At 52.5% G+C, this 57,671-nt stretch carries 41 protein-coding genes and 2 tRNA genes (1 of these 43 cut by a window edge); 23 read left to right on the forward strand and 20 right to left on the reverse strand.

Annotated features, from left to right (window positions below; translation table 11 throughout):
• The 4 genes from B4B27_RS06960 to B4B27_RS06975 form a co-directional block, all read left to right on the forward strand.
• Positions 1 to 4,948: the 3' portion of a hypothetical protein gene (locus B4B27_RS06960; protein ID WP_290725027.1), read on the forward strand. The gene continues 362 nt to the left of window position 1, outside the view; the window shows 4,948 of its 5,310 coding nt (coding positions 363-5,310); its start codon lies off the left edge, out of view; the stop codon is at positions 4,946 to 4,948.
• Positions 4,948 to 5,391: a DUF6941 family protein gene (locus tag B4B27_RS06965; protein WP_173365022.1), complete on the forward strand. Its 444-nt coding sequence runs from the start codon at positions 4,948 to 4,950 to the stop codon at positions 5,389 to 5,391. The genes B4B27_RS06960 and B4B27_RS06965 overlap by 1 nt, the downstream gene beginning before the upstream one ends.
• The gene (locus B4B27_RS06970; RefSeq protein ID WP_290725030.1) at positions 5,391 to 5,891 is read left to right on the forward strand and encodes a hypothetical protein; all 501 of its coding nucleotides are present in this window, start codon (positions 5,391 to 5,393) and stop codon (positions 5,889 to 5,891) included. Before B4B27_RS06965 ends, B4B27_RS06970 begins: the two co-directional genes overlap by 1 nt.
• A 101-nt stretch (positions 5,892 to 5,992) precedes the next feature.
• Positions 5,993 to 6,066, forward strand: a tRNA-Val gene (locus tag B4B27_RS06975).
• Between the two features lie 54 nt (positions 6,067 to 6,120).
• On the opposite strand, the gene B4B27_RS06980 is transcribed toward B4B27_RS06975, so the two are convergent.
• The 5 genes from B4B27_RS06980 to B4B27_RS07000 all read right to left on the reverse strand — a co-directional run bounded on the left by B4B27_RS06980 (position 6,121) and on the right by B4B27_RS07000 (position 9,648).
• Positions 6,121 to 6,435, reverse strand: coding sequence for an HU family DNA-binding protein (locus B4B27_RS06980; protein ID WP_173365020.1), 315 nt, complete (start codon positions 6,433 to 6,435; stop codon positions 6,121 to 6,123).
• 111 nt (positions 6,436 to 6,546) lie between these two features.
• A complete protein-coding gene (locus B4B27_RS06985; protein ID WP_290725034.1) occupies positions 6,547 to 7,674 on the reverse strand; it encodes an AI-2E family transporter in 1,128 nt (375 codons plus the stop codon).
• 13 nt (positions 7,675 to 7,687) lie between these two features.
• A complete protein-coding gene (locus B4B27_RS06990) occupies positions 7,688 to 8,428 on the reverse strand; it encodes a hypothetical protein (RefSeq protein WP_290725036.1) in 741 nt (246 codons plus the stop codon).
• The gene (locus tag B4B27_RS06995) at positions 8,418 to 9,143 is read right to left on the reverse strand and encodes a hypothetical protein (RefSeq protein WP_290725038.1); all 726 of its coding nucleotides are present in this window, start codon (positions 9,141 to 9,143) and stop codon (positions 8,418 to 8,420) included. The genes B4B27_RS06990 and B4B27_RS06995 overlap by 11 nt, the downstream gene beginning before the upstream one ends.
• A gap of 1 nt (position 9,144) precedes the next feature.
• Positions 9,145 to 9,648, reverse strand: coding sequence for a hypothetical protein (locus tag B4B27_RS07000; protein ID WP_173365016.1), 504 nt, complete (start codon positions 9,646 to 9,648; stop codon positions 9,145 to 9,147).
• A gap of 33 nt (positions 9,649 to 9,681) precedes the next feature.
• On the opposite strand from B4B27_RS07000, the gene B4B27_RS07005 reads away from it, so the two are divergent.
• The 6 genes from B4B27_RS07005 to B4B27_RS07030 all read left to right on the forward strand — a co-directional run bounded on the left by B4B27_RS07005 (position 9,682) and on the right by B4B27_RS07030 (position 24,402).
• Positions 9,682 to 10,506, forward strand: coding sequence for a tetratricopeptide repeat protein (locus B4B27_RS07005; RefSeq protein ID WP_290725040.1), 825 nt, complete (start codon positions 9,682 to 9,684; stop codon positions 10,504 to 10,506).
• A 57-nt stretch (positions 10,507 to 10,563) separates the two neighbouring features.
• A complete protein-coding gene (locus B4B27_RS07010) occupies positions 10,564 to 12,303 on the forward strand; it encodes a hypothetical protein (RefSeq protein ID WP_290725042.1) in 1,740 nt (579 codons plus the stop codon).
• A gap of 1 nt (position 12,304) precedes the next feature.
• Positions 12,305 to 13,393: a hypothetical protein gene (locus tag B4B27_RS07015; protein WP_290725044.1), complete on the forward strand. Its 1,089-nt coding sequence runs from the start codon at positions 12,305 to 12,307 to the stop codon at positions 13,391 to 13,393.
• Between the two features lie 138 nt (positions 13,394 to 13,531).
• The gene (locus B4B27_RS07020; RefSeq protein WP_290725046.1) at positions 13,532 to 14,551 is read left to right on the forward strand and encodes an Rpn family recombination-promoting nuclease/putative transposase; all 1,020 of its coding nucleotides are present in this window, start codon (positions 13,532 to 13,534) and stop codon (positions 14,549 to 14,551) included.
• Positions 14,552 to 14,817: 266 nt separating this feature from the next.
• On the forward strand, positions 14,818 to 16,200 hold the full coding sequence (locus B4B27_RS07025; protein WP_290725048.1) for a prepilin-type N-terminal cleavage/methylation domain-containing protein: 1,383 nt from the start codon (positions 14,818 to 14,820) through the stop codon (positions 16,198 to 16,200).
• A 9-nt stretch (positions 16,201 to 16,209) separates the two neighbouring features.
• Positions 16,210 to 24,402, forward strand: a complete 8,193-nt coding sequence (locus tag B4B27_RS07030) for a hypothetical protein (protein WP_290725050.1) — start codon at positions 16,210 to 16,212, stop codon at positions 24,400 to 24,402.
• A gap of 276 nt (positions 24,403 to 24,678) precedes the next feature.
• Here the strand turns inward: B4B27_RS07030 and B4B27_RS07035 are convergent, their stop codons facing one another.
• The 5 genes from B4B27_RS07035 to B4B27_RS07055 all read right to left on the reverse strand — a co-directional run bounded on the left by B4B27_RS07035 (position 24,679) and on the right by B4B27_RS07055 (position 29,791).
• Positions 24,679 to 25,473: an Rpn family recombination-promoting nuclease/putative transposase gene (locus tag B4B27_RS07035; RefSeq protein ID WP_173381235.1), complete on the reverse strand. Its 795-nt coding sequence runs from the start codon at positions 25,471 to 25,473 to the stop codon at positions 24,679 to 24,681.
• A 175-nt stretch (positions 25,474 to 25,648) separates the two neighbouring features.
• Positions 25,649 to 26,623 (reverse strand): Rpn family recombination-promoting nuclease/putative transposase, encoded by a 975-nt coding sequence (locus B4B27_RS07040; protein WP_290725053.1) that lies wholly within the window; start codon positions 26,621 to 26,623, stop codon positions 25,649 to 25,651.
• Positions 26,624 to 26,814: 191 nt separating this feature from the next.
• Complete coding sequence (locus B4B27_RS07045; protein WP_290725055.1) at positions 26,815 to 27,348, reverse strand: hypothetical protein; 534 nt, start codon at positions 27,346 to 27,348, stop codon at positions 26,815 to 26,817.
• Between the two features lie 34 nt (positions 27,349 to 27,382).
• Positions 27,383 to 28,246 (reverse strand): PD-(D/E)XK nuclease family transposase, encoded by an 864-nt coding sequence (locus B4B27_RS07050; protein WP_173381237.1) that lies wholly within the window; start codon positions 28,244 to 28,246, stop codon positions 27,383 to 27,385.
• A gap of 195 nt (positions 28,247 to 28,441) precedes the next feature.
• Positions 28,442 to 29,791: a polysaccharide deacetylase family protein gene (locus B4B27_RS07055; protein ID WP_290725057.1), complete on the reverse strand. Its 1,350-nt coding sequence runs from the start codon at positions 29,789 to 29,791 to the stop codon at positions 28,442 to 28,444.
• A gap of 203 nt (positions 29,792 to 29,994) precedes the next feature.
• Here B4B27_RS07055 and B4B27_RS07060 point away from each other — a divergent pair, with 203 nt between their 5' ends.
• A complete protein-coding gene (locus tag B4B27_RS07060) occupies positions 29,995 to 31,095 on the forward strand; it encodes an NAD(P)-dependent oxidoreductase (protein ID WP_290725059.1) in 1,101 nt (366 codons plus the stop codon).
• A 3-nt stretch (positions 31,096 to 31,098) separates the two neighbouring features.
• On the opposite strand, the gene B4B27_RS07065 is transcribed toward B4B27_RS07060, so the two are convergent.
• The gene (locus tag B4B27_RS07065) at positions 31,099 to 32,529 is read right to left on the reverse strand and encodes an alanine/glycine:cation symporter family protein (RefSeq protein ID WP_290725061.1); all 1,431 of its coding nucleotides are present in this window, start codon (positions 32,527 to 32,529) and stop codon (positions 31,099 to 31,101) included.
• 183 nt (positions 32,530 to 32,712) lie between these two features.
• Here B4B27_RS07065 and B4B27_RS07070 point away from each other — a divergent pair, with 183 nt between their 5' ends.
• The 5 genes from B4B27_RS07070 to B4B27_RS07090 all read left to right on the forward strand — a co-directional run bounded on the left by B4B27_RS07070 (position 32,713) and on the right by B4B27_RS07090 (position 43,287).
• Positions 32,713 to 34,380 (forward strand): cellulase family glycosylhydrolase, encoded by a 1,668-nt coding sequence (locus tag B4B27_RS07070; RefSeq protein WP_290725062.1) that lies wholly within the window; start codon positions 32,713 to 32,715, stop codon positions 34,378 to 34,380.
• A 67-nt stretch (positions 34,381 to 34,447) separates the two neighbouring features.
• Positions 34,448 to 36,640 carry an NADP-dependent isocitrate dehydrogenase gene (locus B4B27_RS07075; protein WP_290725064.1) on the forward strand — a complete coding sequence of 731 codons (2,193 nt, stop codon included), beginning with the start codon at positions 34,448 to 34,450 and terminating at the stop codon, positions 36,638 to 36,640.
• Between the two features lie 50 nt (positions 36,641 to 36,690).
• Positions 36,691 to 37,497 (forward strand): hypothetical protein, encoded by an 807-nt coding sequence (locus B4B27_RS07080; RefSeq protein ID WP_290725065.1) that lies wholly within the window; start codon positions 36,691 to 36,693, stop codon positions 37,495 to 37,497.
• A gap of 135 nt (positions 37,498 to 37,632) precedes the next feature.
• Positions 37,633 to 40,674: a diguanylate cyclase domain-containing protein gene (locus B4B27_RS07085; protein ID WP_290725067.1), complete on the forward strand. Its 3,042-nt coding sequence runs from the start codon at positions 37,633 to 37,635 to the stop codon at positions 40,672 to 40,674.
• Positions 40,675 to 40,833: 159 nt separating this feature from the next.
• Positions 40,834 to 43,287: an InlB B-repeat-containing protein gene (locus tag B4B27_RS07090; RefSeq protein ID WP_290725069.1), complete on the forward strand. Its 2,454-nt coding sequence runs from the start codon at positions 40,834 to 40,836 to the stop codon at positions 43,285 to 43,287.
• 109 nt (positions 43,288 to 43,396) lie between these two features.
• On the opposite strand, the gene B4B27_RS07095 is transcribed toward B4B27_RS07090, so the two are convergent.
• The 3 genes from B4B27_RS07095 to B4B27_RS07105 all read right to left on the reverse strand — a co-directional run bounded on the left by B4B27_RS07095 (position 43,397) and on the right by B4B27_RS07105 (position 45,532).
• Positions 43,397 to 43,969 (reverse strand): NUDIX hydrolase, encoded by a 573-nt coding sequence (locus B4B27_RS07095; RefSeq protein WP_290725071.1) that lies wholly within the window; start codon positions 43,967 to 43,969, stop codon positions 43,397 to 43,399.
• A 22-nt stretch (positions 43,970 to 43,991) separates the two neighbouring features.
• Entirely contained in the window at positions 43,992 to 45,176 is a 1,185-nt protein-coding gene (locus B4B27_RS07100; protein WP_290725073.1) for an MFS transporter, read from the reverse strand.
• 83 nt (positions 45,177 to 45,259) lie between these two features.
• The gene (locus tag B4B27_RS07105) at positions 45,260 to 45,532 is read right to left on the reverse strand and encodes a type II toxin-antitoxin system RelB/DinJ family antitoxin (RefSeq protein ID WP_290725075.1); all 273 of its coding nucleotides are present in this window, start codon (positions 45,530 to 45,532) and stop codon (positions 45,260 to 45,262) included.
• Positions 45,533 to 45,722: 190 nt separating this feature from the next.
• Between B4B27_RS07105 and B4B27_RS07110 the strand changes: the two genes are divergently transcribed.
• Together B4B27_RS07110 and B4B27_RS07115 are read left to right on the forward strand one after the other, a co-directional pair.
• The gene (locus tag B4B27_RS07110; protein ID WP_290725077.1) at positions 45,723 to 46,304 is read left to right on the forward strand and encodes a hypothetical protein; all 582 of its coding nucleotides are present in this window, start codon (positions 45,723 to 45,725) and stop codon (positions 46,302 to 46,304) included.
• Between the two features lie 20 nt (positions 46,305 to 46,324).
• Positions 46,325 to 47,398, forward strand: a complete 1,074-nt coding sequence (locus B4B27_RS07115; protein WP_290725079.1) for a nuclease-related domain-containing protein — start codon at positions 46,325 to 46,327, stop codon at positions 47,396 to 47,398.
• A 34-nt stretch (positions 47,399 to 47,432) separates the two neighbouring features.
• Here B4B27_RS07115 and B4B27_RS07120 read toward each other — a convergent pair whose 3' ends face one another.
• The 4 genes from B4B27_RS07120 to B4B27_RS07135 all read right to left on the reverse strand — a co-directional run bounded on the left by B4B27_RS07120 (position 47,433) and on the right by B4B27_RS07135 (position 51,754).
• Positions 47,433 to 48,593: a class I SAM-dependent RNA methyltransferase gene (locus B4B27_RS07120; protein WP_290725082.1), complete on the reverse strand. Its 1,161-nt coding sequence runs from the start codon at positions 48,591 to 48,593 to the stop codon at positions 47,433 to 47,435.
• 56 nt (positions 48,594 to 48,649) lie between these two features.
• Positions 48,650 to 50,617: an FISUMP domain-containing protein gene (locus B4B27_RS07125; RefSeq protein WP_173381248.1), complete on the reverse strand. Its 1,968-nt coding sequence runs from the start codon at positions 50,615 to 50,617 to the stop codon at positions 48,650 to 48,652.
• Positions 50,610 to 51,500, reverse strand: coding sequence for a TIGR02147 family protein (locus B4B27_RS07130; protein ID WP_290725084.1), 891 nt, complete (start codon positions 51,498 to 51,500; stop codon positions 50,610 to 50,612). The genes B4B27_RS07125 and B4B27_RS07130 overlap by 8 nt, the downstream gene beginning before the upstream one ends.
• A gap of 182 nt (positions 51,501 to 51,682) precedes the next feature.
• Positions 51,683 to 51,754 (reverse strand) — tRNA-Gly (locus tag B4B27_RS07135).
• Between the two features lie 121 nt (positions 51,755 to 51,875).
• On the opposite strand from B4B27_RS07135, the gene infC reads away from it, so the two are divergent.
• The 3 genes from infC to rplT are packed head-to-tail and all read left to right on the forward strand — an operon-like array spanning position 51,876 to position 53,076.
• Entirely contained in the window at positions 51,876 to 52,499 is a 624-nt protein-coding gene (gene infC / locus B4B27_RS07140) for a translation initiation factor IF-3 (RefSeq protein ID WP_290725086.1), read from the forward strand.
• A 17-nt stretch (positions 52,500 to 52,516) separates the two neighbouring features.
• Positions 52,517 to 52,714: a 50S ribosomal protein L35 gene (gene rpmI, locus B4B27_RS07145; RefSeq protein ID WP_072812865.1), complete on the forward strand. Its 198-nt coding sequence runs from the start codon at positions 52,517 to 52,519 to the stop codon at positions 52,712 to 52,714.
• An 11-nt stretch (positions 52,715 to 52,725) separates the two neighbouring features.
• Complete coding sequence (rplT, locus tag B4B27_RS07150; protein ID WP_173365268.1) at positions 52,726 to 53,076, forward strand: 50S ribosomal protein L20; 351 nt, start codon at positions 52,726 to 52,728, stop codon at positions 53,074 to 53,076.
• A 56-nt stretch (positions 53,077 to 53,132) separates the two neighbouring features.
• Here the strand turns inward: rplT and B4B27_RS07155 are convergent, their stop codons facing one another.
• Both B4B27_RS07155 and B4B27_RS07160 read right to left on the reverse strand, forming a co-directional pair.
• Positions 53,133 to 53,657 (reverse strand): hypothetical protein, encoded by a 525-nt coding sequence (locus tag B4B27_RS07155; protein WP_290725094.1) that lies wholly within the window; start codon positions 53,655 to 53,657, stop codon positions 53,133 to 53,135.
• Between the two features lie 223 nt (positions 53,658 to 53,880).
• The gene (locus tag B4B27_RS07160) at positions 53,881 to 54,900 is read right to left on the reverse strand and encodes a GSCFA domain-containing protein (RefSeq protein WP_290725096.1); all 1,020 of its coding nucleotides are present in this window, start codon (positions 54,898 to 54,900) and stop codon (positions 53,881 to 53,883) included.
• Between the two features lie 244 nt (positions 54,901 to 55,144).
• Here B4B27_RS07160 and B4B27_RS07165 point away from each other — a divergent pair, with 244 nt between their 5' ends.
• Both B4B27_RS07165 and B4B27_RS07170 read left to right on the forward strand, forming a co-directional pair.
• Entirely contained in the window at positions 55,145 to 55,978 is an 834-nt protein-coding gene (locus B4B27_RS07165; RefSeq protein WP_290725098.1) for a TIGR02147 family protein, read from the forward strand.
• Between the two features lie 9 nt (positions 55,979 to 55,987).
• Complete coding sequence (locus tag B4B27_RS07170; protein WP_290725100.1) at positions 55,988 to 57,646, forward strand: FISUMP domain-containing protein; 1,659 nt, start codon at positions 55,988 to 55,990, stop codon at positions 57,644 to 57,646.
• Positions 57,647 to 57,671 lie beyond the last annotated feature (25 nt).

Genomic DNA, 57,671 nt, shown 5'->3' on the forward strand with positions numbered 1-57,671 from the left:
CGTCTATTTCCCCATTTTCCGCGCGATTGACGGTAACAACGCCATAGATACGGCGGGTATCCACAGGAGGCCGCTCTATGTCCGTGTCATCGATACGCCTCCCGTGCTCTACGTTCCGCGCGATACGGTGAAGGCGCGTCACAAGAAGGCCGCAAATTTCAATATCTGGGCGGCCGATTCCTTCGGCACCGTGGTCGAAGTCAAGGTCGATATCGATGGCCCGGGCAAGGATTCCGCCAAGGTCTGGGATACAAAGAAGGTCAAGGGGAGCGACAGCCTCGCCATCTCGATTCCCTACAAGAAGGATTACGTTGACTCGCTCGGGAACCAGACGGTCTATGTCATCGCGGTGGACGACGACGGCAACGAGACCCTCGATACGGTCTACCTGCATTTCAACCAGTTGCCCACGATTGAACTGTTGCAGCCGCTTGACGGCGGCCGCTTCAGCAGCAAGGAACGTTTCGCCTTCTACTACCGCGCCGAAGACCGGGACAACCCGGGCTCGCTCCGTTACTACATCCGCGTGGCGAAGAGCCCCGACGGACGCAACCCGCCCATCTTTACCGACCCCGAGGAATACCTTGTCGCACGCGATATCGCCGAGAAGAGCTTCGAGATTGTCGATACGACAGGCAAGAACCTGATTGGCCTCTCCGGTATCCTCTACTGGGATGTCTGGGTGACCGACGGCTACGATACGGTTGTCGCGAAGCATGTCGACGATGGCGGGAAGTTGAGACCGTGGAAGTTCTTCCTCGGGAACCTCGACAATACGAACGGAAACTTCAACGGCTATGCGAAATACCAGAGCTGGCACCATCATTCGGGAATCCGCATCGCCATGGAAGATACGCTCGGGAACTTCTTCTACGGTACCACGAAGGAGAGCGGCTACTACAGCATGAACGTCCCCCCGGGATCTTATGACGTCTACGCCATCGATACCACGAACTACAGGTTCGACCGCGCAAGCCTCAAGGACAGGATTGTCATCGCCGACGATACCACCGAACTCCCGACGCTTACGCTCAAGGATACGGCGGCGCCCGTCATCGTCTTCAATAAGAAACTGGATACTATCCGCGTGCGCGACTACCAGTTCGCGTTCAGGCTCTACGACTTCGGTTCGCAGGTCGATTCCGCGAAAGCCTGGCTTGACGGGGTGGAAACCGAGGCGTCTTACTTTACGGTGAACAGCTGGACGAAGAATGTCGAAAACCTTGCGGACGGGGAACATTCCCTCGCTCTCGTGGTCAAGGATAGCGCGGGGCTAGTCTCGGATACGACCAAGCTGAACTTTATGGTCCGCGCTTCGAATATAACGCTTACGGTGGATGACAAGGCGACTTCGATGATCAACCTCCTCCATTCGTTCACGTTCAAGGCGAAGGTCGAAAGCGCCCTCCCGATGCCGGATAGCGTCACGTGGGAATCGAATGTCGAAAACGCGTCGGTATTCCGTACTGAGATTGACGACAGCGTGGCGACCTTGGTCCTTGACAAGACGATGCTGCCGGGTGACATCCGTATAGGGGCCTTCTACGAAATGGTGGCAAGGACGGATGACGGAGTCGTTACGAACAAGGTGCGCTTCGGCTTCTTCAATGACGGCCCTGTCGTCTATTTCGAATCCCCGACGAACGATACAAACGTTTCCGTGAACGATGTCATCTCCTATAAGCTTTTTGCGGATGGCAACAACAGCGATTCCGGAGACAAGTTCTTTACGCTCAGCTGGATTTGCGCCGGCGGCACTCCGTGCCCGACGGACGACCGTCTGGAAGGCGATATTTCGTGGTCGGCTCCCGGAACCAAGAAACTTATCGTGAAAATCGAGAATTCCGCACTCGTACAGCGCGCGGATACGCTGCTTGTGAACGTAATCCCCGATCCGCCTACAATCCAGGTGACGTCGGAATCCATGGACAATCGCCACAAGATCAATTCGTCTGTGGAACTCAGGGTGAACGCAAGCGACAGGTTCGGGACCATCGCGAAGATCGAATGGGGCTGCTCCAACGGAACCATAGTCGCCTTCGACTACGACACCACTTTTGCGACCCCGCAGCAGTCGCTCTCGAATCTTCCCATTTCCGTCCAGATGCCGGGAATCGCGTCCGAAAACTACAAGTGCATTGTCAGGGCGACCGACGACGACGGCGAAACGGCCAACGATACGGCATACTTCAGGGTGCTGCTGGATCTCCCGTACGTCTCGCTCAACATCACGAACCAGACGCTCACCATCAAGGACCAGGTGCAGCTTGGATTCGTTGCGATGGATACCCTCGGTGAAATTGTGGGCTACGAATTGGCCTGCGACAGTGTCCGCGCGAACCTGAAAAACGGCTGGACGAGTTTTGCAAAGAATACGACCCCGACCGTCACGATGCCGCCCGAGGCGTGCAACTGGTACTGCGCCATCCGCGTCACCGACGACGACAATAACCAGGCGAGCGATACGGCGGTATTCAATGTGCTGCAGGACCCGCCGACAGTCCAGGTGCTGGGCAATTACACCGTCACCATCAAGGATACTCTCGGGCTCGACGCCATGGCGAGCGACCTTTATGGGCGAATCGTGCTCTACGAATGGGGATGCGGTTCTGCCGATGCGCAGAATATCGGGTTCACCTACTCCAGCGCGACTTCCCCGCAGTATTCGGCCTCCATGCCTGCTACGGCCCAGAATGGCTACAAGTGCATTATCCGCGTTACCGACGACGACGGCAATACCTCGCGCGATACGACCCTGATCGATATCATCCTTGCGCCTCCGACCGTTGTTGTCGCAAACGAGTCGGCTGTCGTCCGCGAGGGCTACAACATCGTGCTGGGCGCCACGGCCTACGACTACCCCGACTTCCCGGGCTTCATCGAGAAGCGGGAATGGAGTTGCGGGACGCCTTCCGAAATCGCGAATAACTGGAAGACTGTTTCTCAGTACGATACGGTCTGGAAGGCTCCCGCCGCGACGGCGACCTTCTACTGTGTTGCGCGCGCCACGGACAACGATGGAAACATGGCGATGGATACGATGAGGATACAGTATTCTACCGAGCTTCCCGTCATTTCCGTGAAGGACGAGGAAATCTACGTGACGGCGGGCGACCTCTTCGAACTCAATGCCACGGTCAACAACGTTTGGCAGGGCATCAGCTGGTTCACCTGGGAATGCTTCGACCAGAAAAAGGATACTTCGCTCGAAGCGAACGTCACGCGGTATGATTACTACAAGAACGGGTCCAGTTTCTACGATTTCCGGCCCGGCGAATACACGGTGGACGGCAGGGACCTGTACTGCGTCGTCAGTGCCGAGGAATCGAGTACCAAGGCGGTGTTTAGCGATACGACCTTTGTCCGTATCATCAAGCAGTCGCCCGTGGGCGTGATTACCGCGGCCGATACGGTGTACCTCTGGAGCGGCGACGAATCCTTCGATAGCGGTGAATCCTACTACTTCTACGATACTTCGTGGGGCGGCAAGAAATCGACACTCGGTACGATCGGCGACGAGAACCATCAGGACTTCTGGTGGAGCTTCAGCAATGTCGATGGCAACTACTACCAGGGCAACCATGACGGTTCTCTCGATACCAATATCGCCGAATTCAACTCCGCGTTCATCCGCAGTTCCAGGGACAATTCGCTCACCATCTGCCTCGACTACCGCGATAGCACGTCGGCGCATCCGAACCAGGCGTTCTTCTCCAGACACCGTGCCGAAGAAGTCTGCCGCAAGGTCTACTTCCGCAAGGCATGGCGGAATCTCGCCACGAGCGATACGGTTCTCGAGACGAGCAAGATGACGACTCCGCCGGTTATTGCCGTGGCGGGCGCAAAACCTGTCGTGGCCTACCTCTCCGGCGCGAAGGCGGTCACGACGAAGTATCTCGACGGAAGCACCTGGAAATCCATCAGTACGGCCGGAATTTCGGCTGCAGATTCCATCGTTTCCCTCAAGCTCAAGTCTGGCGGGAGCGACCTCTATCTCGCGGTCCTCACGAGCGCAGGTAACCTCTCCGTCTACAGGTCTGCGAACGGAACTTCGACCTGGGCCTCCGTGGGCGATGCCATCGAAGAGGCCTCCATCATGGCGCTCGATTGCCATCCCACTTCCGGGTACCCGCTCGTAAGCTACCTCAAGACAACTACGAATGCAACGATGTACAGCCGCTGGGACGGCTCTGCATGGGTCACGGCCGACGTAAGCGTCCCCACATACCGGACGTTCACGACTTCGAATTGCCGCACGGAACACCGCAGGACCGTCTGCGATACGACATACACGAACCATCCGCTGAAGATGCGCGAACAGCAGGCCGCCTATATGCAGAACGGCATGCTCGCGTTCGTCTTTGTCGATACGACGTCGGCTTACCAGGCCTACTACACCTTGTACGGCAGTGATTACGCCTTGAAGAAGAATTCCGAGAAGATCGAACAGAACATGAACGGAATCAACCTCGTGGCCGATGGGAACACGCTCTATCTGGGATTCCTGAACCGCAATACCGAATCGTACGGACCTTACGTGTACAAGGGAAGCGCAAACACATCCTCCATCACATGGAACAAGTCGGGAGTGTTCGGACAATCCATCCACGAAGGCATCTTGGCATACCATATCAAGCTTGCCGCCTACGACAATAAGCTTTACGCGATTATCGACGACAAGGGCAAACCCTCGCTCGCGCAGAGCCACGTGTTCTACCTCGACGGAAGCACGTGGAAGCTCATGGGCGAAAACGAGTTGCCCTACTTCAAGACTGTATTCTACAACAGCAAGCACTACTATCTCCGCGGCTCGGTTCCCGATATCGCAGTTGCAAGCGACGGAAAGGTCTTCATTTCCATGCTGGCCTGGGAAAATGCGGGCGGTAGAGGTGTCAACTTCGGCCCCATCGTCATGAAGTATGTGGCCGATTCATGGACGGTTCATTGATGAATATCGAAATAGCAGCAATCTGCGATGCCGCCACCGCGAACGGAATCGGCGGCAGGCTCAATATCCTCGGGGCGTTCGACAGGGCGTTCCCTCCGCAGTTCCCCTTTGTCATTCCGCAGTGTGCGGCGGCTTTCCGCATCCGCTACCAGCGTTCCGAGGCGGGAATCCACAACCTGAAGCTTTCCATCGAGGACGTGTGCGGGCACCCGATAGTGCCCGTCATGGAATCGAAGATTCCATTCGAGCCCGTCGCCGACGGTCTCGACACGGCCGCGATAAACCTTGTCCTCAACATGCAGCGCCTTCAGATTGCGCGCCCCGACAAGTATATCGTGCGCCTCCTTATCGATGACGAAGAAATTTCCTATCTCCCGCTCTACATTCTCGAAGACCCGAGGGCGCGCAGGGCGGCAGAATCCGGCGGCGAAATCAAGAACTGATGCGGCGTATCCTTTCCATCTTCCCGGCTCTTGCGCTAGGGCTTTATGCCTGTAGCGGTATCAACGACAGCTGGGAAGTCAAGGGCGGCGGCTACATTAAGTACAAAATAAATGGCGAGAAAAGCAGGACTGTCGAGCTTGCTCCCGATGACGTGGAAATCCCCTTCATCCATAATAGCCATCACTATCTGTTTCTAAGGACGCAGATCGAAGAGAGCGCTGACGGTGACCAGTTTTCCATCATGGTCAATTCGCCGGTTCTCGGGGATAACCACCCCGTACAGGGGCAGTATTCCTGGTTCGTTGCCGAAAATTCCGAAAAGGGAAGCATCGACGCGGGGCGCAGCACGCTTCATTTTGACCAGAAGGACGATTCCACCTGGACCGCCGACCTCGACCTCTATGCGGTAGATTGCCGCGGCGGCCATTGCGAGGATTCGCTCCCTGCATTGCACATTACGGGGCGGTTGCGTTACTGGATTCCCAAGGAAGATCGCTGACTCCTCGAAAAAACACGAATTTCGGCAATATGTCGCGAGAATTGTGCGCCTTTATCCCTTGACAAACTCAATGCAAGTTTCTACTATTGGGCTACCTTAATGGTCGATTAGCTCAGTTGGTTAGAGCGCTACCTTGACATGGTAGAGGTCACAGATTCGAGTTCTGTATCGACCACTAAATAAAAAAAGACCCCGCTGATGCGGGGTCTTTTTCGTACACAAAGAAGAATTACTTCTTGCCCTTCTTGGCAGCAGCCTTCTTGGCAGCGACAGAAGCCTTGAGGGCGGCGCCGGCCTTGAAGCCAACAGTCTTGGAAGCCTTGATCTTGATCTTTTCACCGGTGAGCGGGTTGCGGCCGTCACGGGCTGCGCGTTCCTTCACAGCGAAGGTGCCGAAGCCGATGAGCTGGACGTTGCCGTCCTTCTTGACACCAGCGGCGATACCGTCGAGAACGGCGTCAACAGCGCGGGCAGCAGCAGCCTTGGATTCAATGCCAGCTTCCTTGTTGGCGAGGATGGCGTCGATGAGTTCTTGTTTGTTCATTTTATAACTCCTTGAGTTGTTGAGATTAATTGTATGGTGATATTATACCTTTTTTTTTCTCATGTGGAAAACTTTTTTTGAAAAAAGTGTCTTTTTCTGAGCCCTTTAAAATCAAGCCTCGGGCGGTGGTTCGACTTCGCTCGCGTTGGCCGTTTCCGATATCTCGTGGAACTTTTTCAGGTACACGAGGCAGATGCATGTGAAGGGAATCGCGACAAGTAAGCCTAAGAAGCCCAACAACTTACCCCATATGGAGAGGGAGAGGAGGATGCCCACGGGAGGCAGGTCCATCGACTTCCCGACGATGTGCGGGACGAGGAAAAAGTCTTCGATAACCTGGATGACGAGATAGATGGATGCGATGATGATGGCCACTTCCCAGAAGGGAAGCCCCGTGTTGAGGGCGTGGACGACCGCCAGTAGCAGTGCGAGCGGGATGGTGGTGAGCTGCATGTAGGGAATCATGTTGAGCGCTCCGGAGAAAAGTCCGAAGGCGACTCCCATGGGCAGTCCCATGATGCCGAACGCGATGGCGTAGAGAATCCCGACCAGCAGTGCCACTAGGGCCTGGGCGCGGAAATAGTTGCCCATGAATTTGTCTGTTTCACTTGCGAACAAACTAGCCTGCTTGCGGAAACGTTTCGGGAATGTCAGCAAAAGGCCGTTGCGCAGCTTGTGCATGTCGAGCATGATGAACACGAGATACATGAAGATGATGGCGGCGCTCGAGAACCACACGACCACGGAACCCGTATAGGAAAGCACGCCCCATGCGCCGGGCAGGACCTTCGATGCGATGCTCTGGACTTCGCTCCAGAAATCCATGTGTTGCATGGCCGCTGCTAGTTTGTCCCAAGAAATCATGGAACGCACGGTCTCCCACAAGTTGGCGGGGAGCACGTCGTTCAGGCGTGAAGACCATTCGGAGTCCGTAAACATCCTTGCAATCAATGTCCCGAGCGTCTGGACTTCGCGCACGATTTGCGGAATGAAAACCCTCCCGACTCCGAAAAGAATCAGGGCGAAGGCGAGCAGCACGATGATGACCGCAATGACGCGCTTCTTGACCAGTTTCTGTAGTTTGTTTACAATCGGGTCGACGATGTAGGCGATGAGGAATGCCGCAATGAACGGGAAGAGCACTCCGCGCAAGTAATAGACAAGGCCCAATGCGACGATTACACCGAGACTGCAGAGCACGAACCGCATGACGCGATCCAGATTCCAATACCTAGTCATGTTTTCTCCTGTGTTACGACTGTTTTCCCTTGGCTTTCTTAATATATATAATAAAGGCAACAAGGAGTAGGGCGAGGAGTGCTGCGCCTGCAAGCATTCCCTTTTCGAAATCGCGGTTCACGCCCCAGAGTCGAATCCTGGAGACGCTTAGTTCGTCTGGAATACCGCGCATCACTCCGCTGCCGCAGACGACTTCGAGGTAGGCGCTCCTGTGCAGGTGCGAAAGTCCGTCGTCTTCTTCGAGGCCCATCGCCGAAAGCCACCAGGGAGCGGTGCGGAATGCGGAAGTCGGGACCTTGACGGATGCCGGCGCGCGTCCGGCCTGCACGTCCTGTGTCAGGACGCGCAGGGATTCGCGGCCAGACCGCGAATAGACCGGATCCTCGGTCAGGACGCGCAGCGAAACCGAACGCATCCTCCGCGTCGAAAATGTCACTTCGAGGGAATCGAATTTCGAAAGGTCGAACAGTCCCGTGGGCCTGTTGTCGATGGATTTCAGGTTGAACTCAAGACCCACTGCCGGGAATGCGACGCCCGAACGCACGTTCACCTCGACATCGAGTTGCGAATCCGACACTGAAAGCGTGGCCGTCGAGGAGCCTCCCTGCGCCTTGTCCGTAAGTTCGTAGAATTCGAAGTGGCTCTGCGGGAATACCGTCAGTTCGGAATCCCTGCAATGCAGGAAAGCGAAAGTCCATGCCGCGAATGCCATGGCGAACACAGCAAAGACGATTGCCTTCGTCCTAGTTCTCATCTGCCTTGGACCCGTGGCGCCGTCCGACGGCGATGATGACGATGACGAGGAAGGCGAACAGTACGATGCCGAAATAGAAATTGCTCACCCCGCTTGCGGAAATGCCGTAGAGGACAACCGAGAATTCCGCGCCGCGAGCCTGTTCCCAGCCGGGCGCGATTTCCACGCGGGCGACGGATTCCTGGTGCCGTTTGTTGAATTTCGGGTCGACGCCCGCATTGCCGTACCAGAAATCCGGAGTGTAGAGTTCTTCCATCGGGAGGGCAATCTTCTGGCGGCCCGCCCTTACGGGAACTTCCTTCAGCAGGAGCTTGAAGGTCTCTGACTTGCCGATATCCGTCACGTCGGGATCGAACGTCCACACCTTCAGCAGCAGCTGCGTCGTTCCCGTCGCTTCCAGGTCGAGGAATATGGTGTCGACGAAAGTCCAGTTGCGGTAGTCCTTGTTGCCTTCTGGATCGAAGTTCCAGAGCAGGCCGCACCAGGCGGGGGCAGCCGTATCCGCCCCGAGAGTGCAGGTGAACTTTGCGGTAGAATCCTTGATGGAAAGCGCAACTTCGGAGGATCCGCCGTCGGACTTGTCGTCGTATTTGTCGAAAGTGGTACCTTCGGGTGCCGGGAAGACAACTTCGGAAAAGTTCCTGTCCGGAAGGAGGAAGTAGATGGCGAGAATTGCGATTGCCACAACCGCCAGGACGGCGTATGTCTTTTTCATTTTATTCGAAAATTTTCTTCAGGTGGAGGTTGTACGGTATTTCGTCCAAGGGGTCGACCTCGGGCATTTTCTCTCCAAACCACTTGTTTATGAGCGCGTCGAGCGCGCGGATAAAGAAGAAATGATGCTTCCCGTTTCCGCCGGGTTTCTGGAAGGGAGCATCGAGCGTGCGCTTCAGGATGGTAAGCATCTGCGAAGGCGGCAGGTGGAACATCTTGCAGCAGGTCGTCACCTTGCCGGGAATCCCGTAGTCGGGGATGTTCCCGTCCACGAGCGGTTCGCCGTGGTCGATGCAGCAGGCGCCCGTCATGTCGGGGTCGGGCACGTTCTTCGCCTTGAGCGCGTTGTACCACATTTCGCGAGAACGGTCGGGCATGTCCCCGCGCAGGGCCATCGTCTGGTCGCACGGAAAAAACGTCGAGAAGCACTTGGGGCAGATGCGAAGGTCGAGATGGCCGATTTTCGACTGCACCACTTCGGATTTGCAAAAAGGACATGAACTCATATAGCGCAATATAACAATTTGTATATTTGCGATATGGCTAAAGTTGTACAGATTACCGCTGAAAATTTTGAAACCGAGGTCATGCAGGCCTCCGAAACCCGCGCCGTGGCGGTGCTTTTCTCCTCTGCCGAATACCCCGACTGCGCCCCCTACTCCCAGCTGATGGGGCAGCTGTCGACCAGCATGGACTTCACCCTCGGGGTGGTCAGCTGCGATGACCGCGAGAACATGCAGCTCATCCAGATGTTCCGTGTGCGCTCGGTGCCCGAAGTCCACGTGGTCGACAAGGGCCAGATTGCCGACGTCATTGCGGGGGTTCTCCCCGAAGCCGACCTCAAGAAACGACTCGAGAAGTTCTTCGTCTCGGACGAGGCCCGGTTCCAGACGGCGCTCGAAGATGCTATCGCCCAGAAGAATTTCGACCAGGCGCTCCCGATGCTCGACGAGGCGCTCGCGAAAACCCCGAACGACAAGAAGCTGCAGCTCCTGTGGGCGAAGGCGAGCCTCGGGCTCGGCGATACCGAGAAGGCGAAGGAAGTGCTCCAGAAGTTTAACGAGGCCGACGACCAGTACCGCGAGGCGAAATCCCTGCTGGAACTCCTCGACTTCCACGCCGAAGCCGCGAAGAAGGATGTCCAGGGCAAGGAAGCCATCGTGTATCACGAGGCCTGCAAGCTTGCCTGCGCCGAAGATTTCGAAAGCGCGCTCCAGGCGTTCCTTAACTTGTTTGTAGAATCGCCCGAATGGAACGACGGTGCCGCAAAGAAGGCGATGCTTACCTTGTTCGGAGTTCTCGGCCCCAAGCACGAACTCACGTGGAAATACCGCGCCAAGCTCAATACGATGATGTTTATCTAGCGATCGTCGGTTGCGGCCCTTGATTTTTTTTGTATTTTGGGATTGGGAGAAGAAAAGATGAAAGGGTTCAGGTTTGCATTGTTTTCGGCTGCCGTGCTTTGCCTCACGGCATTTGCGGCAGCGTTCTCGGGCATGTCTTGCCCGGGCGGTACGTTCCGTGGGTGTGAGGAACGGCAAGATTCCATTTCCGCGTCCCGCGTGCCCGATTCGCTCCGCGCCACCCTGCAGCAGAAGCTCGATAGCGATACCGGCCTCGTATTCTGGGGCGTGCAGAAATACAGCGACGCCATCGCAGTCGAAAAATATAGGAATGGCTTTATTGACGCCTGGTTCCACGATACAATTTCGACGGAATGGAAAAACGCCTTCCTGTCGTGGTACAACGAACAGAGAGATGCGGCGCACCATAAGCTGGAATCCGCTCCCGAAGACCTGAAACAGGCCTTCATCAATGCGAGAGGCAACGTCATCTATGCCTTGGTCCAGTCGACCTATACCATCAAAAAAATCTACGACCGCAAGACCCGAACCTGGATAGATCCACGCGAGGGGGCGGAGACGGTTGTCCGGTACAGCCTTGTCCACCAGGGTCCCGTTGTCGAGACGGACCCTCCAGGGCTATTTGCCGAAATTTCTCTGGAAAATGTCCATCCGAAGTTAGAAAGGATTTTTTTCGAAGACGGACATTCGAGAATTATTGACGAAAACCAGTTCAGGTCGATAGATTCCATTGCGAAGCTGCCGGGTTATTACTTGCCGAACCGGTTCTTGCTCGAAATGACCAAGGATATGTCCCCGGTTTACAAGCGGAAGATTCTCGATGCGCTAGGCGCGGGCGACCGCGATGCTGTCCGGGAAAACATGGAAAAGCTGGACGAATTCCTGAAATACGCCGACGGCAAGTTCTTCTATTCGTGGCCCAGCCCGTTGACCTGCAGCACCAAGCAACTGATGGAAGGCTACCTGCACACCTTCGAAGACGGGCTCGACTGCAAGGAAAATGGCAGCATGGACGAATCGGAACGGATTATCTTCGTGCTGCTGCAGGACTCCCTCAAAGCGATGAAGAACTCGGGCGAACTGGAAAAGGAACTGACGAAGCATAGCGCAAGCGACCGTGCGTTCTGGCGCGTACTCGTCGCAACGCTCGAGACAAGGGACAGGGAAAAACGGAACGAAATCGTGCTGGCAAACGTCGACAGCATCAAGAAAATCGAGCAGCGCGACTTTGTTGTCAACAGTTTCTACAAGGGCATGGGCGTCGGCTGGAACATACAGATGGGCATGGGCCTCGGGTTCACCTTCGGACTCGGCGATACGCGCGACTTTTTCCCGAGCGAAGGCTCGTTTGACATTACCCTCGAATTTTTCCCGGGCGCCTTTGGCGGCGGCTACAACGGCCGGTTCCTTTCTTCAAAAAACTTCGACGAAAACAAGTTCCAGAGCGTATTCCTGCTGGATTTTTATATGGGCTACCGCACGTTCTCCACACCGTATGTGGAAAACCGCATCTATGCGGGCCCGACGCTCCTGTTCAGCGACCTCATGGAAAAGGGTGACCAGGAACCCCTTGAATCCCATTTCGGGGTCGGTTTCCATTTCGGGACGGCGTTCGACTTCTACTTCACGAAATACCAGGAGAAGGGCCAGCTGCGCCTTGGACTCCGGCTGTTCGCGAGTATCAGCAACTATTACACCGATGTCGTGAAAGGGAGCGATGGCGGGACGCTTACGCTCACGCTCACGCCCCTGTTGCAGTATTACGAATTAAGGGAGAAGAAATATGGGGAAAGGTAGAATGATGTTCAGGCATGTTCTTGTGACGGTCGGTGTGCTTGTCGCCTGTGCGACGGCCCAGAGCGAATGGGGCTGGGGAAGCGGACTTTCTACGCCCAAGGCCGACGAAAAGGAGGCCCGGGAGCAGGTGGAAATACCCTACTTCGACCAGGAAATCGGCACGCGGCTTCTTGCCGGGCAGTTTTCCCTTATCGCGAACGTCGACTACGTGCGCAATAGCCTGGTGCGTTCCCTGAATGTCTACAACACGCCGTTTGGCCGCCTTGCGTATTTCGGCTATGCCAACCAGGATTTTTACGACAGCGTCTATGTCTACCTCGATAGCGAAGCCTGGGAAGCTGACCTGAAAAAACTATCGCCCGGCGATGCCGCCTTTGTCCGCACTATCGTCTATTACTGCTTTACCGGAATACAGACCCCGCGCTACGTGCAGATTCAGCTCGGCAAAATCGAGAATGAACAACAGCGTGAATTCCTGGAAGAGTTTTTCCGCGTCAAGAGCGAGCATGAGGTCTTGCACGCAAACCACTGGGAGATGTTCATCGGGATTGCCGGTAATTTCTTTAGCAATGGCGCCAATGACAAGCTCCGCCCCGGTCCCGCGTTCGATCTCGGATTCGGGTATTGCGCATTCGGGAAATACTGCGCCGAATTCCGCATCGGGAGCATCGTCGTCGTGAACCCCTACAAGGAAGATATCGTGCAGTCGGGAGTCACCTACTACAAGGAGGAAATTTCCTACACCGCCGTCGAGGCGCTGTTCCGTGCGAAAGTCATCTATTCGTATTCCTACGACCTTTCCGTGTTCGGCGGCCTCAGGCTCCATGCCATCGAGTTCGACACCGAGGAAGGGAAATACTACAAGGAGCAGGGACTCAAGGATATGAAAAACGGGTATTCGTATGGGTTCACTACGGGAATCTCCGGGGCCAAGTATTTCGGCAGGGACGGGGGGGCGATACCGAACGTGTTTGGGCTTGGCGCCCGCATCGGGGTGGCAAACTTCGGCGACAATATCCTCGACATCGACGGCTACAACTGGTACGGCGGAATCGACCTCATCGTGCGATTCGGGACGCACTGGAGATAGACGGTCGAATTTTGTAAACAAAATTTTCTTGTCTTTTTCGGAACATTTTCCGGTTTCAATCGTTCTTGTATATAGATAGGGGATAATCTCCTGTTCGCGATACGGGCGCGTACCCGTGTAAAACGGAAAAAGTTTTTTATGCGAACAAGACAGAATGAAACAAGAAAGATCGCTAGACGCAAGCATGATCCGTTCTTCCGCTATGTCTATGCGGTTCCGGGAAATGCTCGAACCCTCCTGCAGCTCGCGCAACACGGAAATCCTGATTTATGCAACATGCTATCTGCCGTGGATTTGTCGAGCATGGAACTTATACCCGGCAGCTTCAGCAATGTTCGTGAGTGGGGTGAGGCGGACCTTGCTTTCAAGGCGCGGACCAAGGGCGGTCCGGAAGTCTTTGTGGGAATATTGCTTGAACATAAATCCTATCGCAAAGGCGACGTACTCTCGCAAATCTATCGATATGTATTCGAGGTTATGGTAAACAAGGGGGCGACAGACTTTAGCTGGCTTCCTACCAAGGTCATTATAATATACAACGGTCAGGGCGCTTGGGACCCGGTTGCAGATTTTCGGGCAAAGTATGGAAACCAACTAGGTGGAAAGGAACTGCCGTTTGATTGCGTGCTCGTGAATCTGGCCAATATTCCCGACAGCCATTGTTTTGCAGAAAAGAATGTTGAGGCCGCCATTGGGACAATTGTGATGAAATACGCTTTTGACGGGGAAAAACTAAAAAAATTAGGTGACAAGCTGGTCTCGCTACTCTATAAGATGGAAGTAGGGGCGAGGGCTACCCTTACTGAAAAAATAGAGTTATATTTAGGAGAGTTCCTTGATGAAGACATTGTGCAGGAGTTGAAAATGCGAATGAGTATCGGACAAGCCCTGGGAATAGTGACTGCTGGAGATCGTCGTCGAGCTGCAGAACGTGCAGGGCGTCGAGCAGGCATGAAAAAGGGGATGGAGAAGGGGATGGAGAAAGGGATGGAGAAAGGGATGGAGAAAGGGATGGAGAAAGGGATGGAGAAAGGAATGGAGAAAGGAATGGAGATGGAACGGTCCAGAAATGAAGCTGTCAATGCCAAGAGGGTGGAGTTCCTTCGTTCCCGCAAAGTGCCGGAGGCGCTGATTTCGGCCATGCTCGCCATCAAGTGAAGAACGGCTTTAACGCTCGTAAAATGCTGGCTGTTCTTCATAAAATGTAAAATTATTGTTGCGAATCGGGACTTTTGAGGATTCCAAATATGCTTAAAATGCCTCAAAAAGGCAAAATGTGCGCAAAAACGCAGAAAAACGCCTGTTTTTAAATATTTTGAAACATTTCGCAGAAAAAAAGCTATTTTAAACTAGACGGGACCCGGGTGGGCCCCGCTTCGTGGTGTATGCCACGGTGTTTTGCGTATGGACGGAATGTGATCGGTATGGGAAAATTTGTTGTAGACAAGCGCTCGGCATGCGATACCCGCAAGCGGGGGTTCACCCTCATGGAACTCATGGTGTATATCGCCATCGTGGGTATCGTGGTTATTGTTGCCGGTCAAGCATTTAGCAACTCCACCAAGATGCGCGTCCGCACGCAGAGCATGCTCAAGGCGTCCGAAGTCGCCGAGAACGTGGCCGCACTGTTCAAGCAAGACGTTGCACAGACCGGCGCGAAGAGCTCGTTGGAGACGCATGCCACGGACGGTAGCAATGACACTTTTAGTGGCGTGAAAAAAGCAGTTTATATGGATCCCGACAACGATACGGAAGCCAACAGGGATTCCTCCTCGTTCCAGTTTGTCCCTGCAAGTCCGGCATCAAATGAAAACCTGGAACAGTTCAAGATGCGCCGTGTGCGTTACAGCGATGCAGGCGCTTACGAGGCTGTAGAAGAAATCACATGGTTCCTGGAAGGTAACGTGCTGAAGCGCCGTTGCGTAGTTGTCGATGACGGCGATGCTGGCACGGATTGCGCCCCCAAAGGAGCCTCCGGTACGGATTTGGAGCAGTTCACGGTCGAGATGGCGACGGACGTAGACTCCTTCAAGGTTCTGCCGGCGATACCTGATGGAAATGAAGGCTCCCTTCAGATGTTCCCTTCCGCTTCGGGTAGCGGAGCTATTAGGTTGGTGTCGCGTACAGGAATTGGAGGCCTGCTTCCCGTTGTTCCTGGCGATGGGGGAACTTCAGTGCAGTTGACAGGATTTGCTTCAAATTATGATGAAAATAGCGACGAACCACCGGCAGTGAAAAGTATGAATGAGGTTTATGTGTTTGAAAATTCAGATGTCGTGGGTACATGGAAAAGCCTTTGTGAAAGTGCTTCAAACCATTTTAGTTTCGAACCGGGACAAGAATACGAGCTCTCTTTTGGAGTGGGAATCCCGACCACGGATACGGAGAAAGCGAAGATGTTTGTGCCTGGCAAAGACCATATGGCTGTTGGGTTCAGAAATTCTGACGGAGAAAAATTTGCTCAAATTCCAGATTTCATGTTCTACCCACCCTCTATATCAGAAGCGAATGGTGTGAGACGATCGATGCGTTTCTCCGTACCTAGTTCTGTGACAAATGCTTGCTTGGCATTTACGTTCTCTTTCTACAGTCCCTTGGCATCGACCGGAACACTTATGATAAGTGACTTGCGCTTGAAAAAGATTGCTAGTTCTACGTACAGTTTTAATTCGGCAACAACGAGTGTTGCTCTTGCCGACAAAAAAAATGTGAAGGCTTTTCAGCTGCGACTCAAGGTGAAACGTAATGGTGAATCTGGCGAGGTTTCGCTTCTTGTTCCCACCCCGAGCAACGGTCCCACCGACTAGGAGAGAATTATGTTTTTCAATGAAAGACTCTCAACACGTCATTCTTGCGTAGGCGAGAATCCTGCTCTAAAGGCCGGTGTCTCCCTTGTCACTGTCCTCCTGTTCATGCTCGTTGCTACAATTGCTGCAACGGCAACTTACAAGTGGCTGACAAGCGAAGGCCGTTCAAGCGCAAGCAGGATGCAACAACAGGAAGCTTACCAAAGCGCTGTTGCGGGCATCGAAAGTGCCCGTAGCTGGATGATGTATAACGCGAATGAAACTGGTGCCATTATTAAGCAGTACAAGGATGGCAATAACGCTCCCGTGAAGTTGACAGACCGTCTTGCTGCATTTGTTCGTGCGGGCCAGCATTATGATGTGTATCTCGTGGGTGTGAATACAGAAAGTTCAACATACAAACTGAAAATCCTTTCCGAAGGAGCATCTCGCAACGGCAATGCGAAACACAGTGAAATCGCCTTGCTGAATGTGAATGGGCTTTATCAAGTCAAGGTTCCTGTAGAAGAAAGTCATTCGAAAATAAAATTCGACTTCAACTATTTCGGAGGTTCTACGCAGGCGCAGGGACATGTCGGCGCAAAATCCATGTTAATTAATGGTAATTTAACGGGATCAAACCCTGTTTACGCACAAACCGACCTGATTGTTACAGGAAACATCGAAATGAGTGGAAACTCTGTCGGTGCCAATGGAACCGTTTGTGTTGGTGGAAACCTAGAAGCTAGCAATGGAGTATTCGGTAACAGTTTTTACGTGGAAGGCGATGCTCGACAATTTTCTTGGCCGTCAGCATCGGAGGCGAAGAATACGTATGATGGAACGAGTGTGGATAAGTTCACGCTGACGGGCGATGTCTATATTAATGGAAATTTGGAAGCTCCGAGTACTGGGGGACAAATTTTTCCCAAAGATTTGACATTGAATGGAACTTGGTCAACTAATTTTCCTGGTTATGAATCTTCTGTTACAGGAAGTCTTTGCCTTGGTGATACCGGCTTTATCTACATAAATAAGTTTGAAGGAAAAACATTTAGTGTAGGACAGGATGTTTGGATGCCGGGCAATGCCACTATGCCGGGCAACATAAGTTTTTGGAAAGGGGACATGTCGGGTGCAAACTGCACTTGCAATAGATATGTCAAGACATGTAAGAAAGAGATCCCTTGGTTCTATGGCACTAGGTGCCTTGAATATGGATGGGATTTGAGTGAGACGGGATTGTCTTGTACTGGCAATAGTTCTACGGCAAATACCAAAAATGTGGTTCAGAATTGCGATGGCGAAATGACGTTGGCGGCTTCTGATGACAACTTTGCTGAATATGAAAGGCTTTTCCTTGGACAACAAACGGATTCTAAAGTTTACATCAAACGTGCGCATACGCTAGCTGAATACAAAACCATGCGCGAGGACACAAAGGCTACTACGACAGGCTCACAGATTCAACACTGTAGAGATAATGATTGTAACCCCCCTGCTGCAGGCAACTATTGGAAAAATGAAACCCTTTATCCTTATATGGATAAGAATAAGCCAGTTGGCAAGCCGAATCCGAATTACATCTATTATATGCCTAATAGTGTAGGGGATGTGGAATATTCGTCTTACTATGATGATTTTTGGAAGCAAACAATGTATGCTTTCTTTGTCAATTTCCCGACATCCCAGAAGGATGCTGGTACTACATATACAAGTTCATACCATTCGCAGGATGAAGGAGCTCACCCCAATAATGCAGAAGGCGGATATTACCGTTTCCTAAACACAAATAGTGATGGCTCCAAAATAAAGGGGTCTCCCTATTGCAAGAAAAAACCGGGAAAGAGCTTTACTCCGGAATGCGGTGTGGCACCATGGTTCGGAAGTAATGGTACGGTCACGAGTACATTTCCTACGGAAAAACCTTTCCCATGTGCTGATACGGTCAAGACTTACTGCCTTGAAAAATTGGGAGATAAAAAGACGGGATGCGATGGCGCATCGTACAAGGTTGATGATTTGTTGAAAACGGCGTATTCTTCGTTTGAAAAATACGCAAATAAGGGGTGTGCCGACGTGACAACTTGGAGCAGTGATATGAGTTCCAAATTGAACACTTGCTATACGAACAATACGGCAACGGAGGAACTTGCAAAAGAGAATCTTTATAACGGTTATCAAGTTGTCAAGGTTACGGATAATGGAAAATCGGATCCGAATACCGAATTGAAGGGCAAGTTCATTATCATTGTTACGAATGCAATGGGACAGCAATCCTTGCCTCCCACTACAGCTGATTCATATGTGTTCCTTTATATGCTTGAAGGCGGGTCGAGTACGATACAGCCTGCAGATGAAGGTAAAGGTCATAAGTACAACTACTTCATCTATACGGAGCAGAGTGTTGTTAGCGGCGGAGGTGCTGACGCTGGCTTCATGTTCAACAACGATGTCTTGAGTGGATCTATTTACGCAAAGGCTGAAAATTGCGCCAATGTTCAGAACTTTAAAGCTCGCAAGATGGAGTATAACGAGGAACTCCTAAAGGATTTACAAGATTCGTCTATTCTTTGTGATTACGATGCCTCTACGTGTGGTGGAGCCCCTGCAACATCTTCGTCGTCAGGTACAATAGAATCGTCTGCCGATTATGCAACGGGTGGGTACGACAATTTCTATATCTCTGTTGCTCCTCAACTTTCTATTACTCTTGAATCTCAATACAAAAATGCAGAAAATGTAGCGACCGCGAATGCTGCGGATGTGGATGGTTCCTTTATAGTTTTGCCACGTATTATCTATCTTCCGAAGGATGCAAAGGGCAAACTTGCCGATTACTATAACATCGTGTCTCTCAATACGGCAAATCCTGTGACATCTCCATCTGTTACGTGTAATGGAGGACTTCCGGCTTCGGGTAAACTGGTTTCAGGTGATAGTAAACTTGCAGAAGGAGATTACACATGCAAGGTAGTGGGCTCTATACAAACTAAAAGTGGTGCTGCTCAACAAACTGTTCCGTTCTGGGTCAGGGTCAGGGGCGAAGGAGGTTCTCTACCGATTGTTTCGTTTGGGGAAACATGGAAGGAACTGAGTAAAGGGAACTCGACTCCGGTCACGCTTTCTTTACCGGGAACATCAGGTGGTGGAACACAGTCTTGCCAGGTGAAAATATCCGTCACGGGTGACATTATGGATTGGACGGTGGATCCGGTAACGAGTGCCGGCGTGACTTCTGCTGGATCAAACGTCTATTCTGCGACGGTGACATCTGGAGCTCCAATTACGGTCTTTAACGTTACCAATACCAATTCTGAAAATGGCTCAATATACCTAACCGTCACCGAAGGGGACGCCTGTTCTCCTGGAGCGCCAGAAGTTCTGTATAATGCGAATATGGCGCCAATTGAACGTCAAAGCATTGCGCAATACTGTATCGATTATTCGACAGACCCTGCGTGTGCGGTTGGCGGCACTTATGACAACAAAAAGAACAATCCTGATTGCAGCACTCCTTATGAATGGGTCACTGCTAATGGAGTAGCCTGTTCTGCATCCGAACCAAATGAAAAATGGAGATGTGCCATTTCCGGAGCTGTTTCGCTGAAAAAATTGCATGATATCGCCGGTTGTGAGGTGCTCATTGCTCCACTAACGCATACGGCACCTCTTGAAGCTAATAAAGAGCCTCCTTATCATCTCTATGCATCTCTCAAGAAGATTCCTATGACATTCCATGCTGGATTTAGTGTAGAGGGAAGCATCGATGGTGACCGTAAGGTGAAAATTGAAGTCGAAGATGCCAGCGGAGATAGTGAAAAGGAATGCTCTTATTCGGACTTCCAAGATGATAGCCGTCGTGCGGAAAAATGCGACGTCAAGGTTTATGATGGTTCTATCGTCAAGCTTTCGCTAATACCAGAAGATCCTGCAGATTTTAACTACTGGGCTTGCGAATCTGGATTAGATTGCCCTGATGATGAAGCGCATACATCTTTGACCTATCAGATTTCCATTACGTCGGATGAGAACGTTGTCTATGCCCATTTCGGTGAAAATGACAAACACTGCTTTTTTGATGAATTTAAGGAGCCAACACGTGGCAGTGGTTATCGGCATAATCGCGACAATATATGGTGTGGTTATGGTACCGATTACTGTATAGATTACTGCGAAGCCGATGGGAACTCCTGTGCATCTAACTTGACCACATCTTCCTATCCGAATGCGAAATGGCGCTTGATGTCTACTTCGACGGCAAATACAAATGATATAGACTACTCAGTAGTCGATGCTCGAATCGCTCTTAAATCAAGTGCGACTCGAGGCAAAAAGGAATCCGACAAGAAATTTGCTGTTGTCATGAGCTCTGTACAAGCAGGCCTTTACGGAACTCTCAAGGCCCAATTCCAGTTGCCTCGTGAAGGGGTTAACGCAAGCGATATTGCAAAGTCGACTGCCCGCTATTCCGGATTCGTGTTACGTTCCAACCCGACCGTAACATCGTTCCTGTTGCTGAACGTGTACATCGCCTCGGATGGCAAGGTTCACTCTCGCCTGTGTCTTGATGGTGAAACAACATGCAAGGACCTGATTCTTGAACGGAATGGGGCGTCGTATTCCCCGACAGATAGAAAATCCGTGGTTCTCGTGGCGGCGACACTCGGAACGAGTTCTGGAAATGACGTTTTGAAGGTGGAACTGTATTCGAGTGCTTGGACAAATGAAGCGTATTCTGCAACATTCACTCTTACGGATAGTGAACTTTCTGGGGTGACGGCGACGGCGACCCGTCCCAACGAATATGTGGGTTATATCTTGTCGGACCAAAACTTCAAGATATACGGCATAGGCTGGAAGAGTGATTCCTATAGGTCCGAATGCTGGGATACATACCCGGTGTTGAGTTGCTCTTTCAAGGCTGCCTATCCAACTGGAATAGTCCCCAAGGATAAACCTGTCCAGCCGTGGGTTGGGTTCTCTGCCTGGTTTGATGCTGTCGCGGGTGGTTGTAGGGAAGGCGATGTCGGTTATTACTATAAAGGTGATGACGCATGTAGCGGAACCGGTTCTACTTACAACAATTGCGGCGGCTCATACTCGTTCTCAGCCGCTGGAGCTCATGGTTATATGGAAGGCGAAAACGAGGTGCGGATGGCCAAGGTCGATGTTGCAACAAGTTGCAATGTCTATGGAGAAGATGCTTCTTGGGCGAGAAATGGAATCGCTGCCAACTGTGGCTCCTTCTGGGTGGGCGAAATGAATGCTTGTACCCGTCACCATAGTTTTGAAAAGACCTTGGATGGGGCCGGGGGAGAATTCTTCGGCCTTGAGGCTGGGGTTGTAGCGAACCTTCGCGGAGCAAACCTCAAAATAAATTTGGACAATCCCGATGGCAAAGCTATCGAAATCTATATGTTTAGCCAGAATAATGCAAGTGGTTACACCTATGGAGGTAGCCATCTCTATAGCCTTCCTTACCAAACAAATCGGTCTGGAACGGGAATCACTTTGGATTTACCGGTTAATGATCTGCTGAATAGTGAGGGCTTTGATCCAGAAAATGTGATTGGCGTGTATGTCAAAACATTTGATGAACCCTCTGTGACGGTTAATGCGGTGACAAGTTCATGCCCCAACGCCGTGGAAATAAAGGGTTGTAGAGCTGATTACGATAATACCAATGGCAAATGGGTTGTTACGGCAGAAATAAAGAATAGCGGGAATATGGAAAGGATTGATGTTGTAGAAACAAATTCCTACATAACATCTCCTTCTAGCCGAGAGTGTGAGAAGGAATCGACGGATGATGACAAGAAATGCAAGTTCTCTGGAGACAATGTGGTTCTCGATTGGAACGACAATCCGTATGTAAATCATGCCGGCGATACTTACAACTTTAAGATTACGTTGACAAGCAAGGAAAATACAACTTCCGAATGTACTGCAACGGGTAAGGTAGACGGCATTACAGCGACCTGCAGCGCGATAAGCGGATCCGGCACTGTGGTTCAAGGGAAGAACCTGCCGCAACTCACCTACAGTATTGCAAACTGCCCGGATAACGCCTGCGGCTTCAAGATTGACTTGTATAAGGACGGCTCGTTTGTCAAGAACATTACAACGAACGCGAATAGCGGGAACGTGTCCGGAGCCCAGACCTCGACAACCGCGGCAAATACGTCTGCTGAACCGCTTGATGAAGGAACGTACAAATTTGTACTGACAAGCACAAATACAGCAAGACCGTTTACGGCGACGGGTTGTGATGGTTTGTCGTTTGAAGTGACGACGCCGGGAGCGATAACGGCGAACTGCGTGTTTACGGGAACTGTAGTCAAAGGTGGTTCGGCGACATTGCAAATGACGAATATCGTAAATGTTGATCAGAGTACTGACATAACGATTTCTCGTTCTGGAGCGACGGGAACTCAGACCGCAACACTGACTTCGAATGACGACAAAAACATATCAGTCACAGCACCGGACGCAGCGGATACCTATACATATACCATCAACTACACAGATCCTATAAGTAGCGCTACGAAGAAGATTTGCGATGCGACTCTGACGGTTGTTGATGGGCTCGCGTGTGGAGTAAGTACGGCAACGATTACCTTAGGCGAAACTTTTACATTCACTCCGTCCTATGGAGGTTCTTGTTCTAGCGCAAGCCTTACGGGAAATGGAACGATTACAGGCAGTGGTTGCTCGGCAACGTCATTTACCGTGGAACCGAGTTCTGTCGGCTCTCAAGAATACACGTACACGTTCTCGGGCGATATTGGAAGTAATCTGACTTGTAAGCAAACTGTGACCGTAAATCCGCCTGCACCGGAGTTCAGTTGTCCCGACAATTGGAGGGGTGCTGTAGGAAGTAATGTGACGTTTAATCCGGGAAGCAGTCTCAAATATTGCAGTAGTGACTATCCTTGCGTATTGAAGATTGATGGGGTGACAAAGAGTTCCTCATGGACAGGCCCTACTTATGAATGGAAGGACGATGCTGCTACAACTTCTACGAACAAATACACAATATCGTTGAAGAATTCCTATAATGATGCGGCGACCGTACATGATTGCAGTATTACGTATTCGTCGGGAAATGCGAATTGCGTTTGGGAAAATGGGGCGACAAGCTTCTGGCCTGGACAACAAAATGTGAAACTCATTGTTTCTGACATCCAGAATCTAGCTTCTGATGCTGAGTTCACCTTAACATGCGGAACATCTTCTACAAAATCTACATGTAGAACAGGCGGATCTTGCGACAACCTTCAGTTCTCTGTTCCGAGTACTGTTGGAACCTATGCATGTACATTGAAAAATAATACAATGACATTGTGTTCACCGTCGCTACAGGTCAAGGCACCCCTTTCATGTTCGGTCACTTCGAATACTGTGGATTATGGTGGTAAATTCAAATTTACGGGCAAAACGGCGACAAGCAGTTGCCATAACTGTAAATTGTATCGTGGCAATAATGAATATCAATACACAGACAACCAAAGCAATATTGAAGATTATGAGATAACGTTCAATTGGTCAGAACCTAAAACATTTACATACGAATGTCAGTGCGACAACATGGATGCCTCGGCAAATAAGTGCTCGCAAACGGTTGCCTCGCAAGTGAACCCGCCGACATTCGATTGCAAAACGGGACTAAAGGCCACCATTGATAAATCAAATAATGTGACGATAGGCTTGCAAAATGTAGTTGGTTGCCATGAAGGTGGTACTTGGTGCAAGTATAGCATTACAGGAACGGGTATTTCCGAGAAAACAGGGACCGGAATCTCCAATGGTACCGTGAATCTGGGTGCGTTCACAGATAACGGCACTGATGGTAGTACTAAAAATTACTCTGTCAACCTGGAGAATTCTGCAGGTGTTGGCGAAGCACAGACCTGTAGTGTGGAGTTTACCGCAGGTTCCAGTGCTATTCCAGTTACTATCAGCTACCAAGATTACAAATCTTTCACACCAGGAAACACATACACTTTAACATTCAGTGGGTCAAGTGGCAGCGTATTCCGCTGTACATATACTGATAGGGCCTACAGCTTCAAAATGGGTGTGTACGATGGTTCCGATTGGAATGTTGGGGCGAACACCGGAGGACAAGCAACAAAGTCAAATCCAGGTAATGGAGCCGTTAAGACATTCGTTGTGGACTCGGATGCACCTTCAGACCTGAAGTGTGCTACTGATTGGTAATGTGAGTAATATATATCTACAAAGGTTTCCCGCTTCAAAGCGGGGAGCCTTCCCATTACCCCATAAACAATCAAAGCCCTAGGACACACCGCCCGGGGCTTTTGCCTATGAATTGATTTCGTTAATCCCCGCCAAATTTGGTGCGCTTCGGCAACACTTCGATAAACTCAGTGCATCGGCTCAGCGACCTTATGACGGGCGGGGATGACGAGTGAAAAGACGCCCGCCTGCGCGGGCATGACAGCGGGAGGGGCTGGGGTGACAAAGGGGTAGAGGCTACAGCAGTCCGTGCTCCCGGAGCTTCTTCTCCAACTCGTTTATGCGGGCTTCTGCTTTGGCTGTGCGAGCTTCCGCTTCGGCTGTGCGAGCTTCCGCTTCGGCCGCTCGAGTTTCTGCCTTGTCAATGGCTATGTCAATTTCCTGTTGCAGAGTCATATAGCGAATCCTCGTGTTGTTGTCGGTCTGGTACCACTTCACCAGTCTGTCGATGTTCTCGGTTGCTGGGGAAATCGGCTTGTTGGTGGCGAAATACTCCATGTAATCCCGAATGGCCTTCTCGGCGATTTCGCGATACTTACTGAATATATAAAATTTTTTGAAAGTGAGGTCACCCATTTCGATTTTCGGGTTGTCGACATCGAGATTCTTAAATCTGTACACTGCCCGTCCTTGCTTGAAGATATCGTCGGGGCAGATAAAGATGATGTAGAGTTCTTTCAGGTTGTAGTATTTTTCGCCCTTGAGCAAGGCGTCGCTGTCGCACATGGCCTGGTAGAAGCGAGTCCTTTTGGGGATGTTGTCGGTGTTTTCCATTTGCAGTTCAATATCAAAACTGCGAATGGTCTCGCCATTGGGGCCGGTTTCCTTCACGAAAACGTCGTAGCGGATTCCCTTGCTGACGGGGCTGACTTCGATAGTTTTCTCGGGTTCGGGGTCCTTGAGTTCGTGAATCTTGATGCCGAGAATCGCCTCCAGGAAGGGCTTTGCGATTTCCTTGTGGCTAAAGACCATTGCGAACATGAACCTGTCTGTGATGGGGAGTTGTTCAAAGGGAATGTTTTTTGTGCTCATTTTCCGTTTTATAGCGGGAACGCGCCCGTGTCGCGGATAGAGAAGGCCCTATCTATACTATAAAACGATTTCGCAGGCAAAATGAGCCAAATAAATTTTGTTTACGTGCATTTTTTACATTGCGGAAACAAAAAGATCCCCGACCGAGTCGGGGATGACAAAAGAATGGGGTGGGTTATGGTTTGCTGGGAGATTCCTTGGCCTTTTCCGCTGCGATTTTCCGGGCTTTTTCGATTAGGTCGCTTGATACACCAAGAGATTCAAGAATATCTATTCCTTCAGTACGGCCCACTGCACGACCTTCTGCACGGCCTTCTGCTAACCCTTCTGCACGGCCCTCGGCCAACCCTTCGGCACGGGCGTGCTTCTTTTCTACGTACATTTCGTATAGGCGGTCGCTCATGTTCATTGCCTCGCTTACCAGGAACTCTTCGGTAAATATACTCAATTTGGCCTTCTCCTGCAAGCGGGCGAACAGCGAACCTTCGGGCACGGGGACGGGGTTTTCCTCGTTCAGGCCGTTGATCACCCGGAGCCACTGGGCCAGCATGCTGCTGTCGGAACTGTAGTCCCCCTTCAGGAACTTGGGAATTTCCACAAGGGTGATGGTCTGCTTCTTGAAGAACTCGTCGTTCTCTTGGTTCTTGAGACGGATGCTGTGCCGGTAGTTCCTGGATTCGGGGAACCCGTTGAACATCTGGAGGCTGATGAGGTTCAGGTTCCGCAGCCAGTAGCTTTCGCCATGGGCCTTGCTTGCCACGGTGTGCTTCGCGACATAGTACACGAGCCTGTCGCTGTAGGTATCGTCTTCCTTGTGCTGAACTTCCAGCACGATTCGCTCGAGGCTTTCGTTCTCGACGACCACGTCCGAGATTACCTTCTTGCTCAGGGCGCCTTCTACTGCCGTATTTACGAAGGTGAGTTTGTCAATGCAGTCGCCTCCGTCCAGCTTGAGTATGGCGTTGAGGAAGCTTGCCGTGAACTCCATGTTTTCGGGGGTGCCGAATAGGAGCTTGAATATGGTGTCGTTGTAGATGTAGGCGAATTTGTAGCGCTTGCGGTATTTTGCGATGCAGGCGGCAGTGTCGCCTCCGGTCTTGTGGGTCTCGCTGATGTCGTGCAGCATTTCGGCATACTGTTCTTTGGTCATTTCGTATTTCTCTTGTTTCCGGGAACGCGCCCGTGTCGCGGACAGGGACACCCCTGTCTATCCTATAAACGGACAAAGGGACCAAAATGAGCCAAATAAATTTTGTTTACGTGCATTTTTTACATTGCGGAAACAAAAAGATCCCCGACCGAGTCGGGGATGACGAGGCAGGGTCGGGGATGACAATAGAGCTACGCTGTGGCCAGTTCTTTCGCGGCTTGCTGTTTCAGCTTGACCACTTCCTGCTTCGGGAGCTTGGTAACACGGACAATTTTGTCAACGGAATCGCCTTCGGCAAGCATCGCGAGGGCTATTTCGTTTGCCTTGTCTTCGCCGCCCTGCAAGTAGGAACCCTGTTTCTCGTAGATAATGTTCGTCATCCCGTCAACCTCGTTCAAGAGTGTTTCGTCGGTGTACCCTACTAAAGATACATCTTTCATAAAGTCCTTGTCAAGCAGGTTCTTCAGCTTTTCCTCTGGGATCTCGTTTTCCTCGAGCACGTCGCGGAACAATCGCAACATCTCGGCCCTGTCGGTCGTTTCGCACTTGCCCGGCGGGGTGCGCTTGTCAATGGCAAAGAACTTCTCGATTTCGACCAGATAGATATCCAGCTTATTGTAGAAAATGCACCGGTTGCGCACAATTTGCACATGGTGCAGGTAGGTGTTCGACTCTTTCGGGAACTGGTTCTCGGTCAAAAGCGAGAGCACGTAGATGTGAGGCAACTTGTAGTCCTGCGACTTCTTGACAGTCCGCGAGTTATGCGTCCGGCGAGTCGATTTCCTTCTTGAGTTCAAGGACGGTAGACTGGGGAAGACCCGTATTGCGGGCCACCATTTCGATAGGAAGTCCGTCCAGAAGGAAGTTCTTTGCGACTTCCTTCTTCGCTTTCCGGGCCGCACCGTATTCCCAGTACGACTTGTCGATGTCTTTCATGATGTTGCTGAGCATATACCTTGCACTAAAATTACACAATTTTACCTCGTTTTGCAATACCCTGAACACGGGGTCACCAGCGAACTGTTCTGTGTGCTTCAGGAACTTGTTCACCTCGATGAGTGTCACGGTTTGCCGTTCGAAATACACGCGCTGTTCCTGATTGCGCAACTGTACCGTGTGGAGGTAGTTCGGCGAACCCTTGAAAGCGTCAAAGAACTGAAAACTTACTACGTGCAGGTTCTCTAGAGGGGTAAAGTCGCCCGGTTTCTCCATGCTGCCTGTAAGGCGCGCCACGTAGAGAACTAGGCGGTCGCTGTACAGCGAATCGTTGTTCTCGTGCTGGACGTCGATGGAAATGCGGTCGCGGGGCACGCCGTTACCGCGGTCGTTGGTCAAAAGCAGATCGGGCTCGATGCCGCGGTACCCAAGTTCGCCAGGGACATACGGGTTCACGAGTTGCGGATTTTCGATGCGGTCCGAGCCCACGAGATTCAGCGCCGCGTTGATGAGGTCGGTAGTGAGCGTCAGGTTCTTCTCGCTGGCGAGAATCTTCTTGATGCATCCGTCGTTGTAGAAATAGACGTTGCGGTGTTCGTATTCCTTGACGATTGTATCGACATCCTGTCCGTTGTCGTTTGCGGCCTTGAGTTTCTTGAGAAAGATTGCGAATTCCTCTCTTGTCATTTTATTCCGTTAAATGCGGGAACGCCCCCGTGATGGCGGATAGAGAGAAAATCCCCTATCTATATACAAGAACGGTCGAAACGGGAAAATGTTCCAAAATGAGCGAAAAATTTTTTCTTTACATGCGCAAGCCTTTTCTGGGAATAAAAAAACGGCATCCGTGAGGATGCCGCAAACTCGCAGAGAATCTAAGTATTAGAGTCTTGTCTTGAAAGTCCTGTTTCCGACCTTCACGATGTACACGCCCTTCGCGCCGGTAAACACTTTCTGGACATAGCCGAGACCACGCGTTTCGCGGACCTTGTGGCCGAGGCTGTTGAATACGGAGATTTCCAGGCCCTGAGCGCCAGAAACTTCGATGTAGTTATCGGCGGTCCTGTAGACGGCGACTGCGGCGAGGCTAGCCGGATCGGCAGCGATTGCTGTGGTAGAGGAAGAACTCTGCGTCCACGGTCCCCAGTGATGGCCCGAAGACGAGGAGGATTCCGGATTGGTGGCGCTGCTGGAAGATGCCGGCGGTTCGACGCTAGAAGAAGACGGCGGGGGAGTTGTGCCTCCGGAGATGACGATTTCGCCTGCGTTCGGCACGGCGTCGAAGTAGACATAGCCGCCGTCAATCTTGGATTCGAGCTTGGCGCCCGCCTGCGTCACCTCGGCCTTGGAGCCGTCGTACTTGACCTTCAGGCTAAGAGGGTAGTCGTACTTGGAAATGTTGTCGGCGATGCTGTGGGTGAGCTTGACGGTGATGTTGCCACCGCTGCTGCTAGCTTCGGCCTTCGATGCCTTGCGTTCCTTGAGATACATGGCGACATGGCCCATCGGGGCTACCCAGATGTCCTTATCGTTCTGCTGGGCCCACTTGAGGGCTCCATCGATGGCGTTGATATCCGTCGGCGAGTAGTTGGCGTTGCCATTTTGCTTGCCCTGGAAACCGTGGGTGAGGAATGCCGCCCAGCCGTTGCTCTGGATAACTTTCTGCATTCTGCCGGTAAAGTCGTTCGTGCTCTTGAGCTGGCCTTCGGCACCGGTCATGGTGGCGGGAACCTGAGCCCAGTTGGAGGGACCGTCCTTGCCCATTTCATCGGCCATGCCCTTCCAGCTGCCGTTGCAGATACGGCCAACGATGTAGTTCTGGAGAACGGCGCTTTCGTTAGGCACGTTGCAGTTCGGGTAGGCGACCGTGATGACGCCGTACTTTTGGTTGATTTTGCCTTCGATGGACTTTTTCGAAGAGGCTTCTTCGCCGCTCATGTTATTGCCGTGGCTATTGCTGTGGCTTGCAATTTCGTGCCCTTCGTCGGCCAGGCCCTGGAATCCGCTCCAGTTGGGGTTCCAGTTCACCACCACGTTGAAGGTAGCCTTGTAGCCATACTTCTTGAACATCGGACCAGCGTCGGTCACGTGGCTCGGAGCGCCATCATCGAAAGTAAACGAAGCGGCGCCCTTGCGGAAACCCGACCAGGTTGCGATTTCGACGTCCTGTGCGAACGCGGAACCCACCGCGAACAACCCAACCGCAGATGCGGCAAAGAGAACCTTTTTCATAAAATATACTCCATAATCATGTTTTATACCATTAAATTATCTTTTTGCCGGGTTGATTGCATATGGGGCGGGGTGTTTCCGTTGTATAGGTTAGCAACGCGAAAATGGCGAATTTAGGCCGGGAAAAGCGTTTTTTGAGGGTGTTGTTAAAATTTTACAGGGGGTGCGGGGTGGTTCGCCTCGCGTTTTCTATCATTATACACATGATTTTCGACGAGATTGTGAACGACGCCTACGAGGAACGCGAATACCCGGCCCTTTTGGCCCTGGCGCGCGAATGGGAGGTCGCGCGCCCTTTTGACGGTCTGCGCGTGCTGGTGGCGACACCGGTTTTTAGGAATACGCTGCTACAGTACCGTGCGCTTATCGCGGGCGGGGCGGATCTTGTCGTGGGTGTGGCCGGCGGTATGCCTTGCGACCCGGGTATCGTGGAAACCTTGCGCGAAAATGGAATTCCCGTAATCGGGTTGCAAGAGGCCCTCGAGATGGAGGTCCGTTGCGCGGAGTCGGGTGATTGCGCGTTCGACCTGGTGCTGGATTGCGCGGGCCAGTTTGCGGCATGCCATCCGCGGTTCGGGTTTGTGGAACTCACGCGCAGCGGCGTGCAGTTTTATGAGAAGAGCGAACACCAGGTGTATGTGGCCGACAGCGGGATAGTGAAACGCATCGAGACCTGCCTCGGGACGGGCGAGGGCTACGTGCGGGCGCTTGCGCAACTCGGGTACGATTTTTACGACGGCAAGAAGTTTGTCGTGTTCGGGAGCGGAAAGGTGGGGCAGGGCATAGTGCTGCAACTGCTGCGCTCCGGTGCAAACGTGCATGTGGTGACGGACTGCTCGCGAGGTGCAAACCCGTTCCTGGATGCAAACTGCGTTCCGGTCACGGACTGCAACGATCTCGATGCGGTGGCGTCGCTCGTGCGCGGTGCCGACTTCGTGGTGACAGCGACCGGCGTGAAGGGCGCGCTTGACCGCCCGCAGGTCGTGGAAGCTTTGCTCGCCTCGGGTGCCGTGCTTGCCAACATGGGCGTTGAGGACGAATACGGGCCGGGCGTTCCGGCTAGTCGCGTGCTCGCCGAAAAGAAACCGCTGAACTTTATTCTGGAAGAACCGACGCACCTCAAGTACATCGATGCGTCGCTCGCGCTGCATGCCGCCCTCGGGGAACAGCTCGTGCGCGAAGCCGCCGCAAATAAAAACGCGGGCCCCATGGACCCGCCAAGTGAATTGGAACAGCGCATCCTCTCCATGACCATGCAAGATGGCCTCATCGGCGCCGAAATCGCCGAGATGATGGGCTGGTAATTATTACTTCTCGTTTTCCAGCTTCACGAAGAACTTCTTCGTCTCGCGGGCGACGATTCCACTTAGTAGAATCAGTGCCACGAGGTTCGGGAAGGCCATGAGCCCGTTGAAGATGTCGGCGCTCGTCCACACGGCGCTCACCGTGAGGTAGGGGCCGATGAACACCGCGGCCACGTAAACCCAGCGGTAGGCGAGGATGGCGTTCTTTTTGCCGCGCCCGATGAGGTATTCCAGGCAGCGCTCGGAGTAGTAAGCCCACCCGAGGATGGTGGTAAACGCGAAGAACACGAGCGCCACGGTAAGGATGTACGGGGCGATGGTCGAGCCGCCCGGGAAGTTCGTAAGCCCACGGGTGAACGCTTCCATGGTGATGTTCACGCCCTGCAGGCCGAGTTCCGGAGTCCAAGCGCCGGTGACTACGATGGCAAGGCCCGTCATGGAGCAGATGACGATCGTGTCGATGAACGTACCCGTCATGCACACAAGACCCTGACGCACGGGTTCTTTTGTTTTGGCGGCGGCCGCGGCGATAGGTGCCGAACCGAGGCCCGCTTCGTTGCTGAAGATACCGCGGGCGATACCCTTCTGCATCGCGATGAAGATGGTGCCTACCACGCCGCCGGTGACCGCACTCGGGTTGAATGCCGCCTGGATGATTGTCTCGATGGCGCCCGAAAGCTTCGAGAAGTTGAATCCCAGGATGAGCAGGCAGAAGAGAATGTAGAAGATGGCCATGAACGGCACGATGTAGAGGGAAACCTTCGCGATGCGTTTTAAGCCGCCGATGATGACGCAGGCGGTGAAGCCCGCGCAGAGCAGGCCCGCGATGGCCGTGGAGTAAGAGACCGAGTTGCCGGCGAGGTTGATGAATTCGCTGGTGGGGATGACTGTCGCGACCGCCGAGGTAATGCCGTTCACCTGCGTGATGGTGCCGATACCGAGCAGGCCTGCAAGCACGCCGAACACCGCGAACAGCACGGCGAGCCACTTGAAATTGAGCCCGAAGCGTTCCTTGATGCCGGTCTCGATGTAGTAGAAGGGGCCGCCCAGGACCTTGCCGTCGCTGTCGACCTTGCGGTACTTGACCGCGAGCAGGCCTTCGGAGTACTTGGTCGCCATGCCGAAGAACGCGGCGACTTCCATCCAGAAGAGAGCGCCCGGGCCGCCAGTGCCGATGGCGGTCGCGACACCCACGATGTTACCCGTGCCGACCGTTGCGGCAAGTGCGGTGCAGAGAGCCGCAAAACTAGAGACCTCGCCTTCGCCTTCCTTTTCACTGTGCGTCATGTAGCGAAGCGCGTTGGCGAGATTGGTCACCTGCAGCACGCCGAGGCGGCTCGTGAGCAAAATTCCCACGAACAGGATTACGACGATGAGCGGGATTCCCCACACGTAACCGTCGATGGTGTCGAGAATAGCGTTTAAAGTCTCCATCTGAAACTCCCTAATGTTGAATGGCTTGTACGCAAGTCGCGTGCCGTAACTCGTTGATGGGCAAAAAGATATAAAATTTCCCACCTGTTGACATTCTATCCATGCTAACTGTCGTGCGTATACGCCTTTTCGGTTCATCAAAAGATATTTTATAGGTGTTGTTGGTGGGATACAACAAGGAGTATGAAGATGTTTGGTTATGGTTTCAGGCGTGTAGCCTGTTCTGTTCTTGCTGCAACCGCACTTTCGGCAGTGAGTTCCTTCGCCGTCACGAGCCAGTTCCGCGGTGTAAACTGGGCGGACAAACGCGACAATTTCGTGTCTGACGTGCTGGTGCTTTCGGGCATGAGCCTTTCGGACAATTACCAGTCGGCATCCGTAGTGGCGGACCGCGTCATCGGGCAGTTCCAGGAACTGTTCGGCACGAACAGCGTGCGAATTCCGGTGAACGAACCCACGGTTCTCAAGTTCTGGGATACCTACACGGGTGTTATCGACATGGGCCTTTCTAAGGGCCGCATCGTGATGGGCTACTGGGGCCCCGCGCAGCCTTCTGGCCCCAAGAACATGAATGACTGGTGGAGCATGTGGGCAAAAATCGTCGAAAAGTACGGCGACCACCCGAACGCCTACTTTGAAATCTTCAACGAGCCGCACATGTACAGCAAGGACGAACTGCGCAACCTGTACGCACAGTGGCTCGAGAAATTTCCGAATGTACCCCGCGACCACATTTTGCTCGACGGCTCGGGCCTTGCATGGAACGTGCCTGACATTGCCGACGACCCGCGTTTCGAGGGCTGCCTTTTCGCGGTGCACGAATACACCTTTTGGAACATGAGCATCACCACTGAGCAGGGCTGGAAGAACAGCTTCAAGGGCAAGGTGGGCAAGTATGCCGACCGCACCGTGTGTACGGAATGGGGCGGCGCGATGAGCCCCGGCGAAAAGAACGGCGTGCACTACGACTACATGGACTATAATTCAACTCCGACAAACTATTTTATGGCCTACATTCGCGGCATGTCGGACCAGTTGCGCGAATGGGAGATGGGTAGCTTCTACTGGCCGGGGCTTCGCGACGGCGACTGGTACAGCATGACCAAGCGCACCGGCGAAGGCGCGAACATCAAGCTCGAAATCGTGAACCAGTCGGGCGTGGACCGTATGAAGATGGCTTGGGCCGATACGGTCGAGACGACTCCGCTCGTGCGCGAAGCGTATAACGGCGAACCTGCGGCGATTCCGGGTATAATCGAGGCGGAGAATTACGACAAGGGCGGCAACCGCTTCAGTTTCTATGACAAGGATGCAGCCAACAAGGGCGAAACCTACCGCGAAGACGCCGTGGATGTCGTTACCCTCGATGGCGCAACCTGTGGCGGCGAGGCCTGCAAGGGCTATGCCGTCGGGTACACTGAAGCGGGCGAGTGGCTAGAATACAGCGTGAAGGTCGCTACGAGCGGCAAGTACGCCATCCGTGCGAACGTGGCGACCGCGTCCGAGACCTCGAAAATCCAGCTGTTTGTCGATGGCGAGGCGATTGGCGATACGGTGACTTTCGAGAAGGTCGATACCACATGGAATGTGTACAAGGAAGTCGATATCGGTGTCGCGAACCTTACGGCGGGCGAACACATCCTGAAACTCGCTATTGCGGGTAGCTACGTGAACGTGGACTGGCTCAAGTTCTGCGAAGGCGAGGCCTGCGAGGCGCCTACGGGAATCCGTGAAATCATGCCCGCATCCGTTACCAAGACTTCGGCCCCGCGCCTCCGCAAGCAGGGTGGCCAGCTGTTTGTGGAAAGGAACGGCATGCGCTTTGACTTGACCGGACACCGCATCAAGTAAGGGACGGGCTTGCTCCCGCTTTTCGACCGGTTTGGCGTGATGTAATTTTTTCTATCTTTGTATTCGTATGAATACGAAGATTTATTACACGCTTACTGACGAGTCGCCGTTCCTGGCGACTCAATCCCTGCTCCCCATCGTTCGCGGTTTTGCAAAGGCCGCCGATATCGATGTGGAAACCAAGAACATCTCGCTGCCGGGCCGCATTCTGGCCGCTTTTGGCAAGGCGAGCGACGACCTAGACTTTTTGGGTAAGCTTACGCTTGAACCGGATGCAAACATCATCAAGCTCCCGAACATTTCGGCGTCTGTGCCGCAGCTCAAGGCCGCCATCGCCGAACTCCAGAAGAACGGCTTTGACGTGCCCGACTATCCGGACGCTCCGGCGAACGACGAAGAAAAGGCAATCCGCGCGAAGTACGACAAGGTGAAGGGTTCTGCTGTGAACCCGGTGCTCCGCCAGGGCAACTCCGACCGCCGCGCCCCCAAGGCGGTGAAGAACTTCGCCCGTAACAACCCGCACAGCAACGGCAACTGGAACACTTCTGTAAAGACGCATGTGGCAAGCATGCAGGCCGACGACTTTTATGGCAACGAAAAGTCCATCACCATGGCCGATGCCGACACGTTCAAGATTGAATTTGTTAACGAAGCAGGCGAAGTCACGGAACTCCGCGCCGCAAAGCCGCTTTTGAAGGGCGAAATCATCGACGCTACCGTAATGCGCATGGCGTCGCTCGAAAAGTTCATCGCCAATGCCATGGCCGAAGCGAAGGCGAAGGGCCTGCTGTTCTCGGTGCACCTGAAGGCGACCATGATGAAGGTCTCTGACCCGGTGCTGTTCGGTGCATTCGTGCGCGTGTTCTTCAAGGACGTGTTTACGAAGTACGCCGACCTGTTCAAGGAACTCGGCATCGATGCCAACAACGGTCTGGGTGATTTGTACAAGCGCCTCGAAGGCAACGCGAAGGAAGCAGAAGTCAAAGCCGCCATTGACGCCGCTCTTGCTGCGGGTCCGGATCTCGCCATGGTCGATTCCGCGAAGGGCGTTACGAATTTGCATGTGCCGAGCGACGTGATTATCGACGCCTCGATGCCTGCGATGATCCGCAATTCCGGCTGCATGTGGAACAAGGAAGGCAAGTTGCAAGAGACGATCGCTTGCATTCCGGACCGCTGCTACGCCGGCATTTACGACGAGACGATTGAATTCTGCAAGCAGAACGGCGCATTCGACCCGAAGACGATGGGTACCGTGCCGAACGTGGGCCTCATGGCTCAGGGCGCCGAAGAATACGGTAGCCACGACAAGACCTTTGTCGCAAAGGGCAAGGGCGTCATTCGCGCCGTGAATAGCAAGGGCGAAGTGCTTTTGCAGCAGAATGTAGAAGCGGGTGACATTTTCCGCATGTGCCAAGCCAAGGACGCTCCGGTGCGCGACTGGGTGAAGCTCGCTGTGACGCGCGCTCGCCTCAGCAACACGCCTGCGATTTTCTGGCTTGACCCGGAACGCGCTCACGACCGCGAAATCCAGAAGAAGGTGGAAGCCTACTTGCCGGAACACGATTTGAACGGCCTCGACATCAAGATTATGAGCCCGCGCAAGGCGATTGTGGAAACCATGAAGCGCGCGAAGGCCGGCCTCGATACCATCGGCGTCACTGGCAACGTGATGCGCGACTACCTCACCGACCTCTTCCCGATTCTTGAAGTCGGAACGTCTGCAAAGATGCTCAGCATCGTGCCCTTGATGGCGGGCGGCGGCCTCTACGAAACGGGTGCAGGTGGATCTGCCCCCAAGCAGGTGCAGCAGTTCCTCGCCGAAAACTACCTCCGCTGGGATTCCCTCGGCGAATACTTCGCACTGGTGCCCGCCTTCGAGCAGGTCGCGCTGAAGGACGGCAACAAGAAGGCGAAAGTTCTCGCCGACACGCTCGACGAAGCGAACGGCAAGATCCTTGAATTCAACCGCACGCCGGCCCGCAAGATTGGCGAACTCGACAACCGCGGCTCACACTTCTACCTGGCCCTCTACTGGTCGCAGGCTCTCGCCGCCCAGAAGGACGACGCGGAACTTGCCAAGAAGTTCGCCCCGGTTGCGAAGGCCCTCGCTGAAAACGAGCAGAAGATTGTCGCCGCGTTTGCCGCCGAACAGGGCAAACCCGCCGACATCGGTGGTTACTACCTGCCCAAGGCCGAACTTCTCAAGAAGTGGATGCGCCCTGTCACAGAATTTAACGAAGTCATTGACAGCCTGTAGTCCACGGACGCAAAAAAATATATGTTTAGCCTTAGAACCGGAGGCTGGATATGAAAGCTCTGTTGAAAAATTCGCTGTCGGCTGCGGCCACTGCCGCTGCAGTTCTGTTCTTTGTCTCTTGCACGTCTGACCTGCCTCCGCAGGTCATTACGGCGAACGGGGACTCCTATTCCGAAAAGGAGTTCGAGTCGCTCAAGGATGCCGGGCTTGTCGACGAGATGGGGAATGTTATCGATACGACGCTCACCAGGAAAGTATCTAGTTCTTCGACTGCAACGGAGGCGAAATCTTCAGGATCCAAAGATTTCAGCTCCTCGGCTGCGGCAAGTTCCGCATCTGAAAACGTGAGCTCCTCATCCGGGGATGTGAGCTCGGATTCCGAACCCGTAGAATCCAGTTCGTCCGAAGAAGAGGAGGATGACGAAGAATCCTCTTCCTCGGTTGCCGAGGAAAGTTCCAGTTCGTATGAGGCCGTTTTTGGTTCCGGCGTGGTCGGTGAATCGATAATCGCGAAAGACGGGGTCATCAGCATCGGGACCGATGCCATGGTCGAGGTCGACGATGAAAACAAGGATGCGCTGGATGCTGCGAAGGCAGCCCTTGACGAAGGGAAGGACTTGCCGGATGGTTTCGGCAACCTGGGTGTCGAAACGACCTTCGAGGATTTCAATTACGAAGCTTTCATCGAAAATGCCTTTTTCTGCTTGACCGAGGACGATTCCTGGCTCGAAATTTCGAGGTCGGAACTGGCCAAAAATATCCCGCATTTCAAAAATGGGGCGGATTTGGGCCCGCTGGAGGGCTTCGCCGTCCGGTTTGCGGATGCCTGCAAGGCAGTTGTTTCGCTAGGGGAATAGTGGACGGGTGGGGCCGGTCGGCCTGTTTCCCCCGAAAAAAGATGATTTGACGCTCCATTTTTTGTTCCGGGGCGTTTTTTCTATGTATATTAAAATAGTAGTCTATTCGGCTGTTTTTTGTAAGTTGGAATGGAAATGAATACGATGGTATTGAACATCTTTGTGGCTGTATCCTTGGTTCTCTTGTGTATGAACATCTGGACGACCAACAGGCTGTTGCGTCGCGATGCCACGGCGAGGTGGCTGGGGGCTAGCGGAGTTTTTGCCACCGTTTGTGTTGTCACCTACTTTGTGACAGTCTTTACGGATTCGGTTTCGGTCTTCGCCTGGATGACGACCGTGCATCTGATTGCCGTTGCCATTGGTTTGTTCTGCGCATGGGTGTTCTCGTACCGCTATGTGAGGCTTGAATCTTTCCGTATTATAAAGATTATTTCCAGAATCCTTGTTGCGCTGGTTGCGGTAGACATCATCGTTCTGTTGATAAATCCCTTCAAGAATATTGTCTTGGAGTTTGCGCTCCGCACTCCGGAATCCCTTTTTTCCAAGTTTATCTATGCGGCGCAATATCCGCTGTACTACATGCACATGGCGATCGCCTACCTGCTTATCGTCGGTGTCCTGCTTCTCCTTGGACATGGGCTTGCCATGGTCCCGAAAGAATTCGGGAGGCAGTTCCTGTACACGATGATTGCGCTGGCTTTTGTCCTCGTGTTTAATATTGTATCGGTCTTTGTCCAGGACAACAAGAACTTCTTGAATTATTCCATAGGCCTTTATTCCATCCTTCCGGTTATCATGTATGTGTTCGCGTATAAGTTCTCGGACTATATCAAGATTGACTACTTCAAGGATAGCGTGTTCGAGAATGTATCGCAATCCATTGTCCTGTTCGATTTCCGCGGCGAGATGGTGATGTGCAATTCCAAGGCCGTCCGGCTATTTTCGATGATTGACTTCTCGAAGAAGCCGTTGCGCAAGGAGTTCGAAAAGATCTGCAACATAGTGATTGTGGGCGAAAAGGATATCGATACGGCGTCGCTGCAGTGCTTTGTGCGTCAGTCTTCGGGACGGATTCCGCTGCGTTGCGATTTCCGCAGGCTCAAGAACGAACACGGCGCACTTGTCGGCTACCTGTATGTGTTTGCGGATATCGGCCTCGAAACGGATCCCGTGACGGGCTATCAGGAATGGGATGGATTCAAAAACTTTGTCTTGGAAAATTCAGAGACGTTTGCCCTGCCTCTGACTGTCATCGTTTCCGACATCAATAACCTTTCGGTGGTCAACAGTGTCGGTGGCCGCACCCGTGGTGACCAGATGCTCAAGGCTTTCGCCCATCTCCTGCGAAAAGAATTTGTCGAAAATTCTTACTTTGTCCGTGGCGAGGGGGCGAACCTTGTTGTCCTTGCCTATAACCGTTCGAAGGAGACGGTCGCCAAGGCCATGGAATCCGTGAGTGCCGCATTCGGGGGACAATTCCTCTATGCGACGGAACAGGTTCTGGATTTTCAGACAGGAATCCTGCAGGCTATCGAGACGGCGTCCAAAGTCCTGAGGCAAAAGAAGCTTCTGGATACGGATTCCAAGCATTCCGAGATCCTGGAAACGCTCAAGCAGGCTTTGCTCAAGAACGACAGCCGTTTCGAAGAGCATGTCGCGAAGATGCAAAAATTCTGCGATGCGCTGGCGCCTCGTCTCGACCTGACCGAAAGGCAGCTGAGTGACTTGAAGCTGCTTTGCACCTTGCACGATGTGGGCAAGGTGGCCATCCCTGTCGAAATCCTGCAGAAACCCGCGAAGCTGACTCGCGAGGAATATCGCTTGGTGCAGTCGCATGTGGAAAAGGGCTACCAGATTGCCAAGAGTTCCAAGGAATTTGTCGGTATTGCCGACTATGTGCGGCACCATCATGAACGCTGGGACGGAACCGGCTATCCTGACGGCATCAGCCGCGAAAGCATTCCGCTCCTTTCAAGGATTATCGCGGTTCTCGATTCCTATGATGCTATGACGAGTCCGCGCCCCTACCGTGCCGTGATGCCGAAGGAGTACGCGCTCAACGAGCTGCGCTCCTGTGCGGGAACCCAGTTCGATCCGACAGTTGTTGCCGAGTTCCTGCAGGTGCTTTCGGAAGAAACCGAGGATGCCGGGACTGAAAAGAAAGCGGCCGAGTCTTCGCAGGCGCCGTCGGCTTCCAATGTCCATGTGCCTTCCGCAGAGGCGCTCGCTTCGATGAAGGATGTCGTGCAGAAGATGGACAAGCGGGCCCCCTGCATTCACCGCGTGCAGTTCTGCCGTTGCATTGTCGATGCTGGCAACAAGATTGTGTCGGTAGACGAAAACTTCGAGGGCATGACTGGGTATTCTCGCGAGGATATCCGTCAGATGAATTTGAGCCTGGAATCCCTGATTCCGCCGGAAGATTTGACGGAATACCTTTGTGCGACTGCCGATCTTGCCGCGAAGGAACAGGTCGCCTATTTCGAACACCGCCTGCGCTGTAGAAACGGTTCTGTCCTGTTCGTGTTCGGTGCGTACAAGGTGTTTTACGATTCCGCTTCGCGAGAGAACCGTTGCGAGGTGATTATAGCCGATAGCTCCAGCACGACTGCCATGACGATGATGGCCCGTGACGAACAGGTGAAGGCGGCTCGACAGTTGCGCCAGTGGGAAGATACCTATCGCAAGGATTCCCTGACGGGGCTGTTGAACCGGTCGGCCTTCCAGAGCGATGTGGAAGAAAAGTTGCTCGACAGCGAGACCAAGGTGATGCTCCTGATGATAGATGTCGATAATTTCAAGAAGTACAACGACACCTATGGCCACCGCGCGGGAGACGAATACCTTGTCTTTGTGGCAAATACGGTCCGCGGTTCCTTGCGCGATAGCGACCTGGCTTGCCGTATGGGCGGTGACGAGTTTGCCGCAGCGCTCTTCTTCAAGAAGGAGAACGATACGGAATTCATGCATTCGCGCGCTCGCCAGATTTTTGACCGGATATCGAATAAGTTGGCGGCGGCAGAACACCCGACCGGGCTTTCGATGGGCGCGGTCGTTGCCGAGCACGAAAATATGACGTTCAAGCAGGTCTACGAGGCTTCCGACAAGGCCCTGTACAAGTCGAAGAAGGATGGCCGCGGCAGGCTGTCTGTCGAATCCGCGACCCTGTCGTAAGTCAAAATTCATAGTCCAAGTTGGAATGTAGGCGCGTCTAATTTTGCGCCTTTTTCGCGGGTTGCTTGTGATATACGGCAAAAAGCGCCTTTTGGGGCGGCATGGACGATGAAAAAAAACGAATTTTTTATTTATTTTAGCACGAAAAAAGGTGGCAATATGAAGAATATACGTACGAAGTTTGCCCTAGTCGCTGCGCTCGCCTTGGTGGTGGGCGCGGGACAGTCGTTTGCCGCATGGGACGGCAAGTCCATGGAAAAACCGGAAATCCAGAAGATTGACGGCAAGGTTTTTTACCTTATCGGTAACGAGGCGAACCTTGCATGGTTTGCTGATTCCGTTAACAAAAATAAGGGGACTATTGCATTGAACGCGAAATTGGTCCAGTCGCTTGACCTGGCCGAAAAACTCTTTATGCCGATTGCCGCAGGGAAGGGCGATACGCAATTTGGCGGCGTGTTCGATGGTGACGGATTCACGATATCCAATCTTTATATTGATGCGGCGAAAATAGGCGAAATCCCTAATCCGAACTGCGATACCTCGAAATCGTACTGTAACTCTCAAAATCCTGGGTTTATTGCCGTGCTAGGCGGAGGTGGCGTTGTCAAAAATTTGAATCTGGAAAACGTGTATATTACGGCATCGACCAATGCAGGCGAAATATTGGATGTCGCAAACCCGATTTCGGTGGGAGGAATAGTAGGCTGGCAGACGGGTGGTTCCATCGAGGGATGCTTTGTTTCGGGCAAGATCTTTACAAGTGGAGCAGGCAATGCCGTTGGTGGTGTTGTAGGAACAGCGCGAGGAGGCTCGATTAGAAATACTTTGAGTACGGTTTCTGTGTATGCTAGCGGGAATTCGACATATGTGGGAGGCATAGTAGGGTTTGTCAGAGGGGCGACAAGTATCGAATACAGTGCGTACGATGGAGCCGCGCTCATAAATAACGGTGACGGAAAGCGGGGAGGCATCCTGGGCAATTTTGAAATTGGAACGGCTAAGGTCGAGATTGCCTATTTCGATGGAGATGTTGTCTCGGAGGGTATTGGTGCCAAGACGGATTCGCTCGAGGTGGATGGCACGACGGTGAGTGAAGAAGAACTGAATGTCGGCAAGGTTACGTGCGCGTTGAACGGTGGCGAACTTAAGGATGGTGCCTGCGATAAGGATGGCGTGTGGTCGGTTGGCGAAACCCACATTGTCGTGAACGGCGTGTCGCGTAACGAGAGCGGTGCGCTCATGTTCGAAGTCAAGTTCGATGCTAATGGCGGCGTGTTCCGCGATGGCGACAAGACAAGCAAGCTTTTGAAGGTCGGCGACAAGATTACGGCCACAGAAATTATCCCGCCGACCCGCGGCGATACCGTATTTGCGGGCTGGGCTCTTGCCAAGGATGCTGAAACTCCGGACGAGGACCTTGGCGCTGCCGACAGGGCGAAAACGGTTTATGCCGTGTGGAAGAAAATGTTTACCGTCAAGTTCGATGCGAACGGAGGGACCTTCCCGGATGAATCTACGGAAAAGTCGAAGGTTGTCGCGGATGGCGCTGCCATAGACGTGAGTGGTTTCGATGTCCCGCAGACCTACACCTCCGAAGAAGAAGTCAAGTACTACTTCTCGGGCTGGGCTCTCGAAGCCGATGCCGAGGCTGCCCTCGAAACGCTTGGCTCTGCAACCGATAACGTGACGCTTTATGCGGTATGGACGGAAGCTCCGACATTCACGGTCACCTACGATACGCGCGGATTCGGCGTGACTGTCGATTACGTGCAGGAAGGTGAAACGACGACTCTGCCCGAGACTCCGAAGGCGGATGGCTACAAGTTTGTCGGCTGGTTTACCGATTCCACATTTGCGGAAGGTTCCGAATTCGACTCCGAAACGCCGATTGCAGAAAATGTTGTCGCATATGCCAAGTGGGACATCGTTGAATATGAAATTGTCTATATCATGGGCAAGGGCGCGAACAACGAGGCGAACCCGGTTTCTTATACGGTCGAAACGCCGACCATCAAGTTGCAGCCGCCCACCAAGAAGGGCTACCACTTTGACGGCTGGTACTACGATGCGGATTTTGTGAATACGGCGACGCAGATTACCGAAGGCTCCACGGGAAAGGTGAAGTTGTATGCAAAGTGGGAAATCAAGACGTTTACGGTCACCTACATGGCTGGCGAATTTGCCCTGGAAATCGTGGAGCCCGATGTCAAGGCCTACGGCGATACGATCAAGCTCAAGGAAGCCTCGTTTACCCGCTACGGCTACCTGCAGGACGGCTGGTCCACGAAGGATGGCGGCAAGAAGAAATACGACCTTGGTGCCGAATATGCCGCCGATGCGGATGTCGCCCTTTTCCCGCACTGGGTAAAGGACCCGACTGCTATTCCTGTCGTAGCGAAGGCGGCCGCACGCTTCGGTGTCGTGGCGAACGGAAGGACTCTTGAACTTTCCGGCGTGCGCTCCGGTACGCCTGTCGCCGTGTTCGATATGCGCGGGCATGTCGTGGCGAAGGCTACGGCAAGTGCGGGCTCGTTCAGCATGGGGACGTTTGTGCCGGGAATGTACCTGGTTCGCGTGGGTAGCGACGCACAGCGCGTGCTAGTGCGCTAATACCTGCTTTTGTCATCCTCGCGAGCCCCGTCGTCATCCTCGCTATACGATACTTGGCAACTTGTTGCCATAGTAGAGTTATCCTCTTTGGGGAGTAGGCGAGGATCTTTTACTTTTGTGATAGCTTGAACTTCAAGTACCCTGCAATTTGTAGCGGATGGTTGAATGTGCCATCCGCCATTTTCTTTTGCAGATCCTCGTCGGAGAGTTCGAGAGACTCGATGTCCTCGGTGCTGTCGAAATGCGTGCTGCCGCTCTTGACGACGCCGTCAATGAATACCACGTGAAATACGCCGCGGTGCCTGTCCGGATTCACCGGAAACTTGCCGAGGTAGCGGATTGCCTTGCCTTCGTTATCCTCTTTGGGGAGCAGGCGAGGATCTACACAGTACCCGCATTCCTCCTGCAGTTCGCGGAGCGCGGCCTGTTCCGGCGTTTCGCCCTTGTCGATGATGCCTGCGGGGAATTCGAGCGCAATTTTTCCGGTGCCGTGGCGGTACTGTTCCGTCATGACCCACTTGCCTTCTGCGGTGCGCGCGAGAATCAGCACCCAGTCGGGTTGCCATAGCGTGTAGAAGTCATCGATGACCTTCCCGTTCGGCAGTTCGCAGGTTTCCTTCGCGACCTTGAGCCAGGGGGCGTCTACCAGGTATTCCGTTTTGAGCAGTTTCCAGGGTTTCATATCGTGATGCTTTCCGTCGGGATTATCCTTCGAGCTTGTTCTTCAGGTAATGCCTTGCGGTCCACGTGAAATATAATATGTCGGCGATTACAAGTGCCACGGCGCAGGTGAAAAATACCTGCTGGTGCATGCCGAAATGCCCCGCCATCGAGCCACCCGCCAAAATGCCCGCCCCGATACCGATGTCCCAGCCGCTCAGGTACGTGCTGTTCGCGGTACCGCGCTGGTCGTGGCGGGCGAGGTTCACGCACATCGTCTGGTAGCCGGGGAAAATTAGCCCGAGGCTTGTACCGATGAGGAATGCCGATGCGAAGAAGGTGACAGGCGAGTGGCTGAAGGCGAGCAAAAAGTAGGCGACGATATTGAGCGTCATGCCGGTGCCTACCAGGTGAATCAGGTAGCCGCGGTCAATCAGGCGCCCGGTCATTACGCGGTTCAAGATGAGCCCTGCCGCGATGAGCGCATAGAACCAGCCGGAACCTCCGATGCCCAGTTCCTTCGCGTAGAGCGCGATGTAGTTCGTGACGGGCCCGTAGGCGAACCCCACGAAGATGAAATTCACGAACTGCGGGATGGCGCGCGTGAGGAAGAACCGGTCGAGCGAAAGCGGTGCGTGCGGCTTTTTCTCCTTGCGGGGAACGTTCAGGGTCTGCACGAGAACGAGCCCGATGATGCACAGCGCAATCGAGATGATGAACACGATGGTGTCGCCGAAGGCCTCGTACAGGAACATGCCTGTCATCGGGCCGGTCGCGAACGCGAGATTCACGCTAATCCCGAAATAACCGATGCCTTCCCCGCGGCGGCTTGCGGGGAGCGCGTCGATGGCCACCGTGTTGCTTGCGGTACTCGAAATCCCGAAGAAGAGACCGTGTGCAAAGCGCACTGCGGCTAGTATCGGCAGGAATGCCACCGTCTTGTAGCCCAAGAAACATGCGGTAAACGCGAAGAACGTCCAGAAGTACAGCGGCTTGCGGGAAAGCGTATCCACGAGGAAACCCGCGAAGGGCCTGCAGGCGAGTGCCCCGATGGTGTAGAGCGAGATGATGAACCCAGCAGTTGCGTTGTCGGTCTGGAACTTCTCGATAATGTAGAGCGGCAGAATCGGCAACAGCTGGTAAAAGCTGAAGAACAGCAGAAAGTTCGCGGCGGCGACCGTCACGAAGTTGCGTGTCCAGAGAGCTGGTTTCTGTGTTGCATCCGTCATATCAAATATCCCGGAGGCCAAAGATAGAAATTACTTCCCGAATAAATCTTTTTTAAAACGGCTGGTCCAGATTACTTCGTAAATCATTTGTCAAGGTCCGCCCACATCTCGTTCATATCCGTATAGCGCTTGGTCTTCGGGTCTGCTTCTAGTCGCTTTGCTTCTTCGATTGTGTCTAGGAGTTCGCCGGAACGTTTCGGGTATTTCACTTCAAAAGGGAGGCCTTGCTGTAGCACCACCTGCCGCAGGAACATAGAAATTGCCTGAGACATAGAAAGCCCAAGCCCCTCAAGGAGCTTGTTGGCCTGGCTGCTCAGCTCGGAGTCGATGCGGAAATTTTTAGCTATGGTGCTCATGAACATAAATATACCTCATTTTGATTGCAAAAGCAAGTGAATGATTGTGTATTCTTGCGAATGCTATCAGAGTTGTGCTTTCTGAAGTCTTTTATACTACACATTTGTGCATTATAATATAATTTTAGGAGTGGGATTTGTCAATAGGCTTGAGTATTTTTTTGAGGAAAAGGTTATATTCAATATGGATATGAAGAAAGTGTTGCTTATATTTTTTCTGGTTTCGAAAGTATTCGCCTATGACTTGCAATATCACCCGTTCCTTTTGCAAGTCAAAGACAAACATGGTGTGACATTGGCAAAAACGCTTGATAAGGTATATGGAGACAAAATTGTTGTAAAGAACAAGCGATGCTATTATGTTGAATTGTCCAATGGTGTAGATACTGAATATGAGATAGACCAATGCCGATTAGATTTTTTACAAAAAAAAGTTTATTCGCAAGCAGATCGGTTAAATGGCATAGAAATTAAGGGAACAATTTGGATAGAAGGAAATTCCTTCCGCACGAAAACTGTTGGTGGAAAATGGAGCGAATGGAAATCATCCGAACTATTCCCTGCATTGCAGTGGTATAACCGAACCGGCTTCGAATTCAAAAAACAAAATGGCGAATTTGAATTTACTCCAACTCGGGGCGTTCAAAATATCCGAGGCTCGTATAACTATATCAGCAAAAATCGAGTTAAAGCGATTCAAAACGGTGAAGCCTCAGGCATTGTTGTAAAAGAAAGCGAATCAGGAAAGATTGTAATTCAAGAAAGTCGTTGATTGTTTTTAGTAAAATTTTTATGACTCCGTTAATCAAAAAAATCATGCTATTGCTGTCCTTATTCGCATTAAATGCATTTGCGAATGATGCTATGGTTTCGCAAATGGCGAATGGATTTTTTAGTAGTTTTTTCTCTTTTTTCATACCAATAGTCGCTCTAGGAGCAATATTGTCTATAGCTCTATCGTTGGCACAAAAGAAACCAGAAATGCTGGCGTATGGTTGTGGAACTATTTTTCTGTTACTTGTTGTTGCTGGACTTATTTTAACAATTGTTGATTTTATTCGAGGACATTATGTCGTTTTTGTCGTTGGCGGAATCATTCTTGTTCTTATTGTTTTGATTTGCTATCTCATTTTTAAGCCCGACCCGAAAGAAATCGAACTGCAAAAACGAGCGAACGAAATAAAGCAAAGAAAAACAGCCGCCTTTACAAAAGAACAATTGAGCGTTCATCCCGCAACATATGAAGATGCTGTTGTGTCAATGCCATCGGCTACTGAGATTGCCGGAAAAATAGGTGAAGACAAAGTCAGTAGAGCTGTATATGAGGCTTGTCAATTCGATGGTCGGTATTACAAACTTCTACGAAATGTCTATGTCCCGATACATGGCGGATATTCTGAGATAGATGTTTTGCTTTTGCATGAAACAGGGGTCTATGTTTTTGAAAGCAAGAATTTGTCTGGGTCCATATATGGTGATGAAGACCACGCTCAGTGGCAGCGTTTTAAAGGCAATGGTCAAAAAGATTTTGTCCCTAATCCGATTAAACAGAATGATGGACATATTAATGCATTATGCGCTTTTTTAAGACAGAATAAATACCAGTTTCGCGTTTTCAGTATGATTGTCTTTGGAACAAAAACGAATTTAAAATATGTCCCTGAAGGCAAATCACTGGTGTCAATCCACGAAGTGTATAACCTGGAAATGGATTTGATCAAAAGGATGAAATCGGAAAAGAATTTCTACAGTGCGGAAACGATTGATTCGTGGTGCAATAAACTTCTGCCCTGCACGCAACTGAGCGAAGAAGAAAAGGCGTCTCACAAGAAACGCCTTACCAAAAGATTTAGAAGAATTAACTAGGATTTTCTTTCACTCCTCAGGATGACGCTTCGCGTCATTTCTTTTCGAGCATCACGATGGTTTCGAGGTGCGGGGTGCCGGGGAACAGGTCGAGCGGCTGCACTTCGCGCACGCGGTAGCCGTAGCGTTCCCATTCCTTGAGCGATGCGGGAATCTCGTCGGTGCCGCAGAACACGTGAGCGACGCGGATGGGCTTGCGCATCGCGAGTGCGTGAATCACGCCGGGTTCGCAGCCCTTGCGGGGCGGGTCGAGCAGGATTTTTTCGGGCTCGTTCAATACCGGCTTCGGGAGGCGCGTCTGCACGAACATTTCGTCAATTTTGCCCGCGATAAAGCGGTAGTTCTTCTTGAGGTGCTTTGCGGAAGCCTTCGCGCAGTCGATGGACGGGCCTTCCCATTCCACGCCCAGCACGTCCTTGGCGGCTTCGCCGAGCGCAAAGCTGAACAGGCCGTAACCGCAGTACAGGTCCAGGAAGTGGTCTTCCTTGCCGAGGCTGAGCATGCGGCTCGCCGCCTTGATGAGGTTGTGAATCTGGCTCTCGTTAATTTGGCTGAATCCCGTGACGGGGTAACGCAGGCTAAAGTGCCCGAGATTCAGGCTAAGTTCGCGCGGGCCGTAGAGTTGCTTGAAGTTCAGGCCTTCGGTGGGGCGCTTCGATTCCAGGTAGTAGTCGGATTCGGTCGTGTCCACGTAGGCGTGCGCCGCGGTCACGTGGAAGGGCGATTTTTGCAGTGCTTCGGCAATCAGCTTGAGCTTGCGCACGATGCTCGCGTCAATCTTCTTGATGTTGAAAATCACCACGCGGTACTGGTATGTGCCGCGGATGATAATCCAGTTGAGCGCGTAGGCGAGTGGCTTGTACGCGGGCGTAATGAGTTTTTCGAACAGGAAGTCGTAAATCTTGTTGTGCTCTTCGGGTTCGAGCATGGATTCCTGGCGGTCGAACTGCAGGTTGCCCGGCTGCATGTACACACGGCGCTTGCTTGTGGTGCGGTACCCGCGGGGCATGGGGCTTGCAATTATCTTCTGCGGGTTGCCGGCGAGGCGGTTCACGTCCCAGAATTCCTCGAGGGCGTCGTTCTTGACCTTCAGTTCGTCTTTGTAGTCGAGCATGGCGAGCGATTCGCCGTGGAGGGAGTCTGCCTCCTTGGTGTAGCCCGGAATCTGGTGTGCGATGGCTTGTTCGAAAAACATGAATGCCTCCATGTCGGCAGTTTTTACAGAGGCAAATTTAGAAAAAAATAGAATCCCTAATCATCGTCTTTTCGGCAACGGACGGGGCGCACCCTATTCTTACTATCATGAAGGATAAAATATTTATCGAGACATTTCCTGTACTCGGCTTGCTGCTCCTCTTGCACCTCTTGTTTGGGCTCCTCTAGCTTGGATCGACAGGCCCATGATATCGGATAGGCGTACACGGCGTAATAGAGAGTATCGCCCGTTAATACTGATTTGATGGGCTCTTCAGTGCTGCTCCAAAAAGTTATTAAATCTTCGAAAACCCTGTCATAAAAGTCACCTAATTCAATTAGGCATCGACCGTCGCAGTCAGTGGTATCTTGTGGATACGCTTTGGGGATGTCTTCCCGCCGGATTATCTGGAATTCCGCGTAAAGGTCTGGTGTTATGAGTGATTTGATTAGGGAAACAAATTCTTCTTCGTTGGGCACGTGCCATCCATCAGGACAAATCCCCTGCACCACGTCAGGTAACTTACCCCTGCAACTGTTGTTTTCGCCACAGTCCAACGGGTTATCCACATCGGTTGCGAATTTTACGGAATCGATCGCAGCAGTCCATTTGTAAAAGCAGCCGAACGCGTAATCACTTCTGCACCCAAATTTGCCCCTCATGCTCGGATAGCTTACGGAGTCTTTGTAGGCAAGGTTCTCGGCCATCCATATCTGCGAGTTTATTTCGATGGTCCTGTAAACATGCCCGTCCCGAGGGTCGGTCATGGATCCGACCAAATCCTTTGGCGTCTTCCATTTGCCTGACCTGCAGATAAAATAGCGGTCGTAGTTGCGTATATTGTCGTGGAAATCTATCTGGGAGGAATCCTCGAGAATGTTGATTACCCGGACGGTATCTTCGAGAGCCTTGACGCATCGGCCCAATTCCTTTTCGGCGGGCGAGAGCGGACGCCAAATGGTCTCGTCAAAAATATAGAGGCTGTCGGTGATATCACCCTTCTTTATCGCCCCATCGGTAGTATCCTTCCAGCCGTAGGTATCCTTCTCGAAGTCGTTCGCTATGTTCCATGCGCCACTTCTGCATATAAAGTATACGGCGGCGTTTTTGCTCTTCTTGTTTGCGTTTTTCTGTACTTCGCCTTCACGCTTTGCGTTGCAGCTGCCGAGCCTAAAGTTATTGTACCAGAAGTTGTTTACGTACTTTTCGAATGCGGGGATGTCGGCCGATATTTCCCAACCGGCGATGTTTTTGCCGATGGCCTTGAGGCTGTCGTTCTTGTTTGTTTCGAAGGCCCAATCCGCAATGACGGTTGCAGCCGCGCTGTCATTCCAGGTGCCGTCTTCTTCAATGTCAGATGCGTAGTTGGCCAGGCGCTCGCTAAAGTCGGCTTCATCAAGGTCTCCCTGCATCAGCACGCTAATTGCGAGGAGCGCGGCGCTGCCGTCGCTCTCCCCGAAAATGTTCAGGTCTTCGGAGTTGGCGAATTCACCCTCGATTCCGAACGATGCCAGTACTTCCCGCTCTGCCCGTTCCTTTGCGGTGGCGACATCCATGGAATCGGTCGCTGCCAGGTAGACGGAGCGCTCGTATTCCAGGTGCGTAAGCAGGTTTACGTTCGCCACCTCGCGTTTACTCAGATCTATAATGGCGTAAAGGGTAATCGGCGATTGCGATTTTTTGCCGGAGACTTCGTTCCGGTAGAACCCGTTTGCCTTCAGGAGCGCAAATGGGGATGCCTGCTTCGCGACCTTTACCGAGAATTCGCCCTTGTCGTTCTTTGTCTTGCCCTCGTAGCTGTTGCCTGTCTGGGAAAGAGTCTTTTCGTCGAGCTCCTGTATCGTGATGCTGGAGCCGTGCAGGAACGGCCCCTTTTGCGTTACGCCCGAGATAGTCTTGTCGGTGACGGCGATGACTTCCTGGTCCTCGACGGAGCCGCCGGCCGATTTTTCGGCGTTGCTACAGGCAGCAAGGAAGTATGCGGGCAGGAATGCCGTGGCGAGAATTGTGCAGAGTCTATTCATCTTTTACTCCCTTGCTGGAGGGTGAATCCTGTATAAAACCTTCTTTGTGCATGTCGCTTAGCGGGAATAGCTGCATGTTCAGGCGGTAAACTTCTTCGGTCCTTGCGCTCTCGGTGGCGATTGCCACGATGCGCCTGCGGCACTCGGCCAGCTCCTCTACAATCTGGCCGTACGCCTCGCGGGTGATGCCCAGCGTGAGGCCCGTGATGTTGCGGCCCTGTGCGGGGTCGTTCTTGAGCGCGTCCGTGGCGAGTTCCGCCATTTGCACCTGCAGGTCGTGCGCGATGGCCTTCTGTACGGTCTTGCTCGCGCTGTTGCGGGCTTCGCTCCCCATGCGGAGCGAGCGGTCTGCCTGCCGGTAGTTCCCTTGCGCGTCCTGGGTGAGGTAGCCCGCCTCCTGCAAAAATTCCAGAATCTCGCGGACTTCGCCAGTTTTTACGCGGTAGCGGGTGGCCCTCGAAATCTCCTTCGGGTTCGCGCCGTCCATGCAGGGCGCAAGTTCGCGGATAAGCGAGTTCTTCCAGGACTTGAAAAACTGGTATTCCTCCGCGGTAATCGGCTTTACCTTGTGGACGCGCGCCAGTTCGGCGATGCTCTCGAGAATTTCTTTCTTGTCGCTTTCACTTTTCGCGTTATCCAAGGCCACCAGCTTGCAGAAGAACGTGGATTCGAATCCGGCGAGCCCCATGGCTTGTGCCACCTGCGGAGCCGTGCGTTCGCCCAGGTTTTTCTTGCCTTCGCAGACGTATTGCAAGAATACGGGGGACTTGATGCCGGCGCTCTCGGCAAAGGAGGCCCACGAGAGGGCCTTGCGGGCCTTCTGCTCTTCGTAGAAATCCCGGATGCATTCCCGGTAACTGATGTATTCGATGACGGGTCTCATGGTTTCAAATATACACTGTGAAAAGTTATTTTGCAATAGTTAGAATATAAAAAACTTTAAAATTTTTAGAAAATCACAATATTTTCCATATTTTGATAAAAATTTCTATTAAATTGGAATATATATCGCTGCGAAGGCTGGCTTTGGAAACAAAAAAAGACCCCTCGAACGAGGGGTCCTAGAGCGGCGGACCGGGATCGAACCGGCAACCATTAGCTTGGAAGGCTAAGGCTCTACCATTGAGCTACCGCCGCAACAAGCCCAATTATACAAAAATCGGGCGTTTTTTAAAGGGTTTTGCCGAAAGATATTTGATTTTTACAAAAAACTTGCTAAATTTTCGCCCACATTAACAATCATACCCAAGGAGTATACTTGTTCCCTAATCCGCGCGATCGCCGCATGCCCAACCGTCCCAGCGATGGAACCCGTACCAACGAAGATATCCATATCTCCCCGATTCGTCTTGTGAAGGAAGATGGCGAGGCCATCATCATCGAGACGAGCAAGGCATTGCAGATGGCAAAGGACGCCGGACTGGACCTGGTGGAAGTGTCTCCGAATGCAAAACCGCCCGTATGCCGCATCATCAACTACGGCAAGTACAAGTTCGAGCAGGTCAAGAAGGCCAAGGCCGCTAAGGCCAAGCAGCATGTGGTGAAGCTGAAAGAAATCAAGATGCACCCGAAGACTGCCGAGAACGACTACCAGTACAGGATCAAGCAGGCGGCCGAGTTCTTGCAGGACGGTATGAAGGTCAAGCTTATCATGCAGTTCCGTGGGCGCGAGATGGCGCACATGGACTACGGCAAGCGCCTGATGGAACGCGCCAAGGAAGACCTGGCTCCATTCGGCGATTTGGAAATGGACTCCAGGGTGGAAGGCAACACAATGCTTTCTATCTACGGTCCTAAACGTGGTGCGGGTTCTGCCAAAAAGCAGGACCAGGCGCCAAAGCCCGCAACCGAGCCAAAGGCAGCAGGTGAGGCTTCAACTTAATAACCGAAGAGGTAAAAATGCCTAAGATGAAAACACACAGCGGTGCTAAGAAGCGCTTCCGCGTGACGGGTTCCGGCCACGTCAAGTTCAAGCGCGCTGGTATGCGCCACATTCAAGCCAAGATGACCACTAAGCGTAAGCGCAACCTTCGTAAGGGTGCACTCGTCAAGAAGGTCGATACCTATCACGTCAAGCGTCTGCTTGTAGTAGCATAAGGAGAGTAAGAATGCCACGCGCTAAAACCAGAGTTCCTTCCCGCGAACGCCGCAAAAACATCCTCAAGGCCGCCAAGGGTTTCTATGGCCGTCGCAAGTCGAACCTTCGCCTTGCCATTGACGCCGTAGCCCACGCCGGTCAGTATGCCTACGCCCACCGCCGTGACAAGAAGGGTGACTTCCGCTCTCTGTGGATCACTCGCTTGAACGCAGCAGTCCGCGAACATGGCATCAGCTACAGCCAGTTTATCTTCAAGCTTTCCAAGTCGGGCATCCAGCTGAACCGCAAGGTCCTCGCTGACATGGCCGTCGCCGATCCTGAAGCTTTCGCCAAGGTCGTGGAAGTCGTGAAGGCTGCCTAATAGCTGCATCTTTACGCGAGAAATTCGCCCTGCTCCTAACCGAGCGGGGCGTTTTTTTAGTGCCGGAACATTTCCCTTTGCAGGAGCTTCATCTGGTTGCTCAGCTGGGTCCATTCCGCGTTCCACTGTTGTTGCAGCAGGGCGCACTTTTTTTCGAGCCTTTCGATGACGATGGCCTGCGCCGCGGCTGGGCCGGCGAATTGCGGGTGGGCGGAGGCGACAATTTGGTAACAGCGCGTGGCGGTTTGCTTATATTGGTTCATCAGCGTGGCGATGTTTCGTATCCTAACGGCTGCGCTGTTGCTTAGCAGGCGACTGCTCCGTTGCCAGAGAATCTCTATCTTGTCGATCAGGTTCCCGAAAAAGAGCACGGAGCTGGGGGCGTTTTCCGTTTTCAGCTGCATGGCGAGGATTGACGAGGCGTATTGGTCTGCTTCCAGGATGCAGCCTGCGAACGCTTCCAGTTCTTGAAACAATATCCATGCGGATTGGCGCTTGTTGCAGTCCTGCTCGAATTCCTTTAGGAGCTTGTCCCTTTGCTGGTCGTGGCTTTGCTGGTCTTTTGCCAGCTTTTTCCTCATGCGCCAAATCAATAGCCCGGCGACAATTCCTCCCGCCACCGCTCCGATGAGCGCCGCCGAAAAAAGATTCCATATGATTTCATTCGTAGCCAAAAAAGCTTGCATTCCATAATGCCAAATTGTTAATTTGGTCGCAAATATAGATAAAGGTAAATTCCGGTGTCAATTCTTTTGGAGGCTATAACAAAAAGGTATTTGTTTGTAAGAATCTTGACATTTGTTTTTAATGCCGTGTCTGGATGTCCTGGCCAAAATTTAATCCCGGAATCTGAATTTCCAGTTCCCTGGCCTGTGCCATGCGCTTTTTCGCGAATTCCGTTGCGATGTCGGAATCCGCGTTCATGATGCGGTGGTTTGCCATCTTCATGAATTTTTCGACGCGGGCGATGTCTGCTCGGGTCCTTTCGCTGCAGTAGGTTTCTGCCATGCTTTCGAAGATATATTCTTCTGCGGCTTTGGACAGGTGGATCATGTCATCGGCATAAAAGCGGTAGTCGCGCAGTTCGTCCATCACGATTTCGTAACTCGGGAAGTAACTGACTGAATTCGCGGACGCCTGCATGCCGGCTATCGCCTTTTCTACCGCGAGTTGCAGCGTCGCCTTTGAAAGGGTGTTGCCGTGCGCGCCGTCGCCTGTGTGCCTGAGCGGCGATACGGTTAATACGATATGCGGGTTGCGCCCCGCAATCGTGCGTAAACTCTCGACAATCCCGCGAATCGATTCTGCCGCTTCTTCTACCGTAATCATCCTGTGTTCGAAGATGCGCGGGTCCTGCCGGTGGCAGTTTGAGACTGCGCAGCCGCGGATGTTCCCGCTACCTGAGGGGGCGTCCTTGAGGAAGTACACGAGCGCGGTGCCGAGCGTGATAAATACGACATCGGCCTTTTGCAGAAACTCGCGCGTGCGGGTTGCGGCCTCGTTCATCTTCGTGATGCATTCTTCGCATGTCGCGCCCGAGAGCGAACCGTGCGCATCCCAGCTGTGCCAAAGCTTGTCGCTACGGGTGTCCTGGAAAACATCCCCTTCTCCGAAAACTTTTCCTTCGGCGATGGCCTTGATTTGCCGCTCGATGGATGCCGGGTTGTAGACTGTCCCGAACGGGTTCGCGAATACGTCAAACTTGCGTGCCGCAAACTGTGCCGATATTTTGTCTGCGAAGCACGACCCGAAAAAAGCCAAGTGGCTCGTGTAGTCGATGTTGAAGCTTGCTGCGGGGGTGTCTACTTTGGTGAAGAAGTCCATGGTGATAATATAGTCATTAGTCGCGGGATGCCCGGTGACCCGGAATAGATCGCGAATATAAAATGAAATATATTGTGTAAAAATGCATATTTTTGTTTGATTTTAAAAATTTGCTTAATTTTTGCGTAAAAGTGCAAAAAAATATTGTAAAACTATTGACTTTTTTAGAAATGGAGTGTATATTTGGATTATGACGGCAATTGCGGCTGAAAACGGAGCGATTGCTGCCAGTTAGGAGGAATACATGAAGGATATACTTGAATACACGGGCTACCGCCAGTATATCGCGGACTATTACGCCGACAGAAAGGCAAAATCCGCGTTCACCTGGCCGGAGTTCGCGAATGCGGCGGGGTTCTCTTCGCCGGTCTACCTGAAATACGTAAGCGAGGGACGCTACAACTTGAGTGACGAGGCTGCAGTTCGCGTTGCACAGGCGATGAAGCTTGCGGATTTCGAACAGGGATATTTTTGCGAGATGGTTCGCTTTGACCATGCGAAGAATGACGCCGAGAAAAAGGCCGCGTTCAACAGGATGCTCGCGATTGCCGATGCCCACAAGGCGAAAATTTTGGAGGGGGATTCCTTCCGCTTCTTCAGTGACTGGAAGAATCCGGTCATCCGCGAACTTGCTCCCGCCATGCCGGGGGCCAAGCCCTTGGCACTTGCGCATGCATGCCGCCCGAAGGTAAGTGCCGCCGAGGTGAGCGAGACTCTCAAGTTCCTCGTGAGCGCGGATCTGCTCCGGAAAGACGAAGACGGAAATTACCTGCAAACCGAGAAGTCCGTGACGACGGGCCCGATGAATGCGACTCCGGTTGCCGTGCGTGGACTGCACCGCCAGATGGGTGAAATCGCTCTCGAGGCCATCGAGGGCGTGTCTCAGGACAATCGGAACTTTTCGGGCCTCACGCTCGGTGTCACGCGCGGCGCCTACGAAGAAATTGTCAAGGAAATCGCGGAATTCCGCAAGAGGGTTGTCGCGATTGCTACGCGGGATGACGAAACGGATGAAGTCTATCGTATGAACATCCAGTTCTTCCCGATGACGAATAAAGGTTTAAATAAAAAAGGTTAGGAGGATACCATGAATTACGTAAAAATGAGCAGGCAGTTTGTCTGCAGTGTGGCGATGCCGCTCGCCCTGATGCTCGCGGCATGCTCCGGCGACAAGCCGACGGCGGGTGGTTCTGCCGAAGAGACGGGAATCTATGCTTTCGAGGGATCGGTGGCTGGCCGTGCGGCGCGTCTTGCGCAGATGCCTGAAAACACGGATTTGCTCGAATGGACTAGTGGCGCCGAAGAGGGTGCTGTCATTAGGTTGTCTGAACTGGATTCGGTGACCCTGGATACGACGGGCACGTTCTATTACGCCCGCTGTACGAACTCGTCGGGAGAATTCAGTTTTGACAGCGTCGCGCTGCATAGCCCGTATGCGATGCTTGAGCTTGCCCCGTATGTGGAAGGCGAATGGTGGGAATGGGATGGAAACTGGTCGTTTGCAGAATATGATTCGCTCGGCGAGCGCTACACGGTTACGTATAGCGTAATTGTGGACTTGCGGAAAGCGAAAAATATCGACATCAACGTGATGACTTATCTAGAATCATCGCGCATACGGAACCTGGTAAATCAGGGTAAGACATTTGAAACTGCGAAACAGCAGGCTGATGGCGAGATCCTTGAAATGCTCGGCATGTATGGAGAACCGTTCGCTTTCGACAAGAGTGATTATGTCGATAGTCAGAATAGCCTGATTGCTGTGAATTTCCTGAGTGACTTTATGTGGGAGTGGAACTGGGTTGCGGCCCCGTCCGAAATGGCAAATGCCTTTGCGGCGACGGGGACGCTCTCCCAGGTCGATTCGGTGCGCGACTTTTTCGCGAACGAGATTTACAACTGGAGTAAGTATGGCCGGATGACCGATAGCGAGGGGGCTTTCTTGGGTGGACTGATGGCAGGCCTTTTCGACCAGGGTGAATGTACCGCAGAACGTGAAGGCTTTATGGAGCGGGTGACTGTCGGCAATGTCGATATGAATATTTCCTGTGTTTCCGGTAGATGGACATACAAGAAAATTTTCATGGTATCGAATGCTGTGAATGCAAGGTTTGACGTGATGACGGATGCCCGTGACGGACGGACGTACAAGACCGTTACCTATAGCCTCAAGTATGAAGACCAGACTTGGCTGGCGGAAGATCTTGTCTTCAATTCTACTGATGGACTCTACACCTTGGCCCAGGCGGTTGACTTGCCGGATTCTGTTGTGATGCTTTCGTCTGGGGAATGTCGCGAATCGTATGGCGATCATGCCTATTGCGATGCGGTTGGTTCAAGCGACGGTGCCATAGACTATAAACGGCTTGGCCAGGCGATAGATTCTGTCATGGCCGCGACGGGGACATCCCAGTATCGGGGAATATGTCCGGAGGGGTGGCATCTCCCGTGGGGTGATGAATGGAGCAATCTGTTGGAATGGATAAACGAAAAATTGGGTGAAGAAGACAGGGACTATATGTGGGGTGACGACTATTTGGCGAGGGCCGGATTCGAGGGAACCTATTCTGGAGAAAAAAGAGAATATGTGGTCAGGCTTGATTCTCGCTATGACGATTACTATAGGGAATGGGAATATGAAAAGGATGAAAAATGGGCGACCTTGATAAGCTTCGGAGTAGGCGGCTGGAATATCATGTCGAATTCTCCGGATCGTTCGTTCCGAGTCCGTTGCGTGAAGGACTAGGCACTCTCTTGTTAGGAGGAAAGGG

Origin of the sequence: Fibrobacter sp. UBA2449 (assembly GCF_002342555.1) — a bacterium.
Lineage (GTDB): Bacteria > Fibrobacterota > Fibrobacteria > Fibrobacterales > Fibrobacteraceae > Fibrobacter.

Excerpts from the sequence above, each read along its gene's own strand:
- B4B27_RS07055 (WP_290725057.1), bottom strand. The coding sequence starts at position 29,791 with ATGAAAAAGGTTCTCTTTGCCGCATCTGCGGTTGGGTTGTTCGCGGTG.
- B4B27_RS06970 (WP_290725030.1), top strand. The coding sequence starts at position 5,391 with ATGCGGCGTATCCTTTCCATCTTCCCGGCTCTTGCGCTAGGGCTTTAT.
- B4B27_RS07085 (WP_290725067.1), top strand. The coding sequence starts at position 37,633 with ATGAATACGATGGTATTGAACATCTTTGTGGCTGTATCCTTGGTTCTC.
- B4B27_RS06980 (WP_173365020.1), bottom strand. The coding sequence starts at position 6,435 with ATGAACAAACAAGAACTCATCGACGCCATCCTCGCCAACAAGGAAGCT.
- B4B27_RS07110 (WP_290725077.1), top strand. The coding sequence starts at position 45,723 with ATGAAGAAAGTGTTGCTTATATTTTTTCTGGTTTCGAAAGTATTCGCC.
- B4B27_RS07030 (WP_290725050.1), top strand. The coding sequence starts at position 16,210 with ATGTTTTTCAATGAAAGACTCTCAACACGTCATTCTTGCGTAGGCGAG.
- B4B27_RS07120 (WP_290725082.1), bottom strand. The coding sequence starts at position 48,593 with ATGTTTTTCGAACAAGCCATCGCACACCAGATTCCGGGCTACACCAAG.
- B4B27_RS06985 (WP_290725034.1), bottom strand. The coding sequence starts at position 7,674 with ATGACTAGGTATTGGAATCTGGATCGCGTCATGCGGTTCGTGCTCTGC.
- B4B27_RS07040 (WP_290725053.1), bottom strand. The coding sequence starts at position 26,623 with ATGACCAAAGAACAGTATGCCGAAATGCTGCACGACATCAGCGAGACC.
- B4B27_RS07075 (WP_290725064.1), top strand. The coding sequence starts at position 34,448 with ATGAATACGAAGATTTATTACACGCTTACTGACGAGTCGCCGTTCCTG.
- B4B27_RS06965 (WP_173365022.1), top strand. The coding sequence starts at position 4,948 with ATGAATATCGAAATAGCAGCAATCTGCGATGCCGCCACCGCGAACGGA.
- B4B27_RS07025 (WP_290725048.1), top strand. The coding sequence starts at position 14,818 with ATGGGAAAATTTGTTGTAGACAAGCGCTCGGCATGCGATACCCGCAAG.
- B4B27_RS06995 (WP_290725038.1), bottom strand. The coding sequence starts at position 9,143 with ATGAAAAAGACATACGCCGTCCTGGCGGTTGTGGCAATCGCAATTCTC.
- B4B27_RS07090 (WP_290725069.1), top strand. The coding sequence starts at position 40,834 with ATGAAGAATATACGTACGAAGTTTGCCCTAGTCGCTGCGCTCGCCTTG.
- B4B27_RS07115 (WP_290725079.1), top strand. The coding sequence starts at position 46,325 with ATGACTCCGTTAATCAAAAAAATCATGCTATTGCTGTCCTTATTCGCA.
- B4B27_RS07050 (WP_173381237.1), bottom strand. The coding sequence starts at position 28,246 with ATGACAAGAGAGGAATTCGCAATCTTTCTCAAGAAACTCAAGGCCGCA.
- B4B27_RS07105 (WP_290725075.1), bottom strand. The coding sequence starts at position 45,532 with ATGAGCACCATAGCTAAAAATTTCCGCATCGACTCCGAGCTGAGCAGC.
- B4B27_RS07065 (WP_290725061.1), bottom strand. The coding sequence starts at position 32,529 with ATGGAGACTTTAAACGCTATTCTCGACACCATCGACGGTTACGTGTGG.
- B4B27_RS07125 (WP_173381248.1), bottom strand. The coding sequence starts at position 50,617 with ATGAATAGACTCTGCACAATTCTCGCCACGGCATTCCTGCCCGCATAC.
- B4B27_RS07000 (WP_173365016.1), bottom strand. The coding sequence starts at position 9,648 with ATGAGTTCATGTCCTTTTTGCAAATCCGAAGTGGTGCAGTCGAAAATC.
- B4B27_RS07080 (WP_290725065.1), top strand. The coding sequence starts at position 36,691 with ATGAAAGCTCTGTTGAAAAATTCGCTGTCGGCTGCGGCCACTGCCGCT.
- rplT (WP_173365268.1), top strand. The coding sequence starts at position 52,726 with ATGCCACGCGCTAAAACCAGAGTTCCTTCCCGCGAACGCCGCAAAAAC.
- B4B27_RS07160 (WP_290725096.1), bottom strand. The coding sequence starts at position 54,900 with ATGGACTTCTTCACCAAAGTAGACACCCCCGCAGCAAGCTTCAACATC.
- B4B27_RS07070 (WP_290725062.1), top strand. The coding sequence starts at position 32,713 with ATGAAGATGTTTGGTTATGGTTTCAGGCGTGTAGCCTGTTCTGTTCTT.
- B4B27_RS07010 (WP_290725042.1), top strand. The coding sequence starts at position 10,564 with ATGAAAGGGTTCAGGTTTGCATTGTTTTCGGCTGCCGTGCTTTGCCTC.
- B4B27_RS07005 (WP_290725040.1), top strand. The coding sequence starts at position 9,682 with ATGGCTAAAGTTGTACAGATTACCGCTGAAAATTTTGAAACCGAGGTC.
- B4B27_RS07095 (WP_290725071.1), bottom strand. The coding sequence starts at position 43,969 with ATGAAACCCTGGAAACTGCTCAAAACGGAATACCTGGTAGACGCCCCC.
- rpmI (WP_072812865.1), top strand. The coding sequence starts at position 52,517 with ATGCCTAAGATGAAAACACACAGCGGTGCTAAGAAGCGCTTCCGCGTG.
- B4B27_RS07100 (WP_290725073.1), bottom strand. The coding sequence starts at position 45,176 with ATGACGGATGCAACACAGAAACCAGCTCTCTGGACACGCAACTTCGTG.
- B4B27_RS07165 (WP_290725098.1), top strand. The coding sequence starts at position 55,145 with ATGAAGGATATACTTGAATACACGGGCTACCGCCAGTATATCGCGGAC.
- B4B27_RS07035 (WP_173381235.1), bottom strand. The coding sequence starts at position 25,473 with ATGAGCACAAAAAACATTCCCTTTGAACAACTCCCCATCACAGACAGG.
- B4B27_RS07130 (WP_290725084.1), bottom strand. The coding sequence starts at position 51,500 with ATGAGACCCGTCATCGAATACATCAGTTACCGGGAATGCATCCGGGAT.
- B4B27_RS07170 (WP_290725100.1), top strand. The coding sequence starts at position 55,988 with ATGAATTACGTAAAAATGAGCAGGCAGTTTGTCTGCAGTGTGGCGATG.
- B4B27_RS07060 (WP_290725059.1), top strand. The coding sequence starts at position 29,995 with ATGATTTTCGACGAGATTGTGAACGACGCCTACGAGGAACGCGAATAC.
- B4B27_RS07155 (WP_290725094.1), bottom strand. The coding sequence starts at position 53,657 with ATGAGGAAAAAGCTGGCAAAAGACCAGCAAAGCCACGACCAGCAAAGG.
- B4B27_RS06990 (WP_290725036.1), bottom strand. The coding sequence starts at position 8,428 with ATGAGAACTAGGACGAAGGCAATCGTCTTTGCTGTGTTCGCCATGGCA.
- B4B27_RS07015 (WP_290725044.1), top strand. The coding sequence starts at position 12,305 with ATGATGTTCAGGCATGTTCTTGTGACGGTCGGTGTGCTTGTCGCCTGT.
- B4B27_RS07020 (WP_290725046.1), top strand. The coding sequence starts at position 13,532 with ATGCGAACAAGACAGAATGAAACAAGAAAGATCGCTAGACGCAAGCAT.